The organism is Rhizobium sp. CG5 (assembly GCF_023701945.1).
Lineage (GTDB): Bacteria > Pseudomonadota > Alphaproteobacteria > Rhizobiales > Rhizobiaceae > Allorhizobium.
In genome coordinates this window covers 1-56,084 of sequence record NZ_JABAEF010000007.1, presented here as the reverse complement: position 1 = coordinate 56,084, position 56,084 = coordinate 1, and the positions used below count along the sequence as shown (strand labels likewise).

General features: G+C 62.2%; 51 protein-coding genes and 3 pseudogenes (1 of these 54 running past the window's edge). 23 read left to right on the top strand and 31 right to left on the bottom strand.

All coding sequences use genetic code 11. The features are described 5' to 3' along the window. The 10 genes in view from HGO38_RS13155 to HGO38_RS13110 are tightly spaced (at most 7 nt apart) and all read left to right on the top strand, a layout consistent with a single transcriptional unit that may run on beyond the window. Positions 1 to 700 carry the 3' portion of a nickel-dependent hydrogenase large subunit gene (locus HGO38_RS13155; RefSeq protein ID WP_250956349.1) on the top strand. It extends 413 nt beyond the left edge of the window, so only the last 700 of its 1,113 coding nucleotides appear in the window; its start codon lies beyond the left edge, outside the window; its stop codon occupies positions 698 to 700. Then, positions 693 to 1,034 carry a hydrogenase maturation nickel metallochaperone HypA gene (hypA, locus tag HGO38_RS13150; RefSeq protein WP_250956348.1) on the top strand — a complete coding sequence of 114 codons (342 nt, stop codon included), beginning with the start codon at positions 693 to 695 and terminating at the stop codon, positions 1,032 to 1,034. The genes HGO38_RS13155 and hypA overlap by 8 nt, the downstream gene beginning before the upstream one ends. After that, entirely contained in the window at positions 1,034 to 1,915 is an 882-nt protein-coding gene (gene hypB, locus HGO38_RS13145) for a hydrogenase nickel incorporation protein HypB (protein ID WP_250956347.1), read from the top strand. Before hypA ends, hypB begins: the two co-directional genes overlap by 1 nt. A gap of 4 nt (positions 1,916 to 1,919) precedes the next feature. Next, complete coding sequence (gene hypF, locus HGO38_RS13140) at positions 1,920 to 4,196, top strand: carbamoyltransferase HypF (protein ID WP_250956346.1); 2,277 nt, start codon at positions 1,920 to 1,922, stop codon at positions 4,194 to 4,196. Further along, positions 4,187 to 4,414, top strand: coding sequence for a HypC/HybG/HupF family hydrogenase formation chaperone (locus tag HGO38_RS13135; RefSeq protein ID WP_112829417.1), 228 nt, complete (start codon positions 4,187 to 4,189; stop codon positions 4,412 to 4,414). The genes hypF and HGO38_RS13135 overlap by 10 nt, the downstream gene beginning before the upstream one ends. Next, complete coding sequence (hypD, locus tag HGO38_RS13130) at positions 4,411 to 5,586, top strand: hydrogenase formation protein HypD (RefSeq protein WP_250956345.1); 1,176 nt, start codon at positions 4,411 to 4,413, stop codon at positions 5,584 to 5,586. The genes HGO38_RS13135 and hypD overlap by 4 nt, the downstream gene beginning before the upstream one ends. Beyond that, on the top strand, positions 5,583 to 6,635 hold the full coding sequence (gene hypE / locus HGO38_RS13125) for a hydrogenase expression/formation protein HypE (protein WP_250956344.1): 1,053 nt from the start codon (positions 5,583 to 5,585) through the stop codon (positions 6,633 to 6,635). The genes hypD and hypE overlap by 4 nt, the downstream gene beginning before the upstream one ends. A gap of 7 nt (positions 6,636 to 6,642) precedes the next feature. After that, a complete protein-coding gene (locus tag HGO38_RS13120) occupies positions 6,643 to 8,334 on the top strand; it encodes an enoyl-CoA hydratase-related protein (RefSeq protein ID WP_250956343.1) in 1,692 nt (563 codons plus the stop codon). Continuing rightward, positions 8,331 to 9,785, top strand: a complete 1,455-nt coding sequence (locus HGO38_RS13115) for a sigma-54-dependent transcriptional regulator (protein ID WP_250956342.1) — start codon at positions 8,331 to 8,333, stop codon at positions 9,783 to 9,785. Before HGO38_RS13120 ends, HGO38_RS13115 begins: the two co-directional genes overlap by 4 nt. Continuing rightward, the gene (locus HGO38_RS13110; protein ID WP_250956341.1) at positions 9,769 to 11,136 is read left to right on the top strand and encodes a sensor histidine kinase; all 1,368 of its coding nucleotides are present in this window, start codon (positions 9,769 to 9,771) and stop codon (positions 11,134 to 11,136) included. The genes HGO38_RS13115 and HGO38_RS13110 overlap by 17 nt, the downstream gene beginning before the upstream one ends. Positions 11,137 to 11,201: 65 nt before the next feature. Here the strand turns inward: HGO38_RS13110 and HGO38_RS13105 are convergent, their stop codons facing one another. From HGO38_RS13105 to bcsN, 4 genes are all read right to left on the bottom strand, one after another. Then, positions 11,202 to 13,442, bottom strand: coding sequence for a tetratricopeptide repeat protein (locus tag HGO38_RS13105; protein ID WP_250956340.1), 2,241 nt, complete (start codon positions 13,440 to 13,442; stop codon positions 11,202 to 11,204). Between the two features lie 229 nt (positions 13,443 to 13,671). Next, the gene (locus HGO38_RS13100; RefSeq protein WP_250956339.1) at positions 13,672 to 16,026 is read right to left on the bottom strand and encodes a cellulose biosynthesis cyclic di-GMP-binding regulatory protein BcsB; all 2,355 of its coding nucleotides are present in this window, start codon (positions 16,024 to 16,026) and stop codon (positions 13,672 to 13,674) included. Then, entirely contained in the window at positions 16,023 to 18,212 is a 2,190-nt protein-coding gene (gene bcsA, locus HGO38_RS13095; RefSeq protein ID WP_250956338.1) for a UDP-forming cellulose synthase catalytic subunit, read from the bottom strand. Before bcsA ends, HGO38_RS13100 begins: the two co-directional genes overlap by 4 nt. Before the next feature lie 96 nt (positions 18,213 to 18,308). Further along, complete coding sequence (bcsN, locus tag HGO38_RS13090; RefSeq protein ID WP_250956337.1) at positions 18,309 to 19,094, bottom strand: cellulose biosynthesis protein BcsN; 786 nt, start codon at positions 19,092 to 19,094, stop codon at positions 18,309 to 18,311. A gap of 821 nt (positions 19,095 to 19,915) precedes the next feature. On the opposite strand from bcsN, the gene HGO38_RS13085 reads away from it, so the two are divergent. Further along, positions 19,916 to 22,240, top strand: a complete 2,325-nt coding sequence (locus tag HGO38_RS13085; RefSeq protein WP_250956336.1) for a methyl-accepting chemotaxis protein — start codon at positions 19,916 to 19,918, stop codon at positions 22,238 to 22,240. Between the two features lie 239 nt (positions 22,241 to 22,479). Here the strand turns inward: HGO38_RS13085 and HGO38_RS13080 are convergent. The 23 genes and pseudogenes from HGO38_RS13080 to HGO38_RS12970 form a co-directional block, all read right to left on the bottom strand. Next, positions 22,480 to 22,588: pseudogene (locus HGO38_RS13080) on the bottom strand (IS481 family transposase); the annotation flags it as partial. An 88-nt stretch (positions 22,589 to 22,676) separates the two neighbouring features. Then, complete coding sequence (locus HGO38_RS13075) at positions 22,677 to 23,939, bottom strand: alkaline phosphatase family protein (RefSeq protein ID WP_250956335.1); 1,263 nt, start codon at positions 23,937 to 23,939, stop codon at positions 22,677 to 22,679. Between the two features lie 45 nt (positions 23,940 to 23,984). After that, on the bottom strand, positions 23,985 to 24,866 hold the full coding sequence (locus HGO38_RS13070) for a metallophosphoesterase family protein (protein ID WP_250956334.1): 882 nt from the start codon (positions 24,864 to 24,866) through the stop codon (positions 23,985 to 23,987). A 10-nt stretch (positions 24,867 to 24,876) separates the two neighbouring features. Further along, positions 24,877 to 26,451 (bottom strand): ABC transporter substrate-binding protein, encoded by a 1,575-nt coding sequence (locus HGO38_RS13065; RefSeq protein ID WP_250956333.1) that lies wholly within the window; start codon positions 26,449 to 26,451, stop codon positions 24,877 to 24,879. 84 nt (positions 26,452 to 26,535) lie between these two features. Beyond that, complete coding sequence (locus HGO38_RS13060; RefSeq protein WP_250956332.1) at positions 26,536 to 27,315, bottom strand: glycerophosphodiester phosphodiesterase; 780 nt, start codon at positions 27,313 to 27,315, stop codon at positions 26,536 to 26,538. 4 nt (positions 27,316 to 27,319) lie between these two features. Next, positions 27,320 to 28,192 (bottom strand): ABC transporter permease, encoded by an 873-nt coding sequence (locus HGO38_RS13055; RefSeq protein ID WP_250956331.1) that lies wholly within the window; start codon positions 28,190 to 28,192, stop codon positions 27,320 to 27,322. Continuing rightward, complete coding sequence (locus tag HGO38_RS13050; protein ID WP_250956330.1) at positions 28,189 to 29,139, bottom strand: ABC transporter permease; 951 nt, start codon at positions 29,137 to 29,139, stop codon at positions 28,189 to 28,191. The genes HGO38_RS13055 and HGO38_RS13050 overlap by 4 nt, the downstream gene beginning before the upstream one ends. Further along, on the bottom strand, positions 29,136 to 30,176 hold the full coding sequence (locus HGO38_RS13045; RefSeq protein ID WP_250956329.1) for an ABC transporter ATP-binding protein: 1,041 nt from the start codon (positions 30,174 to 30,176) through the stop codon (positions 29,136 to 29,138). Before HGO38_RS13045 ends, HGO38_RS13050 begins: the two co-directional genes overlap by 4 nt. Further along, positions 30,173 to 31,174: an ABC transporter ATP-binding protein gene (locus tag HGO38_RS13040; RefSeq protein ID WP_250956328.1), complete on the bottom strand. Its 1,002-nt coding sequence runs from the start codon at positions 31,172 to 31,174 to the stop codon at positions 30,173 to 30,175. The genes HGO38_RS13045 and HGO38_RS13040 overlap by 4 nt, the downstream gene beginning before the upstream one ends. Further along, a complete protein-coding gene (locus HGO38_RS13035) occupies positions 31,167 to 31,823 on the bottom strand; it encodes a DapH/DapD/GlmU-related protein (protein ID WP_250956327.1) in 657 nt (218 codons plus the stop codon). Before HGO38_RS13035 ends, HGO38_RS13040 begins: the two co-directional genes overlap by 8 nt. Continuing rightward, positions 31,820 to 32,683 (bottom strand): phosphonate ABC transporter, permease protein PhnE, encoded by an 864-nt coding sequence (gene phnE, locus HGO38_RS13030; RefSeq protein ID WP_250956326.1) that lies wholly within the window; start codon positions 32,681 to 32,683, stop codon positions 31,820 to 31,822. Before phnE (HGO38_RS13030) ends, HGO38_RS13035 begins: the two co-directional genes overlap by 4 nt. A gap of 2 nt (positions 32,684 to 32,685) precedes the next feature. Then, entirely contained in the window at positions 32,686 to 33,609 is a 924-nt protein-coding gene (gene phnE / locus HGO38_RS13025) for a phosphonate ABC transporter, permease protein PhnE (RefSeq protein WP_250956325.1), read from the bottom strand. A gap of 64 nt (positions 33,610 to 33,673) precedes the next feature. Then, positions 33,674 to 34,576 carry a phosphonate ABC transporter substrate-binding protein gene (gene phnD, locus HGO38_RS13020; RefSeq protein WP_250956324.1) on the bottom strand — a complete coding sequence of 301 codons (903 nt, stop codon included), beginning with the start codon at positions 34,574 to 34,576 and terminating at the stop codon, positions 33,674 to 33,676. 23 nt (positions 34,577 to 34,599) lie between these two features. After that, positions 34,600 to 35,227, bottom strand: a pseudogene (locus HGO38_RS13015) (ATP-binding cassette domain-containing protein). 255 nt (positions 35,228 to 35,482) lie between these two features. After that, positions 35,483 to 36,652: an alpha-D-ribose 1-methylphosphonate 5-triphosphate diphosphatase gene (locus tag HGO38_RS13010; protein ID WP_250956323.1), complete on the bottom strand. Its 1,170-nt coding sequence runs from the start codon at positions 36,650 to 36,652 to the stop codon at positions 35,483 to 35,485. After that, entirely contained in the window at positions 36,639 to 37,346 is a 708-nt protein-coding gene (locus tag HGO38_RS13005; protein ID WP_250956322.1) for a phosphonate C-P lyase system protein PhnL, read from the bottom strand. The genes HGO38_RS13010 and HGO38_RS13005 overlap by 14 nt, the downstream gene beginning before the upstream one ends. A gap of 7 nt (positions 37,347 to 37,353) precedes the next feature. Beyond that, positions 37,354 to 38,181, bottom strand: coding sequence for an ATP-binding cassette domain-containing protein (locus tag HGO38_RS13000; RefSeq protein ID WP_250956321.1), 828 nt, complete (start codon positions 38,179 to 38,181; stop codon positions 37,354 to 37,356). Continuing rightward, positions 38,178 to 39,092 carry an alpha-D-ribose 1-methylphosphonate 5-phosphate C-P-lyase PhnJ gene (locus HGO38_RS12995; RefSeq protein ID WP_250956320.1) on the bottom strand — a complete coding sequence of 305 codons (915 nt, stop codon included), beginning with the start codon at positions 39,090 to 39,092 and terminating at the stop codon, positions 38,178 to 38,180. Before HGO38_RS12995 ends, HGO38_RS13000 begins: the two co-directional genes overlap by 4 nt. Next, positions 39,089 to 40,171 carry a carbon-phosphorus lyase complex subunit PhnI gene (locus tag HGO38_RS12990; RefSeq protein ID WP_250956319.1) on the bottom strand — a complete coding sequence of 361 codons (1,083 nt, stop codon included), beginning with the start codon at positions 40,169 to 40,171 and terminating at the stop codon, positions 39,089 to 39,091. Before HGO38_RS12990 ends, HGO38_RS12995 begins: the two co-directional genes overlap by 4 nt. Next, positions 40,171 to 40,743 (bottom strand): phosphonate C-P lyase system protein PhnH, encoded by a 573-nt coding sequence (gene phnH, locus HGO38_RS12985; RefSeq protein WP_250956318.1) that lies wholly within the window; start codon positions 40,741 to 40,743, stop codon positions 40,171 to 40,173. Before phnH ends, HGO38_RS12990 begins: the two co-directional genes overlap by 1 nt. Next, positions 40,743 to 41,219, bottom strand: coding sequence for a phosphonate C-P lyase system protein PhnG (gene phnG / locus HGO38_RS12980; protein WP_250956317.1), 477 nt, complete (start codon positions 41,217 to 41,219; stop codon positions 40,743 to 40,745). The genes phnH and phnG overlap by 1 nt, the downstream gene beginning before the upstream one ends. Then, positions 41,209 to 41,964 carry a phosphonate metabolism transcriptional regulator PhnF gene (gene phnF, locus HGO38_RS12975; RefSeq protein ID WP_250956316.1) on the bottom strand — a complete coding sequence of 252 codons (756 nt, stop codon included), beginning with the start codon at positions 41,962 to 41,964 and terminating at the stop codon, positions 41,209 to 41,211. Before phnF ends, phnG begins: the two co-directional genes overlap by 11 nt. 316 nt (positions 41,965 to 42,280) lie before the next feature. Beyond that, the gene (locus tag HGO38_RS12970) at positions 42,281 to 43,240 is read right to left on the bottom strand and encodes a LysR family transcriptional regulator (protein ID WP_250956315.1); all 960 of its coding nucleotides are present in this window, start codon (positions 43,238 to 43,240) and stop codon (positions 42,281 to 42,283) included. Between the two features lie 200 nt (positions 43,241 to 43,440). On the opposite strand from HGO38_RS12970, the pseudogene HGO38_RS31260 reads away from it, so the two are divergent. After that, positions 43,441 to 43,597, top strand: a pseudogene (locus HGO38_RS31260) (IS6 family transposase); the annotation flags it as partial. Here the strand turns inward: HGO38_RS31260 and HGO38_RS12960 are convergent. From HGO38_RS12960 to HGO38_RS12950, 3 genes are read right to left on the bottom strand one after another with little or no spacing between them, the layout of a single operon-like run. Beyond that, a complete protein-coding gene (locus tag HGO38_RS12960) occupies positions 43,557 to 43,745 on the bottom strand; it encodes a hypothetical protein (protein WP_250956314.1) in 189 nt (62 codons plus the stop codon). The pseudogene HGO38_RS31260 and the gene HGO38_RS12960 sit on opposite strands and share 41 nt — an antisense overlap. Continuing rightward, entirely contained in the window at positions 43,673 to 43,972 is a 300-nt protein-coding gene (locus tag HGO38_RS12955; protein ID WP_250956588.1) for a hypothetical protein, read from the bottom strand. Before HGO38_RS12955 ends, HGO38_RS12960 begins: the two co-directional genes overlap by 73 nt. After that, positions 43,936 to 44,163, bottom strand: coding sequence for a hypothetical protein (locus tag HGO38_RS12950; protein ID WP_250956313.1), 228 nt, complete (start codon positions 44,161 to 44,163; stop codon positions 43,936 to 43,938). The genes HGO38_RS12955 and HGO38_RS12950 overlap by 37 nt, the downstream gene beginning before the upstream one ends. Positions 44,164 to 44,269: 106 nt before the next feature. On the opposite strand from HGO38_RS12950, the gene HGO38_RS12945 reads away from it, so the two are divergent. The 6 genes from HGO38_RS12945 to HGO38_RS12920 are packed head-to-tail and all read left to right on the top strand — an operon-like array spanning position 44,270 to position 50,085. Further along, a complete protein-coding gene (locus HGO38_RS12945; protein ID WP_250956312.1) occupies positions 44,270 to 45,313 on the top strand; it encodes a hypothetical protein in 1,044 nt (347 codons plus the stop codon). A gap of 50 nt (positions 45,314 to 45,363) precedes the next feature. Then, positions 45,364 to 46,449 (top strand): ABC transporter substrate-binding protein, encoded by a 1,086-nt coding sequence (locus HGO38_RS12940; protein ID WP_250956311.1) that lies wholly within the window; start codon positions 45,364 to 45,366, stop codon positions 46,447 to 46,449. A 1-nt stretch (position 46,450) separates the two neighbouring features. Beyond that, on the top strand, positions 46,451 to 47,503 hold the full coding sequence (locus HGO38_RS12935; protein ID WP_250956310.1) for a FecCD family ABC transporter permease: 1,053 nt from the start codon (positions 46,451 to 46,453) through the stop codon (positions 47,501 to 47,503). Further along, positions 47,500 to 48,261 (top strand): ABC transporter ATP-binding protein, encoded by a 762-nt coding sequence (locus HGO38_RS12930; protein ID WP_250956309.1) that lies wholly within the window; start codon positions 47,500 to 47,502, stop codon positions 48,259 to 48,261. Before HGO38_RS12935 ends, HGO38_RS12930 begins: the two co-directional genes overlap by 4 nt. Next, entirely contained in the window at positions 48,258 to 49,568 is a 1,311-nt protein-coding gene (locus HGO38_RS12925) for a hypothetical protein (RefSeq protein WP_250956308.1), read from the top strand. The genes HGO38_RS12930 and HGO38_RS12925 overlap by 4 nt, the downstream gene beginning before the upstream one ends. After that, complete coding sequence (locus HGO38_RS12920) at positions 49,561 to 50,085, top strand: hypothetical protein (RefSeq protein ID WP_250956307.1); 525 nt, start codon at positions 49,561 to 49,563, stop codon at positions 50,083 to 50,085. Before HGO38_RS12925 ends, HGO38_RS12920 begins: the two co-directional genes overlap by 8 nt. Positions 50,086 to 50,334: 249 nt before the next feature. On the opposite strand, the gene HGO38_RS12915 is transcribed toward HGO38_RS12920, so the two are convergent. After that, complete coding sequence (locus HGO38_RS12915) at positions 50,335 to 51,213, bottom strand: LysR family transcriptional regulator (RefSeq protein WP_284739414.1); 879 nt, start codon at positions 51,211 to 51,213, stop codon at positions 50,335 to 50,337. A gap of 191 nt (positions 51,214 to 51,404) precedes the next feature. On the opposite strand from HGO38_RS12915, the gene HGO38_RS12910 reads away from it, so the two are divergent. The 5 genes from HGO38_RS12910 (at position 51,405) to HGO38_RS12890 (ending at position 55,904) form a co-directional block, all read left to right on the top strand. Then, the gene (locus HGO38_RS12910; RefSeq protein WP_250956305.1) at positions 51,405 to 52,442 is read left to right on the top strand and encodes a glutamate cyclase domain-containing protein; all 1,038 of its coding nucleotides are present in this window, start codon (positions 51,405 to 51,407) and stop codon (positions 52,440 to 52,442) included. Between the two features lie 12 nt (positions 52,443 to 52,454). After that, a complete protein-coding gene (locus HGO38_RS12905) occupies positions 52,455 to 53,426 on the top strand; it encodes a Bug family tripartite tricarboxylate transporter substrate binding protein (RefSeq protein WP_250956304.1) in 972 nt (323 codons plus the stop codon). Positions 53,427 to 53,491: 65 nt separating this feature from the next. After that, positions 53,492 to 53,965, top strand: coding sequence for a tripartite tricarboxylate transporter TctB family protein (locus HGO38_RS12900; protein ID WP_250956303.1), 474 nt, complete (start codon positions 53,492 to 53,494; stop codon positions 53,963 to 53,965). 20 nt (positions 53,966 to 53,985) lie between these two features. Beyond that, positions 53,986 to 55,491, top strand: coding sequence for a tripartite tricarboxylate transporter permease (locus HGO38_RS12895; protein WP_250956302.1), 1,506 nt, complete (start codon positions 53,986 to 53,988; stop codon positions 55,489 to 55,491). A 29-nt stretch (positions 55,492 to 55,520) separates the two neighbouring features. After that, positions 55,521 to 55,904 (top strand): Rid family detoxifying hydrolase, encoded by a 384-nt coding sequence (locus tag HGO38_RS12890; protein WP_250956301.1) that lies wholly within the window; start codon positions 55,521 to 55,523, stop codon positions 55,902 to 55,904. Positions 55,905 to 56,084 lie beyond the last annotated feature (180 nt).

The following is a 56,084-nucleotide window of genomic DNA, read 5'->3' as shown; positions in this document are numbered from 1 at the left end:
CACCCTGCCGATCCACACCCTGGCCTTGCCGACGGCTCGCCTGGAAGGCGCCGCCACCTCCCTTGGCATACCGGTGGTGGGCGATATCCCCGCGACGGGGACGCTATGTGCGGCGATCCTCGACGAGATCCGCTTCGAGCGGATCTTCCGGCTGCGCCGGCCGGATTCGCTTAACCTCCATGACGACGAGGAAGTCCTCGATCATCTCGTCCGGGAATCCGGCTATGCCGCCCTCCCCTATCTGGCCGGCCGGGTTGCCGAGACCGGCGCCTATGCCCGGCTGCGCGCTTCGGCGGCGACGGACGAGCCCTATCTAGCTGCACGCTTGCTGGCACGCATCAAAGACGTGCGCCTCTGTCTCAACCTGCTGCAGGGCATCGCCGACGGTGAGGAGCGCGACCTCGCGCCGCTGTTCAGCGACGGACCGAGCCCCGGCGCGGGCGGTTATGGGGCGGTGGAATGCGCGCGGGGCCGGCTCTATCACCAGGCGGAGATCGGCAGTGATGGATCGATTTCCGCCTACCGGATTCTCGCACCGACCGAATGGAATTTCCACCCGGCCGGTCCGTTTGTCGAAACGCTGCTCTCCTGTAGGATCGGCGATGGCGAGGCCGGCCGCAAGGTCGTCTCGCAACTCGCCGCGCTGTTTGACCCATGCGTGGCATTCGAAATCACCGTGCGCGAGGCAGCCCATGCATGAGATGTCGTTGATGGAAAGCGTCGTGGAGATCGCCTGCGAAACCGCCAGGGCCAACAGTGCCAGCGCCATCCGGTCGATCCGGCTCGATGTCGGCGTCTTGAGTCACGTCAATCCGGAGGCGCTTTCCTTCTGTTACGATGCCATCCGGCGCGGAACGATGGCGCAGGATGCCGCCCTTGAGATCAACCGGATCGCCGGAGAAGGCTGGTGCCTCGACTGCGGCAAGACGGTGGAATTGACGGAACGTTTTGGCGCCTGCCCGGACTGCGGCAATCACCGCGTCCAGATGACGGCAGGCGATGAATTGAAGATCAGAGACATGGAGGTGATCTGATGTGCACGGTATGCGGTTGCGGAACCCAGGCAGTGATCGACAAGGATAAGGCGCAGACGGCCCACGACCATGACCACGGTCATGAGCACCATCACGGAGATCACGATCATGGTCACCATCATGATCATGATCACGAGCATCACCATGCGGAAGACGGTGCGGTGCATTATGGCAAGGGCATTGCCGGCGTGCATGTGCCAGGCCTAAGCCAGGAACGCATCATCCAGATCGAGACCGACATCCTGTCGAAGAATGACAGCCATGCCGACAAGAACCGCGCCTTCTTCGTGCGCAACGGCATTTTCGCGCTCAACTTCGTCTCCAGTCCCGGCTCCGGCAAGACCAGCCTTTTGGTGCGCACGATCAACGAGTTGAAGGACCGGCTGGAAATCAGCGTCATCGAAGGCGACCAGCAGACCTCGAACGATGCGGCCCGCATTCGCGAGACCGGAGCCCCGGCGATCCAGATCAATACCGGCAAGGGCTGCCATCTCGACGCCCATATGGTGGGCCACGCGGTCGAGGATCTGCGCCCGCAGCCGGGCTCCGTTCTCTTCATCGAGAATGTCGGTAATCTCGTCTGTCCGGCGGCCTTCGACCTCGGCGAAGCCCACAAGGTGGCCGTACTCTCCGTCACCGAGGGCGAGGACAAGCCGCTCAAATACCCTGATATGTTCGCCGCTGCCGACCTGATGATCCTCAACAAATCCGATCTCCTGCCGCATCTCGATTTCAACGTCGGGCTCTGCATCGCCAACGCCTTGCGGGTCAATCCGCGCCTGCAGACGCTGACCGTGTCGGCCCGCACCGGCGAAGGTATGGAGGCCTTCTACGCCTGGCTCGAAGCCTCCGCGGCCCGCCAGGCGGCAAAGGCGGCCTGAGACGATGACGGGCGCGAGCGCAAGGCCCCTTGTTGACCAACCCGTCCAGCGGCTGCGGCTGCGGGTTCGCGGTTGCGTGCAAGGTGTCGGCTTTCGCCCCTTTGCCTACCAGCTTGCCCGCAAGATGCTGCTCTCCGGCTTCGTCCTCAATGACAATGCCGGCGTGCTGATCGAAATTGAAGGTGCAACTGCCGGCCGCTTTGTCGAGGCTATGTATAGCGAAGCCCCACCCCTTGCGCGCATCGACGCGGTCGACATTATCGAGCTGCCGACGGCGGGTGGCGAGCGCTTCGAGATCCTCGAAAGCCGCGGCGGACAGGCCGCGACGCGGATCGGCGCCGATGCCGCCACCTGCGAAGACTGTCAGCAAGAGCTTATTGATCCTGAGAGCCGCTTCTTCGCCTATCCCTTCGTCAACTGCACCCATTGCGGCCCGCGCTTCACCATCACCCGGACCCTTCCCTATGACCGCGCCCAGACCTCGATGGCGCCGTTCGCGATGTGTCCGGCCTGCAGTGCCGAATACCGCGACCCCGACAATCGCCGTTTTCATGCCGAGCCGGTCGCCTGTCCCGCTTGCGGGCCGACGCTCAGCCATCCGATCGATGCGATCGCCGCGGCCCTCTGTCGCGGCGAGATCGTTGCGTTGAAAGGCATTGGCGGCTTCCACCTCCTGTGCGACGCCCGCAACGATGCCGCGATCATCCGCCTGCGGGAACGAAAAGGGCGCGACCAGAAGCCGTTTGCCGTGATGGTCAGGACAATGGAAGCTGCCCGCATGCTAGCAGGCGTCACCGCGCAGCAGGCAGACCTGCTCGAAAGCCCGGCGCACCCGGTCGTCCTGTGCGAGGCGCGCGATGCCATCTCCCGCCTCGTCGCCCCCGGCCTGAAGCGGATCGGCGTGATGCTCGCCTATGCGCCGGTGCATCATCTGCTGCTCGATGCGCTGGCCGAAACGATGCCGGAATGTCCCGCCGCGCTGGTTGCCACCAGCGCCAATCCGGGCGGTGAGCCACTCTGCGCCGACAATGAGGACGCCCTGCGGCGGCTCGCCGGCATCGCCGACCTGATTGTCACCCACAACCGGGACATTGCCGTTCGCGCCGACGATTCGGTCATGCAGGTGATCGACGGCGCGCCGGCCTTTTTGCGGCGGGCACGCGGCTTCGTGCCGGAACCGGTCGATCTGGGCGAGGACGGCCCCTCGGTGATCGCCCTCGGCGCAGACCTCAAGAACACGATCTGCGTCACCCGCGGCCGCGAGGCCTTTCTCTCGCAACATGTCGGCGGTCTCGACAATGGCGAGACGATCCGCTTCCTGAACGAGACGGTCTCCCATCTCTGTTCCATCCTCGATGTCCGGCCGGATTATGCCGCCTGCGACCTGCATCCGGATTTTCGCTCGGTGCGGATCGCCGAGGGCCTCGGCTTGCCACTGGTGCGGGTCCAGCATCACCTGGCCCATATCGCTGCGGTCACCGCCGAATATCGGCTCTCAGGCCCTGTCATCGGCTTGGCGCTGGACGGCCATGGCCATGGTGCTAACGGCGGCATGTGGGGCGGCGAAATGCTGGTTGTCGACGGACCTTGCTGGAGACGCTCCGGTTCGCTCACCTCCCTGCCACTGCCCGGCGGCGACAAGGCAGCGCGCGACCCCTGGCGCATGGGCGTGGCCGCGCTCCACACAACCGGGCGCGCCGATCTTGCCGACCTGCTCTGGCCGGGACACCAAGGGGTGGCGAGACTGACCGCCATGCTCGATCGCGGCATGCAGCCGCCGCGCACATCGAGCCTCGGCCGGCTCTTCGATGCCGCCGCCGCCATTGCCGGCCTCCGCCTGGAGCAGACCTATGAGGGGCAGGCGGCGATGGAGTTTGAAGCGCTTGTCGAAACCCCGAAGGGCCTGGCCGGCGGCTTCCGGATCGACGGCGGCATGCTCGATTTCCGCGCCCTGCTTGTCTACATGGCCGAAAACCGGCTGGCAGGCTGCGCAGCCGCCGATCTGTTCCACGGCACCCTGATCGCCGGCCTGGCCGCGTGGGCGGCGGCGCAGGCAGAGGCGAGCGGCATCGACCGCATAGCTTTGGGCGGCGGCTGCATGATGAACCGCGTTCTGGCCGAAGGTCTCGCCGCAACCCTGCGCGCACGCGGCCTGAAGCCCTTTCTGCCATCCAGGGTTCCGGCCAATGACGGGGGCATTGCCCTCGGCCAGGCGGCCTTTGCCCGTCAGATCATTCAACACAATGCCGCCGAGGTGGAGGAGAGTCTCATATGTGTCTAGCCATTCCCGTCCAGGTGAAGGAAGTGCTACCCGACAACATGGCAAAGGTGACGCTCGACGGCGTGTCGAAGATCATTTCGACCGCGCTCGTCGATGATGTCCAGCCGGGCGACTACCTCGTGCTTCACGTCGGCTATGCGCTGGCGAAGATCGATCCGGAGGAAGCCGAGAGAACGCTCGAACTCCTGCGGCAGGCCGCTTTGGGAGATGCCGCATGAAGTATATCGACGAATACCGCGATGGGCGCATCGCCAAAGATATTGCCCGGCACATCGCGGCGGCCGCGGACCCTGCCCGCTCTTACCATTTCATGGAGTTCTGCGGCGGCCATACCCATGCGATCTCCCGCTATGGGCTTGAAGACCTGCTGCCGGCGAACGTGCGGATGATCCATGGCCCGGGCTGTCCGGTCTGCGTGCTGCCGATCGGCCGCATCGATGCGGCGATCGCGCTGGCCATGCGCCCGGACGTCACGCTGTGCACCTATGGCGACCTGATGCGGGTCCCAGGCTCCAGCGGCTCCAGCCTGCTGAAGGCCAAGGCCGCCGGGGCCGATATCCGCATGGTCTATTCGACGCTCGACGCCCTGAAGATCGCCGAGGCCGAGCCGGATCGCGACGTCGTCTTCTTCGCCATCGGCTTTGAAACCACGACGCCGCCGACGGCCTTGGCGCTGCGCTTTGCCATCCAGAAGGGGCTGAAGAATTTCTCGATCTTCTGCAACCACGTGCTGACGCCCGCCGCCATCCAGAACATTCTCGAAAGCCCGGATGTCCGCAAGCTCGGCACCGTCAAGATCGACGGCTTCATCGGGCCGGCCCATGTCAGCACGGTGATCGGCACCGAGCCTTACGAATTCTTCGCCGAGGAGTTCCAGAAGCCGGTGGTTGTCGCCGGTTTTGAGCCGCTCGACGTCATCCAGGCAATCCTGATGCTCGTCCATCAGGTCAATGACGGCCGCCACGAAGTCGAGAACCAGTATATCCGTGCGGTGACCGCGCTTGGCAACGAAAGGGCGCAGGCCGAGGTCGCGACGTTCTTCGAGCTGCGCGAGAGCTTCGAATGGCGCGGGCTTGGCGAAGTGCCCTATGGCGCGCTGCGCCTGCGGCCGGAATTCGCGGACTACGATGCGGAAAAGCGCTTTGCGATGGTGACGCCTGCGTCAAAGGACAATCCGGCCTGCGACTGCGGCGCCATCCTGCGCGGCGTCAAGAAGCCCGCCGATTGCAAGCTGTTCGGCACGGCCTGCACGCCCGACACCCCGATGGGCTCCTGCATGGTGTCGAGCGAGGGCGCCTGTGCGGCCCACTGGACCTATGGCCGCTTCCGCGAGCATGCCCGGACTGCGGAACAGGGAAAGAGTGCCGAACCCGGAAAGGCCGTCGCATGAACGTGATCGTAAAGCCCCACAAGCGCAGGCTCGATATCCGGAACGGCCGTGTCGACATGTCCCACGGCGCCGGCGGTCGGGCGATGGGCCTGTTGATCGAGAGCATCTTTCACAAGGCGTTCGACAATGACTGGCTGCGGGCCGGCAACGACCAGTCGGCCTTCGGCGTCGAGGCCGGCCGCATGGTGATGACGACGGACGGCTATGTCGTATCGCCGCTGTTCTTTCCGGGCGGCAACATCGGCACGCTTGCCGTGCACGGCACGATCAACGACATTGCCATGGCGGGTGCCACGCCGCTCTATCTCTCGGCAAGCTTCATCATCGAGGAGGGTTTTCCGCTGGCCGATCTCGACCGGATCGCGCGCAGCATGGGCGAGGCATCGCGCCAGGCCGGCGTGCCGATCATCACCGGCGACACCAAGGTGGTCGAGCGCGGCAAGGCCGACGGGGTGTTCATTTCTACCGCCGGCGTCGGCGTGGTCCCGGTCGGGCTTGACCTGCGCTCGAATGCGGCGTGTCCCGGCGACGCCGTAATCGTCTCCGGTTCGATCGGCGACCATGGCGTCGCTGTGATGTCGAAGCGCGAGAACCTCGAATTCGAAACCGACATTGTCTCCGACAGTGCCGCCCTGCACGGGCTCGTCGCAGCCATGGTGGCGGCAGGCGGCGGACACATACGGCTGATGCGCGATCCGACGCGCGGCGGGATTGCCGCCACTCTCAACGAGATCGCCAGCCAGTCGGGCGTCGGTTTCCGCATTGACGAAGAAGCAATCCCCCTCAAGCCGGAAGTAGCCGCTGCCTGCGAGTTCCTCGGTCTCGACCCGCTGAATGTCGCCAACGAGGGCAAGCTGGTGGCGATCGTCGCACCGGAGGGCGCCGAGAGCATTCTGGCGGCCATGCGCGCCCATCCGCTTGGCCGGGACGCCGCCCTGATCGGCCATGCCGTTGAGGATGCGAACGGCTTCGTGCAGATGACCACCAGCTTCGGCGGCGGGCGGATCGTCGACTGGCTGTCGGGCGAACAGCTCCCGCGGATCTGTTGAGCCCGCCATGCGCATTCTGCTTGTCTGTCACAGTTTCAACTCGCTCTCGCAGCGCCTGCATGTCGATCTCCGGCAGGCCGGTCACGAGGTGTCGGTGGAGCTCGACATCCATGACGACCTGACGCGCGAAGCGATCGCGCTGTTTGCACCGGACCTGATCATCGCCCCCTTCCTCAAGCGGGCACTGCCTGAGGATGTGTGGCGCAACACACTCTGCCTGATCGTCCATCCCGGCATTCGCGGCGACAAGGGGCCAAGCGCGCTTGACCGGGCGATCTTGCGCGGCGAGCAACGCTGGGGCGTCACGCTGATCGAAGCACGCGAGGAAATGGATGCCGGCCCCGTCTGGGCCTGGCGGGAGTTTCCGATGCGACAGGCCCGCAAGTCGAGCCTCTATCGCCACGAGGTGACGGAAGCTGCGGTCGCCTGCGTCATGGAGGCGATCGCGCGCATGGCTGGCGGCGACGCCCAGCCTCTGATGCAAGCCAACTGGGGCAAGGGTCGGGAATGGCCGGCTTGCAGCGCTCAGGACCGCCTTGTCGATCCCACCCGCTTGACGGCGGAAGAGGCGCTGACCGTCATCCGCGCCTCGGATGGCGACCCGGGTGCCGGGATGACGATCGCCGGAAAAACCTACAGGGCCTTCGATGCCGAAGTGGTGCCAGGCCTCTCCGGCCAGCCGGGGGAGCTTCTGGGACGCTGCCGCCAATCGGTGGCGATCGCCTGCCGGGAAGGCGCGTTGTGGATCGGGCATCTCCGGGACAAAGGCGCGCGGACGCCCAAGCTGCCGGCGCTCCGCCTGCTCGGCGCCGCTGCGAAAGACCTCCCCCTTCTCCAGAGGCCGGATCCCTACCGGTACCACGAAGACGGCGGCGTCGGATTTCTCGAATTCGACGTCTACAACGGTGCGATGTCGACCGAAGACTGCGAGGCGATGCGCACCGCCGTCCAGGCTGCAAAGGCCGCCAGATGTCCGGTCCTGGTGCTGCAAAGCGGCGCGGACTGCTGGTCGAACGGCATTCATCTCGGCCTGATCGAGACGGCGGACAGTCCGGCGGACGAATCCTGGCGCAACATCGAGGCAATGAACGATCTGGTGCGCGAGATCATCACCTGCGACGACCGCATCGTGATTGCCGGCGTGCTTGGCAATGCGGGTGCCGGCGGCGTATTTTTGTCGCTTGCGACCGACGAAGTCTGGATGCGCGAGGGCGTCATTCTCAATCCGCACTATAAGGACATGGGCAATCTCTACGGCTCCGAATACTGGACCTATCTCCTGCCCGCCCGCCTCGGCGAGGCGCGTGCCCGCCGTGTCACCCAGGCGCGATTGCCGATGGGCGGGAAGGAAGCGCTGGATCTGGGTCTCGCCAGCCGCCTGCTGCCCGGCGGCGTCGATGCTGCACGCGCCGAACTGCGCGCTGCCGCCACAGCACTGGCGGCACAGCCGGACATTGGCGAACGCATTGCGGACAAGCGAAGGAAACGGCAGAGGGACGAAGCACAGAAGCCACTGGCCGTCTATCGCCAGGAAGAGCTGCAGCGCATGCGGCGCAACTTCTATGGCTTCGACCCGAGCTACCACGTCGCCCGCTACAATTTCATTCGCAAGGTGCCGAAATCCCGAACGCCCGTGACGCTTGCGATCCACCGCGCCACCGGCTGGCCGGATCGGCAAACGGGAGGAGCAAGATCATGAGCAACAGCCATGCAACCGTTCTCGTCGTCGACGACGAGGTCCGCTCCATCGAGGCGATCCAGCGGGTTCTCTCCGACGAATTCGAGGTAATCGGCGCGCGCAATGCCAAGGAGGCCGAAGAGGTGCTGGAGGGCGAACTGGTGCAGGTCATTCTCTGCGACCAGCGCATGCCCGGCGAATCCGGCGTCGACTTCCTGAAGCGGGTTCGCGAGCTCTGGCCGGATACTATCCGCATCATCATTTCAGGCTATACCGACAGTGACGACATCATTGAGGGCGTCAACAATGCCGGCATTTTCCAGTATATCACCAAGCCGTGGAGCCCGGAAAAGCTGATCGACTGCGTGCGCGAAAGTGCCAATCTCTGGCGGCTGCAGCATGAGGCGGGCGATGTGCGGGTCGAGGTCAAGCCGGCAGCCGAAATGTTGCAGAAGGTCGTCAGCGACAGACGGCGCAGCGAACAGCAGCTGTTCGGCTTCGACCGGATCATCCACACGGACGACAGCCCGCTGATTTCCTCCATATCCCTCGCCAAGAGGGCGGCGCGCTATGACGTGTCCGTGCTGATCACCGGCGCTTCGGGCACCGGCAAGGAACTGCTTGCCCGCGCCGTGCACCATGGATCCGGCCGCGCCGACCGCCCGTTCGTGGTGGAAAACTGCGGCGCCCTGCCCGACGACCTGCTGGAGAGCGAGCTCTTCGGCTGCAAGAAGGGCGCCTATACCGGCGCCTACCAGGACCGCATCGGCCTCTTCGAACTCGCCGATAGCGGCACGATCTTCCTCGACGAAATCGGCGAGACCTCCCCCGCCTTCCAGGTCAAGCTGCTGCGCGTTCTCCAGGAGGGCGAAATCCGTCCGCTCGGCGCGCAGCGGCCACGCAAGGTCAATGTCCGGGTCATTTCGGCGACCAATCGCGATCTCCTGGCAGAGGTTGCCGCCGGTCGGTTCCGCCGCGATCTCTATTACCGGCTCGCCGCCTTTCCGATCCACATGCCGTCGTTGAAGGAACGGGCGAACGACATTCCGTCCATCGCTGCCCGTTTCCTGACCCAGACCAACCAGGCCTTCAATCGGCAGGTGGCGGGCTTTCACCCGAAAACACTCGATCTGATGACAGCCTATGGCTGGCCGGGAAATGTGCGGGAACTGCAGAACGAGATCCAGCGCATGGTCGTGCTGTCGGATGGCAGCCAGCCGCTGGAACCGGGCCTGCTGTCGCCAGAGATCCGCAATGGTGGCAACGGCCCGCTCGGCAACCGCACCGGTGTCCCGCGACAGCTCAAGGACATTGTCGCAGAGATCGAGAAGACGGAGATCGAGGCGTGCCTGGAGCGCCACGGCGGCAATATCAGCCATACGGCGGAAGAATTGGGCTTGTCCCGCGTCGGCCTGCGTAGCAAGATCGAGCGCTACGACCTGCGGCGCTACCCAGATGACACGACTGAGTGATACGGCCGGGCGCACCGGTGAAGACCTGATCAGCAAGATCTCCGTCTCGGGCCTGCTCGAACTCGACGGCGACGGGGAATCCGTGTGGGTCGATGTCATTCGCCGCATGGACGAAGTCTATTCCGAACTGCTGCGCAACGAGACCGATCTCGAGCGCAAGAATGCCGAGCTTGAGGAAGCGCAGACCTTCATCTCAAGCGTCATTGCCTCGGTCTCCGACATCCTGATTGCCTGCAGCAGCGATGGCGTCATCAAGAAGGCCAATCCCGCCTTTCTCACTCTGCTCGGCATGAGTGAAAGCGATGTCATCGGCAGCCGTATTTTCGACTACGTCCTGCCCGAAGATCGCAAGGAAGCCGAGCGGCTGGCGAGCGCCGGGCAACAGGGCCGCGTGCTGGAGGGCGACCTGCGCTTTCGCACCGCCGACGGTCGGGAAGAATGCCTGGCAATGCGCTGCGCCACGCTCTTCGACGGGCGGCGGCGGCGCTTCGGCGCCGTGCTGACAGGCCGCCCGATCAGCGAATTGCGGCAGGCCTATCAGGCGTTGCATCTGGCCCATCGCGAATTGCAGCAGGCCCAAAGGCGGCTGATCGAACAGGAAAAGATGGCAAGCCTCGGGCGGCTGGTGGCGGGCGTCGCCCACGAGCTGAACAATCCGATCAGCTTCGTCTATGCCAATATCTATACGCTCGACCGTTACCGGAAGAATCTGGTTCTCTATCTGGACGCCGTCCACAAGGGCGCGGATGCACTGGAGATCGGCGCGCTGCGCAAGACGCTGAAGATCGATTCGATCCTTGCCGATATCGATCCGCTGCTGGAAGGCACGATCGAAGGTGCCGACCGCATCAGCGACATCGTCAAGAACCTGCGGCGGCTGTCGTTCAGCAAGACGGCAGAGCGCCAGCCCGTGGATCTCGACCGTCTGGTGCGCAATGCAGCGCATCTGGCGATCCGTGCCAAGAACTCGCTTGCCGACGTGGTCATCGACAGCGCCCCCGGCCTGATCATCCATGCCCATGAGGGGCAGATCCACCAGATCGTGGTCAACCTGATCGACAATGCGCTGGATGCCATCGCCCGATGTGCGAACCCAAAAGTCCGCATCACCGCCGCCCGTCTGGACTCCGCCATCGAAATCCGCATTGCTGACAATGGGCCCGGCATTGCCGAAAGCGATATGGGAAAAATCTTCGAACCATTCTTCACCACGAAATCCGTCGGCGAAGGAACCGGGCTCGGCCTGTGGATCAGCTTTTCAATCGTTGAAGATTACGGCGGCACGATCACAGCCCACAATGGCGACGCCGGCGGTGCCGAATTCCGCGTTATGCTGCCACTGGATGGCTAGATCGAACAATGCTGGTGCCGTAACCCCAGCCTGTTCCGCCGCCTGAAATTCCCCCGTTGCGCACTTCAACCGCCGCCTTGGCGGAGAATGTCGTTGATGGTGGCGAGCCCACGGGCTGCTTCCCGGTTTCCCACGGCATCAAGCGCCTGGAAAATGCGGCGTGCATCGCCATAGCGCTTCAGTTGCAGATAGGCATAGCCTTTGAGGACCAGGAGATCGGCACGCTCGGGACCGAACTGCTTCAACTGATCCAGGACGAGAATGGCCTCGCGCGGGCGCCCGCCGTCGAAAGCCGCGATCGCCTTGTCGGCGAGGATCGCGCGCTGCAGTTCCACGCTTCGACCCTGGCTCTGGGGTGCCTTGCTGGCCGCAACCGCGGCCTTGTTCGTCAGCCCGGCTCTCAGATAAGCGAGGCTCTGCCCGTAAGCGGCGTCCTGGCGGGCGGCCGCTGAACCGTCCGTCAGCGCCACCTCGAAGGCGGCGGCGGCTTCCAACGGGCGGTTGCGGTCCATCAGGCACCAGCCGCGTGAAAGCGCGACCTGCGGGGCGAGCGATCTGGCGTTGATCGTGGTCTTGCAGCCGGCATCGGATGTCTGGACCGGTGGCCGCGACGGCCGGGCAACAAGTGCACCCCGCTCGGAACCGGATTTGCCTGCCCTGTCGGCCGATCGCGGCGACTGCATCTCAACCGAAGCGGAACGGATCGGCTTTGCCGGGGCGCGCAGCACCTGCTGGCCTTCGACGCTGCGGTCGTCCGGGCGCAGGGCCCCCGGCCCCGGCACGATCTTGCCGCGATCGTCAGGCTGCTCGCTGTCGTCTCCAACACGCGCAATGCGGTCGGAGCGGCCCTGCCATTGCTGCTGGATCTGAGCGAGGTCCTGCAGATATTCGGCTTGCTGATAGGTGACGGCGAGCCCATAGGCCGATGGCTCATCGTCGGGCTTCCAGGCGAGGGCCGTCTTGAACCACTGGATTGCGGTCTCGGGCTGATTGAGCGTACGGGCGTACCACCCGAACTCCTGCGCGGTGGCCGGATCGCGCGACTCGATTGCTTCCTGGGCCATGCGGGCCAGAACCTCCGGCTTGATCGCAACAGGCGGATCGAGGGCCAGGGTATTGGCAGCGGCGGCGAGATAGACGGCATTTGCGTCCTTTGAAGCGTCTCGCCAACGGTACATGGTGTCTTCGGCAGAGAGCGGATCCTGGCGATCGAGCTGCGTCAGAGCGAGCCCCTGCGCGGCGGAAGCTGTGTCCTCCTTGGCCATCGCACGCCGGAACCATTGCTCGGCAATGGTCATCTCCTTCTGCCGATAATGATACCAGCCAAGCAGCAACGCATCCGAGGCAAGGCCGCCGGTTTCGGCGATCCGTTCCAGCCGCATCAGATAGGATTGCGGCACGGCCTTCGTGGCATCAATGCCGGCATCGGCGACAAAGCGCCGTGCCAGATCGTCGCGCATGCTTTCAAATTCCATTGTGCCATCGGGGAGCTTCCTCTCCTTGGCCATCAGGCTCTCGACGGCCTCGGTCGGCAGAATGGCGGCGGCCTTCTGCATGGTCGCCAGGCGTTCCGCGACATTCTCGCAATTGTTCAGGACATAACCGAAAGCGTCCTGAGCACGCTGCTGGCGCTTGGTGAAGAAAAATGCTTCCGCGACCCGCCAGAGACTATCGACATCACTGCAGGTGAGAAGGCTGGGGGTTCGCGAGCCGATCTCTACGACAGTATCGTATTGCTTGAGGTCGGACGCGCTGACCAGCTTCAGCCGCTCTTCGGCAACGGTCAATCGATCGAGCAGGTCGGCCGGCACCTGCCAGGTCGGTTCCCGCTTCTGACGCTGTTCAATGGCCTTGCGAACGTCGGCATAACGGGCGCCGGCATAGAGCTGCCACATCTCTTCCAGCTGCGCGTCCGCATTTTGAGGAATGGCAAGCGGATCCTGCGGCGGTGTCCAATTCGGATAAAGCGCCCTGAGCCGCGCGATCTCGGCCTGGAGCCTTGCGGTATCGCCGCGGCTGGCGAAGTAACGCAGCGCGCTTTCATCCACGGCAATTTCGGGCGCGGCCTTTGTCGCCGGCTCCTCGACCCTGGTCTGGGCCGTTTCGGGGCGCGGTGCGGCCACCGGCGCGTCGATCGGCGCCTGCGCTATCATCTGCGGCGCCCGTGCTGTTTTCACGTCCTGAGGCTGGCCGGACCAGGAAACAATGCTCTCCAGCGTCGTCTGGACGTCACGGCTCATATCCACGGCGACGGCACCGATCGTGGAGAGAAGCACTGCAGAAAATGTGATGACGGACGACTTCATGGACACTCCGGCCGCGGAAGGCCTCAATGACGAACCGCCTTGCACAAAGGCGACTGGATGCTTCAGCTGGTGCGGCATGCCAATCGGGCAAGGCACCTCGCACTCGCTGCCCTCTCAAAAAGCCAGAAGATGTTTAACAAATCGAATATGATTTCAACTTACGATAGCACAACCGGCATTCTGAGCCGCGGAATCGGTTGCATTCGTTCAGTTCGATCAAAAGGGCCGGCTATTGGCGCCGGCCAAAATTGCCCAACAGCATCGCGGTCGCCAATCCCAGCAGGATCGAGAGTCCGACGAGCAGAACCGCATAGGACAGGATGTTGGTGGATAGCCAATTGGCGGCAATCAAGCGGGCATTCAGGAACGACAGCGGCTGCGTCGGCACGAAATGGAAATTGTTCACCGCCGTGCTGCTGACCGTCTTCGTCACGGGTTGATAGGTGGTAATGCGTCCCGACAGGTCTGCCCAGGCGTCGAGGTTGCTCATAGCCTGCATGCCTTCCTTAAGGCCCGCCCCGCCCGGCGCGGTGATCACCGTCCAGATGGCCTGCTCATTGGGGCTCGGCCCCTGCGCGATCATCAGGTCGGCATCGTCGCTCGGGATAAAACTTTCCTCTGCCGTTGGCGCAAAACGCAAGGAGCTGAGCGAGATATCAAAGTTCCTCTTCAGCCATTCCTCAAATGCGGTGACCTGGCCCGTCCAACTGGCGCCCCGCAGCCTTTGACGCCACTCGTCGAATGCCACCTCGGTTGCCGCGCTGTCGGTCGCGCCACCGGCGCTCGTTCCCCATGTCGTCCGACTCGCCGGATCGATGCTCATTTGGGTGAAGATGGCCTGGGGCATCTGCGAGAGGGATCCGATAAAGATCGCGTTTCGGTCACCGACCAGACCGGCTGATGCGACGGACTCAAGGGTGATCGGCCGTCCGACCGCGCCTGCCAGTCGCCCCAGGAAGGTCGCGGTTGCAGACATCGTGTCTTCATCCAGGCGATCGAGGAAAATGGGCGTGAGTGCCGCGGCGCGATTGTAGGGAAAACCTGTTCCGGCAATCGCCGCAAGGTTGGGCGACTGGCCAATTCTGGCAAAGTCCGGCATCTGGAAGACGGACGTGTCGAAGAGAGCGAACCGCGGCGTATCGGACGACGCCGCACCCGGCATGCAGGCGGCATCGTCCTGCGTCATCAAAACCGCCTCCAGGGTCACCACATTGATGCCGGGACGAAAATGCCGCATCGTCACATTGACAGGCAGATGCCGCAGAATGCCGCCGCCCGACGAGGTGATCGGCACGGTGGAGGCAATGCTGCCATTGACATAGACATCGATATGACTGCCCGGCAGCACCGCCTCCGAATAGGCGGCATCGAGCAGGATCACCGCCTCGCCATAGGCGTCGGCGTAGAAATCAGAGGGAACGGCGATCGTAAATTCGGAACGCAGGCGGCGGCCCGAGAACTGTTCGGTGCGGACACCGAGCTGGCCAAACGGAATCTGCGTTCCCGAATACAGCATCGGCGCATCCGGCGAACGCCAGGGCGACGTGACGACCGTCGCGCGCCTTGTCGACGAGGAACTGACAGTCGGCCCGATAATGCTCTCAATCGCAACGCCGATCTCCTGCCACGTCGGGCCGCTGACGACGAGGACCGAGGCGCCGCTTGGATCGGTCGTGAACGTGGCGACCGGCGCGGCAGACGCCCCGGCAGGCAGCGACGGCAGAAGGGGCTGGAGTTCCGCAGGCGTTCCGACAAAGACCTTCATCTGGCCGGATGCAAAATCTGTCGTGCCCTGGCTTGCGATGCCGAACGACTGGTTGGGCATGTTGGCGATCACCGCCAGTCCCTGGGCAAGCCGCAAAAGGGGGACTGTTGCGATCGGCTGCTCAAGCGCCGGCGCGATGAAATGGAAGCGTGTCGCGCCGCTGGCATCGACGCCGACGGCGCGGATGTCGTTGAGCGTCTTCAAAGCGGGGGATGTGCCGTCGCCGAACGTGAGATAGGTGTTCGCCGGCACGATATTGGACCAAAGCTGATAGGTGGAATCCACGCTGCAGTCGGTGCGGTGGTGCTGGTCGACGCGAACGCTGATCATGTTTGCGCCCGGCTTGAGAAGGCCGGCCGGAACAGCGACAGTGATGTCGGAGACGGCATCGGGAGAGCGAATTTGCTGGTCGATAAGGACCGTTCCGTTGATATCGATCGACAGCTTAGACGTTTCGGGCGCCACGAAGATCGCGTTCTGATATCCGACATTGAGCTGCGCCGCGGCGGCGGCCTGTCCCTGGGTCAGGTAGACAGACCAGATACGGCTGTCACGCTCTCCGCTCAAGACCATTTCGGAACTCGGGATGAGATAGCGCTTGAAGAGATCATTTGCCGCCGGCTGATCGACGGCCGTCGGGACGCCGCTGACCGGGTCGCTGTCCGGCGTCACGGTTGCTCCGGGCGCATCGCCTTTGGGTGGCGCGGCCGGAATTCCAGAGTCTCCCCGTTCCGGTGCCATATCGAACGGTGCGGGTTGCGCCAAGGCACCATACGGCGTGCAAAGGCAAAGAAACAGCAAAGCGACAAGATACTTCATCCGTTTTTTGCTCCTTTCTCCGCCATGATATCCCGTCTGCCGCCCAAGGTGTGGAAGAGGTAAACCAGACCGCGGCTGGTCTGGTAAAACGCCAGTCCGAAGAACCAGAGGGTGCCGCGAATAAGGCCGGGATTGCCGCGTCGCGACAATTGAAACTTGCTCCATTGCTCCGAGTTGGCAAAAATCAGATCGGCAACCAGACTATGGTGACGAGCGGTCTCCCGGATATAGGAGCAGCCTACGATCGTGATTTCGCCCGTGGGGGTCGCATTGCGCAGGAACACGGGAAGGGTTTCCTCCTCGGTTCCGCTATAGGGGGTAAAGCGGATCTCACCAGTCGTGCCCTGTTCAGGATCTCCGAGCCCTTTTGCATAGACGTGAATACGCGCGCCATTGGCCGACACGTTATCGATCATTGCCGGATACCATTCGCCATTCATGCCGAACTCGCAGCGCCGTGCGACCTTGACACGCCGGGTGGCCGTCTTTTCCTTCCGTTCGGACACCACACCGAGCGCGCAGCCTGCCAGAACCAGATTGAGCAGATTCCATGCGCCGACGACGAGGGTCACGTCGGCCTTGTAGGGCTCGGTATACACCCGGTAGATGCTGACGAAGAAGGCCAGCAGCAGCACCGCAAAGATCACGAAGAACGGCCGGCTGATCTCCGACAGGCGATTGGCCTGGATGGTCTCATCCTTGGCCGTCACGTTGAACGTGGGTTTCTTGGGGTGAAGGATCGCCGAGACGACGGCTGGCAGCAGATGCACCGTCTGGACATATTCATAAAGCTCGGAAATCCAGGGCCAGCGGAACGACCCGTAGAGATAGTTCTGCATCATCAGATTGACCAGCATATAGGCCAGCGTATAGGCGAGGAATTCGCCGCCGGACGCGGTGAAGATCTCCAGGTCGAGGAAGAGATAGCACAAGGGCGCGAAGAGGAAGATCGTGCGCGGAAAGGGAAACAACCAGAACAGCGTCGACGACATGTAGCAAAGACGCTGAGGCAGGGACAGACCGCGCTTGAGCAAGGGAAAGCGGAAACGCAGGATCTGCATCATGCCCTGCGCCCAACGGCTGCGCTGGCCGATGAAACTGGCAAAGGTCGCCGGTTGAAGGCCGGCGATCAGCGGCTTGTCGACATAGATACTGTTCCAGCCGCTGGCATGCAGGTTGATTGCGGTCTCGCAGTCCTCGGTAATCGAGACACCGCTGAAGCCGTGGGTGACATTCAGGGCCTCACGGCGCAGGACCGCCGCCGATCCGCAGAAAAACGAGGCATTCCATTTATCAAGGCCGCGCTGAATGATGCCGTAGAACATTTCGTTCTCGCTCGGCATCTTCTCGAACGTCCGCAGGTTGCGTTCCAGCGGATCTGGATTGAGGAAGAAATGCGGCGTCTGGACGAGGAACAGTTTCGGGTCGTCCTCGAAATAGCCGACGGTCTCCAGCAGAAAGTCGCGCGCCGGCGCATGGTCTGCGTCGAAGACGGCGATCAGGCTGCCGCTTGAATGTTCCATGCCGTTGTTCAGGTTGCCGGCCTTGGCGTGCTCGTTCTTGTCACGGGTCAGATAGGTAACGCCCAGCTCCGCGCTGAGGATCTGCAGTTCCTCGTACCTGGCTCTCGCAGTCTGTCCTTCGAGCAGATCGACAGCAGTCCGCTTCTGCAGTGTGCTGCCATCGTCCAGGAGCCAGACGGTAAATTTGTCCTTCGGATAGTCCATGGCCTTGGCGGCGGCCAGCGTATTGGCAAGAAGGGCCGCATCCTCGTTGTAGCTTGGCACGAAGACGTCGACCGTCGGCAATTTTCCGGGCGAGGCGGCGCGCGACGGCCGCGGCGGCAGAGGCATGGCAACGACGAAGACGCTCAGCGCCAGCATCATCACGCTGTACATTTCAGCAAGATACAGCAGAAATCCGGGAATGAAGTTCTCGATCTGATTGACGGGCGGCAAAGTGCTGGTCGTGCGCCAGAACACGTAGCGCAGCACGATGGCCGTACCAAAAGCGAGTGCCACCAGACGCCAGGTTCCTTCAGCCTTGAGGATCTTGATCACCGCCATGATGGTGACCACGGCCATGCTGGCAATCAACTGGGTCTGCAGATTGATCGGCAATGTGATGACGAAGATGGCGCAAATGGAGACAACGGCCCAGAAGGCGATGATGCCGGCTTTTTGCATAGTGTCTGCCTTTCCCACGGCCCCAGATCGGTGCCGCATTTATCAACTGGAGAGCTCATGCTCCTCCGGTCAGATCGGCATCTTAGCCATGCCTTGTTATCCACATCGCGCCGTTCCATCCGGCCCCGCCGCACAGGTCGGCCGCGGAACCACCACGCCGCCAATATCCCCTGAGATAGGTGACGGAACGATTTCACCATTTGATTGAAGTTTAGTCGAAGGCGGTTTTATGGTCGGAGCCGCCGCCTCACGTCGTGGTGGCACGGGCGGGACTGCTTCGGCGGGGGGGCGGGTCGCCGGCTCCGGTATTCTCGGATAGATCGGACTGCCGGTCTGCCCCAGACCGGGTTCGACCTTCGGCGGCTCGCCATAGGGATTCCAACCGGCGGCGCTGAAGGCGCCGTTGATCGTATAGCCATACATCGCGGCAAGCAGTTTTTCCTCGCTCGCACCCTCTTCGCACAACCGCAACCGGACCTGAATGGTACCGCGGTTCTGAAATGCCGACCGGGCTTCCTGCGGCGAACGGATCTGCTGCCAGCCATACAGACAACCGTCATTCTGCTGTCCCCGGCCAAAGGCGTAGCCGAATGGCCCATAATTGTTCTGCAGAAAAAGCGGCGACGTCGTCAGGCGGCTGGCAGGGAACTCGCGTCGCAATTCCTTGGCGATTTCCGAAGCCCGGATGGACGAATAGGAAAGGCTCTTTTCGCTGTCAAACGAGAGGCCCACAGGCCCGTACAACTTGACCCGCAGGACATTCTGACCGGCCGTCGAGGCCGAGGTGTAGAGGAAAATGTCCTGCTGGACGGCATTGTCGTAGCGTCGCTCAACGATATCCACCACCGAGGGTCCACCCGGCGGCGGAAGAGCCAGAGCCATTTCCGCAGGAACCGTTGTCGCTCCGTTCGACAATTTCACACCGTCCCGTGCAGCTCCGCATCCGGCAAGAACCGTCAAGGCGACGCTCATCACGACAGCATGGACCAGGCGTCCGGGCAGACATGAAAGAGAACCTCTCATCGAAAACGCCTGCGTTGTCGCCCGTGACGGTGCCCGAATCAAAATATGCGAAGTCATATTTCCTCGTTACCTTATATGGCGGGGTTCGGGAATCCGAATCTGGCCGGCCCATTCTCCCAGGCAAGAGTTGACCAAGGAAATCTGAACAGCCTGAGCGCTGATGCGGGGATCAAATTTCACAGTTTGCTGGATGAACAATGCGATCCCGCGATGATCGAGTGCGTCCTATCGCTTGCCGCTCGACCAAGCGAAAATGCTTTCGCGGGACGCTCACGCGACAAATCGGGCGCTACCTTAAGGCATGGTTAATATTTATAATCTCTAACTAAAGTTGCGCAACATCTGGTTGAGATGATTCCTTCGCATGATGCGAAAAATAAATCACGTTCTCTAAGACTGAGTTCGGGTAGGCGATCCGTTGAGACTCAGGCGGCGAGCGGAAATTATGCGCGTTTTCGGCATTGACGACAGTATATCGGCTATCGCGTTCATGAAGCGGGTCGTCAAGGAGACGCGGGCTTGGCCATACGGATGGAGTGCGCCTTCCGGATGGCTCTGATGACCGGCTTGGGCTTTGGCAGACCCCTGGCCAGTCTCTTCTTAACAGGCCGTCGGGCGCAAGGCGCCCGCGCCTTATGAGATACACTAACTCCCAAAACAGCTTCCGATAGGGGAATAGAATGTCTTTCTACACTCAAATGAAGAAATCTTCCAAATCTCAGGTAGCTTTGACCGAGATACAACGCATCTGTGTCAGCCTCTCAGGCGGGAACCTTTCAGAGCGTGCAAATCTCGATGGAACAACAGGCGAAGCCAGAGAGATGCTGATCGCTGTCAACGGCTTACTCGAGGCAGGCATACAGCCGATGCAGAAGCTCGGGGCATCTATCGCGCGTATGTCAGGCGACCATGACAAGGGTGACATCGATGTCACGTTGCCCTCAGAAGAGTTCAAGGGCGATTTCGCCGTGATGGCCAAGGGCGTCAACGATATGGTTGGCGGCCATATCGCCGTCAAGAAAAAGGCCATGGCTTGCGTCAAGGAACTGGGCGAGGGCAATTTCGAAGCGCCGCTCGAGCGGTTCCCTGGCAAGAAAGCTTTCATCAACGAGACGATTGAGACCTTGCGCGCCAATCTCAAGGGCCTGATTGCCGAAATGAATACGATGTCGATCGAGCACGATAAGGGCGACATTGATGTCTTCGTGCCGGTCCAGAAATTCCAGGGTGACTTTGCCGTGATGGCCAAGGGCGTCAACGATATGGTCAGCAGCCACATCGCCGTCAAAAAGAAGGCGATGGCCTGCATCAAGCAACTGGGCGAGGGCAATTTCGAAGCGCCGCTCGAACAGTTCCCCGGCAAAAAGGCGTTCATCAATGCGACGATCGAGACCTTGCGCGCCAATCTCAAGGGCCTGATTGCCGAAATGAATACGATGTCGATCGAGCACGATAAGGGCGACATTGATGTCTTCGTGCCGGTCGCGAAATTCCAGGGTGACTTTGCCGTGATGGCCAAGGGCGTCAACGATATGGTCAGCGGCCACATCGCCGTCAAAAAGAAGGCGATGGCCTGCATCAAGCAACTGGGCGAGGGCAATTTTGATGCGCCGCTCGAACAGTTCCCCGGCAAAAAGGGGTTCATCAATGAGACGATCGAGACCCTGCGTGGAAATCTACGGGCGATTACCGCTGAACTTCACCGGTTGATTGCCGCGTCTACCGCCGGCAAGCTCTCTGAGCGAGGCGCCGCCGAACATTTCGTCGGGGATTTCGCCAAAGTTGTCTCTGGAATCAACAACATGCTCGACGCGATCATTCTTCCGATCGCAGAGGGTAATCGCGTGCTTCTTCAGGTGAGCATTGGTGACCTTACGCAGCATGTGGGAATTGAATGCCAAGGCGATCATGCGCGCATGAAGAATGCGATCAACACTATGGTCGACAATCTGCGCAATACAGCAGCCATAGCCGACCAGATCGCCAGTGGCGACTTGACCGTCGAACCCCAGCCGCTTTCCGATAAGGACACGCTGGGAATGGCTCTTGTGTCTATGGTCGAGCGCCTTCGCGGTGTTGTTGCCGATGCATTGGCCGCAAGTCAAAATGTTTCAGCAGGTTCCCAGCAGCTCTCCTCCGGTGCAGAGCAGCTTTCGCAAGGTGCCACCGAACAGGCTGCGGCGGCTGAAGAAGCCTCTGCCTCAATGGAAGAAATGGCGTCCAATATCAAACAGAACGCCGATAATGCGGCCCAGACCGAAAAGATCGCCCGCCAATCCTCTAAGGATGCCGAAGCTTCCGGCGAGGCCGTCAACCGGGCTGTGGCTGCGATGCGCACGATTGCCGACAAAATTTCGATCGTGCAGGAAATCGCTCGTCAGACCGATCTTCTCGCTCTGAATGCGGCCGTGGAAGCAGCCCGCGCTGGAGAACATGGCAAGGGCTTTGCCGTTGTTGCCTCTGAAGTGCGAAAGCTTGCCGAACGCAGCCAGTCAGCCGCTGCCGAAATCAGCGGCCTGTCTGGACAGACTGTGCAGGTTGCCACCGAAGCTGGCGCAATGCTTGCGCGTCTCGTTCCCGACATCCGCAAGACAGCCGAATTGGTCGCTGAAATCTCCGCGGCTTGCCGTGAACAGGATATCGGTGCTTCGCAGATTAACGAGGCAATCCAGCAACTCGACATGGTGACGCAGCAGAATGCCGGAGCGTCTGAAGAGATGTCGGCAACCTCTGAAGAACTTGCCGCACAGGCCGAGGAGCTTCAGACCTCGATCGCCTTCTTCAAGGTCGATAGCGCCGGGAGTGACAAAATGCAGGCATCTTATGGTCAGTCGGCCAAGGCTCGGCCGAAGAGCACCATCCCGGCGAAACCGGCGGCCAAGGCGCCAACATTCAAAGTCGGCCAGACGGTTGCAAGCCAGCAGGCCCGTGTGAAGGGCTTGATCCTCGATATGTCGATGGGCGGTCCGGATTCCGAAGATTCCGACTTTAGAGAGCGCGCGTGATCAGGGCGACAAACGCTTCTGAATGACGTTCGGTGTTGAGGATAGATGCTTTTTGAGTCCTGTCGAGGTAGCCGGGGATCCTTGGCGATGAGCATGCTTTGCGCATATCCGCACGGGCCGGACCAATTTCCAGGCCCGCGCGATATGCGCGGGCAGAGTGTTGCGGTGATCGATCACCGATCAAATAGCCAAATGGAACGTCCGCATTCTAATCGCTCTGGCCCGCACCGTCATAGATCGATGCCATTGCGCTGCAGGCAGCGATGCAAGAAAGCCCGTGTCAGGTGCTGGATCGTCGATTGCAGCGCATGGAGGCCCGCCGTCAAGCGGCAATAGGGTCTGTCGTCGCGGCTCACCCGTGTAGAACCTGTCCCATAGGGAATCTCTCCAAACCTGCGAGAAGAATGCAGGATCAAAACCTGGGATCCTCCATTGGTCACTGCTGCAGCGCCCTGCCATCCATATCCGTCCCCGGCAGACCGAGATGACGCAGGATCGTCGGCGCAATATCCGTGATCGAGCTTTCCTCGGACACATCTCGGCCAGCCTCGAAACCGTCGCCGACCATGATCAGCACCGGATTGGTCTCGTATCTGCCGCGGCCGCCATGCATGCCGCAATCGCGGCGGACTTCGCCGATTTCCTCATCGAAACGCACCGCCATGGCCGACAGACCCGGCACATCGTTGATATTGCAGCCTTCGGTCTTGGCCATATCGACGGCAATGAGGTCGACGCCGGGGATCTGGCCCAGCGCCGCAAGGTCTTCGCCCATGAACACCTCTTCCACCCAGGGCTGCTGCCGCAGCCAATCAGCGGCTTCCATTCGGCGGCCGGCGGCATTGCCACCGAAATGGATGAAGGCGGCGCAGCCCTGAGGGGCGACGACGATTTCCGGACCGTCGATGGACGACTTGAAGCCAGCCTCGAACAGGCGTCGCTCGACCGGGATGGCCTCGGTCACCGACTCGTGGCCGTGGTCGGAGCCGACGATGAACAGGACTTCGTGGCCTTCGTCGCGCAGCCGCTCGACCGCTTCCGCCACTTGGCCGACCAGGCGGTCGGCGCCAGCGAGGGCGGCAAGATGCACGTCCGATCCCAGCGGCGCGGCATGCATCGACGTGTCAGGCTCCGACAGCCACAGCGTAGCGGACGACGGCCGCTTCTCGAACAGCGCTTCGATGAAGCGATGGGTGACGATGGCATCGCCTTCATAGCCGGCCGCTGTTTTCATCGTCTCGCCGGTGGGAATGCGACCGGGACCATAGCAAAGCTCGCGGTGATACATGTGGGCATGGCTGTAGCTGTCATGGAAGAAGGCTGCACCCGGCGAGGCATTGCTTGCAATGATCGAGCCATGCAGCCCGGCGACGAGCTCCGATACGGCAGGGCGCGCCAGCATGCGGCCGTAGTGACGGCGATAGGTGTCGAAGAACTCGGGCTTGCCGGCATCGTGGAATTCGAAGCCGCCTTCGATTGGCAATCCCATGGAATTGCCGCGCAGGCCATGGGCCAGCGGATGGCTGCCGGTCGCGATCGAGGCGGAAGAGGCGCGCGTCGCGGACGGAAAGATGCCGCGCTGGTTGGCAAACCAGGTACCGGCACGCTTCAGCGACGCCATGACCGGCGTCGTCTCGTCGGTGACGAAATCGGGGCGATTGCCGTCGCACATGATGGTGACTGCTATGTTGTGGGCCATGTTCTGTCCTTGTCGAAAATGATCACTGAAAATGGAGGGTATGGTTTAGCCGAGTGGCGCCAGAAGCGGCCGCTCGGGAAGCGAGGTGGTGGTCTTCGCCTGGTCGGTCCAGTTGCTGGCATCGATGCTGAGGAACAGTCGCGGCCGCACGACCTGATGGCGCAGTCCGTCCACGTCAAAATGCCAGACGAGATAGCCGGTGCGCATATGGCTGATGTCGCCGGGCGGGTTCGCCGGCATATTGACAAAGGAGGTGGCGGGCGCAGTGACGATTGCCAAACCTCTGTAATTGCTGACCGTATGGCGATGGATATGGCCGGCGGCCAGTACCGCGACGCCATGCTCCAGGCAGCGGTCGAGCAACCAGCCACGCGGCTCCGGCAAGATGCAATGCGTGGTGACCTTCTGATCGTCGGGGTCGTTGCCGAAGGGCGGCATATGAGTGAAGACCATGGTGGTGCGGTCATCGCGTTCAGCCAGCGCCCTCTCCAGAAAAGCCGCTTGCACGGCCTCCAGCGCATGGCCGCTGCCCATCAGGGCGCTGTCGAGCCCGACGAGGCGCAGTCGCAATCCTTCTTTCTCCAGATCCTGCACCCACCAGCTTGGACCGACATGGGCCTGCCAGGCGGCGAGCCTTTGGTCGTTCACCGGCTGGTTCAACCGCGAGGCGTCGGGCGCCTCGCCGACGTCGTGATTGCCGGCGATCGCCCGCCACGGAGAGATAAGCTCCCCGTGGCAGGCGGCAGCAAAGGCAAGGTCGTCGGGCCGATCCGGCCCGTTGAAGGAGAGGTCACCCGAATTGATGATGAAATCGGGCGACAGGTCTCGCATCTCCTCGACGAAGACAGGCCAGTTGGCCGTGAACCAGGCATGGGTGCGCGACAGATGCGTATCGGATACCTGGACGATGGTCAGCCTCTTGGCCATGATCGTATCCTCAGGCCTGCGGGAAACGCAGGTTTTCGGGGCGCAGGTCCATGAAGTAGAAGGTGGTCGGGCGCCACTCTATCGGCTTCCTGATCGCATAGGCTTCGAACGGCTGGTAGAGGATGGTGCCGGGGGCTTCGTCTTCCCAGGCATCCAGCATCTTGACGAACAGGGCCTTGCGCTTGGCCGGATCGGTTTCGGCTTCGAGCGCCTGGCCGAGTTCGTTGAAATCCTTGCGGGATTCGACCGACCAGACGTCCTTGGCCTGGATTTCGCCGCCCGGGCCCCAGGCAACCCAGAGCGCGCCGAGCGGATCGGGAAGACGGGTGGAGTTCGACCAATTGTAGACCTGCGCGCCCTCGCCCTTCATCTGGTCGGAGGTTTCGACGACCTGAAGCTCGGCATTGATGCCGACGGCCTTCCACATCTCGACCAGAACCTGGGCTGCTTCCAATGCGTTGGTATAGTAGGAGGCCTGGGTCTTGTAGACGATCCGCTCGCCCTTGTAGCCGGCTTCAGCCAGCAAAGCCTTGGCCTTTTCCGGGTTATAGGGCAGCGAGCGGCCTTCGACGAACATCTGGCCATATTCCGGATAGTTGTGGCTGGCAGGCACTTCGGCCTTTCCGAGCCACAAGGTGTCCACCAGTTTCTGGCGGTCGATGGCGTTGGACAGCGCCTGGCGGATGCGCTTGTCGGCCAACACCTTGTCGTGGTTGTCGAAGACCAGAACGTGGGCATTGGCCAGAACGACGGAGCGAACCTCGATATCGTCATAGCCGCCGATGATCGCCACCTGATCCGGGGGCACGTTGGTGATCAGGTCAAATTCGCCGGAGACGAGGCCGGCAACACGGGCTGCCAGTTCCGGAACCGCGCGGAAGGTCACTTTCTTGGCGGTCGGGGTGCCGAGGAAATAGGCGTCGAAGGCTTCCAGAGCAGTCGCTTCGTTCTGGCTGTGCGACACGACCTTGTAGGGGCCGGTGGCGACAGGGGCGCGGGAATAGGCGTCGAAGCCCATTTCCTCATAGGCGCGCTTGCTGACGATCCAGGCGCACCACGAGGCGAGACGCTGCTCGAGCAGAACGTCGGCGACCTTGGTGGTGAAGCGCACGGTGTAAGGGTCGATGGCGGTGACGTCCTTCAGGATGCCGAAATAGGGCTTGCCGCCGGGGATCTGGGCCTTTTCGCCCCGCAGGCGGCCATCACGGAAGGTGTAGACGACGTCTTCGGCGGTCAACTCGTCGCCATTGTGGAATTTCACGCCCTGGCGCAGCTTGACGATCAGCTCAGACGGGCTGACGCGCTCCCAGGAGGTGGCCAGATGTGGCTTCAGCTCGGAGCCACCGCCATCAGCGGTGCCGAGAAAATCGCGGCGGATCAGCGTGTCGAAGATCGAATAGGTGACGCGCGTGCCGACGTTCGACAGTTCGCGGGCCGGTTCCAGCGTCGCTGGAAGGGCCGCGACAGCGACCGTGAAGTCCGGGCGGGTGGCGCCGGCAGCGGCAAAGGCCGACGGCACGAAATCGAAGATGAACGGGGTGAGGGCTGCACCCTGCAACAGCAGGCGGCGATTGATACTGGGCATCACGGGCTCCGTGGGTTGGGACGATGAACGACGACTTGCAATGCCGGGCCTTGCAGCCACGGCGGGTTGCCGGTGGCTGTGTGATCAGCCGGCCGGCGAATTGGCTATGGTGGCGGGGAAGGCCTCGCGCGCAGCGAGCCCCAGCCGGACATCATTCATCATCACTGCATCGGGATGGCGGGCGAGCAGGCTGTGCATGTCCTGGGGCGTGATCACGCCGACGCCGGCATTGGTCGGCAGGCCGGCCATGATGATGACCTTGAGGCCGAGCTTCTGGAGGTCCGCAATGGCGGCCTGCGTGGCATGTTCTTCCCAGAGCCGCGCCCAGCTGCCGCCCATGGCGCGCAAAGCCGGAAAATCGGCGGGATTGCCAAACAGGCCGAGAACAGGGCTTTCGGGCAGGCGTCGGCGCACCACTTCGCTGGCGTCCAGCGACCGCGTGCCGAAAGCGACGGCGGTGTCGTTGCCAAGATGCGGTGCGACGAGATCCAGGCCGCGGGAAAGTGCTGCGGGTTCAGTGATCTTGGTGTCGAGCAGCACCGAGATGCGGCCGCGCACCGTCTCCAGCGCCTCCGCAACCGTCATGATGCGGGGGTCGATGGCGCGCAGGTCGGCAAAGTCGATATCGCCGATCGCCCTTTCATCACCATAGAGCCGCTGAAGTTCGTCGTCGTGGAACACGATCGGCATGCCATCGTGGGTCAGGCGCCAGTCGAACTCGATGAAATCGGCACCGGCCGCCACAGCGTGCTCAAACGCCTCTTTCGAGTTCTCGCCGGCCTCGCTGCTGGCGCCGCGATGGCCGCCGATGAAGACCGGTTCGCCGATCGTGCGCGGTCTGGTCCAGATGGGTTGATGGGTCATGGTCTTATCCTTCCTGGTCCACGGTCGGGTCGAGGCGGTCGCGCAGCCAGTCGCCGAACAGGCTCATGGCAAGCGTTGTGAGAAAGATGACGACGCCGGGCAGGACGGCGATCCACCACGCGTTGAGCAAATAATTGCGCCCCTCCCCCAGCATCAGGCCAAGTGAGGTGCCGGGCGGCTGGATGCCGAGGCCGAGGAAGGACAGCGAGGTTTCGAGCAGGATCGTGCCGGGGAAGTTCAAGGTGGCCTGCACCACCAGCGCTGCGGCGATGTTCGGCAGCAGATGGCGGAACACGATACGGCCCGGTCCAGCTCCCAGCGCCTCCACGGCTTTGACATAGTCGGCCGATTGTTCCGAGATCACCTGGCCACGGGCGAGACGTGCGTAGCGTTCCCACCCTTCGAGACTGACCAGCACGATGAACAACGGGATGCTATTGCCGAAGAAGGCGAGGAAGGCGATGGCAATGAACAGCGACGGCATGGAGGTCTGGATGTCCGTCAGCATCATGACGAAGAGATCGACGAGACCACGCAGCCGGCCGGCGGCAAGCCCCATCAGCGTGCCGCCCACGGCGCCGATGATCGTGCCCAGCACGGCGATCAGGATCGAGGTGCGCAGCGCATAGATGATACGGCTCAACACATCGCGACCGAGATGGTCGGTACCCAGCACATGGTCCATCGTCCCGCCGAAGAAGATCGGCGGACGGAAACGGGCCAACAGATCCTGGGTCGTATAGTGGGCGGGCGACACGAGATCTGCGAAGATCGCGACGATGACGACCAGCGCCAGCCAGCCCAGGCTGATGACGATGGAGACCGGTATGCCGTCGAACAGCCGGCGACGCGGCGGATTGAGGTCGATGGCCGTCATTGGGCACCTCCAAGCGTGCGGGCAAGACTCACCTTGGGGTCGATCACCGAATGAAGAATGTCGACCAGCAGGTTGGACAGCACGATGATCAGCGTCACCGTCAGGATGACGCCCTGGACGACCGGCAGGTCGCGCATATAGACGGACGACACCAGCAGCCGACCGAGGCCCGGCCAGGCGAAGATGGTTTCCACCACCACGGCGCCGGACAACGTCAGGCCGATCTCAATGCCGTAGAACATCAGGAGCGGCACCATGGCATTGGGCAGCGCATGGCGAATGATCACCCTGGTCTGGCCGGCGCCCTTGGCATGGGCGGTGCGGATGAACTGCTTGCCTATGACCTCCAGGGTCGCGGTGCGGGCAAATCGAGCGATACGACCGGCCAGCGGCAGGGCGAGCGTCACCGTCGGCATGATCAGATGGATCCAGGTGGATGCCCCGGAGGAGGGCAGTACGCGAAGCTGCAGCGCAAACAGCAGGATCATCATGATGCCGAGAAAGAAGATCGGCATCGAATAGCCCAGCACCGCAAAGGCCATGACGCCGCGATCGACCGGGCCGCCGCGCCGGACGGCGCCGGTGATGCCGAAGGTCAGGCCGAGAAGGGAGGCCAGCAGTAGGGCACAGACCCCAAGCAGCAGCGTGCGCGGCAAGGCGGCGGCTATGAGATCGACGACAGGCAAGTCACTGGTGAACGAGACCCCAAGATCGCCCTGAACGGCGCGTCCGACAAAGCTCAGATACTGGATGTACAGTGGCCGGTCGAGGCCCCAGGCAACGCGGTATTCCTCCATGACGGACGGGGGCGTTTCTGCCGGCAGCAATTGGTCGACGGGGTCGCCAGCGGTGCGCAGCACGACGAACACGAGCGTGACACAGAGCAACAGCGTGACCACCGAGCGGACCACACGGTAGAGGATGGCGCGAAAGCTTTGAACGGTCATGGCGCGGACGCCTCCATCGCGGGTTGAGATTTGGCGGCGGAGGCCGGCACCATGCTTGGCGGCACGATCCCCCCGGCGCTGGCCAGATGACAGGCAACCAACCTATTGCCACCGAGATCGACAAGCGCGGGCAAATCGCTGCGGCAGCGCGCGATCGCCACCGGGCAACGCGGATGGAACGAGCAGCCGGAGGGACGTTGCGCGGGGTTCGGCGGCTCGCCCTGCAGCATCTCGCGGTCGGCGATGCGGCGGCCGGGGCTTGGCGCGGCCGAGACCAGCGCGCGGGTATAGGGATGTTCCGGCCGCGCGAAGAGATCGTCGGCATCGCCTTCCTCGACGATGCGGCCGAGATACATGACGGCGATGCGGCGGCTGACCTGGCGGACCACGCGCAGGTCATGGCTGATGAACAGCATGGCAATGCCGAGTTCCGCCTGGAGATCGCTCAGCAGGTTGACGACCTGGGCCTGGATCGAAACGTCCAGCGCCGAAACCGGTTCATCGCAAACCAGAATGTCCGGTCGGGTGATCAGTGCCCGCGCCAGCACAACCCGCTGACGCTGGCCGCCCGAGAGTTCATGCGGATAGCGTTGCGTCACGCTCGCCGACAGCCCGACGGCCTGTAGCAGCTCCCCCACGCGCTCATCACGCTCGGCGGCGTTACCGATCCTATGGATGTCGAGTGGTTCGCGCACCTGGGCGGCAACCGGCAGGCGTCGATCGAGCGCACCCAGCGGGTCCTGATAGATCATCTGCATGCGCATGCGCGACCGGCGCCATTCCGGGCTGCCATGGGCCGCCATCGGCCGGCCCTCGAACAGGACGTCGCCGGCGCTCGGAGGCTCCAGCCCCAGCACGACACGTCCGGTGGTGGATTTGCCGGACCCGCTCTCGCCGACGATCCCGAGCGTATCGCCACGTTCGAGCCGCAGCGATACATCGTCGACGGCGCGCACGCCGGTGCCCTTGGCGAACAGGCCGCGATTCATCTCGTAGACCCTGGCGAGCGATCTCACTTCCAGTAGGGGCGTGGTCATGGCGATACCGGCTCCAATGCGTGGTTCGGCACGGTGGCCGCATGGGTCAGGTGAACGCCGTTGAAGCAGGCGAGATTGCGTCCGCTGCCAATGCCCGAAAGCGGCGGAACGACGCTGGTGCATTCTCTGATCAACTGGCCGCATCTCGGCGCGAAGGCACAGCCCGATGGCAGCGCGCGGGGGTCCGGCACAGTGCCTCCGATCGAAACGAGGCGGCGGCGTGGGCCGTCGATGCGCGGCAGGCTGTCGATCAGGCCGCGGCTGTAGGGATGGGCCGGATGATTGAACAGCTGGTCGGCCGCCGCCTCCTCGACGATGCGGCCGGCATACATGACCGCGACACGGTCGCAGGTCTGGGCGACCACGCCGAGATCGTGGCTGATGAGAACGAGGCCGGTGCCGGATTCCCGCTGCACCAGCGCCAGCAGATCGAGGATCTGCGCCTGGATGGTGACGTCGAGCGCAGTGGTCGGTTCGTCGGCGATCAGCAGATCCGGCTCGCCGGCCAGCGCCATGGCAATCATGATGCGCTGGTTCTGTCCGCCGGAAAGCTCGTGCGGATAGGCAGACAGCCGTCGCTCGGCATCCGGGATACCGACGAGGTCGAGCAGCCGGCGAGCCTCCGCCTGCGCCGAACGGCCCGACAGCCCGCGATGCAGCAGCAGCGCTTCCCGGATCTGGTTGCCGATGGTCAGCATCGGATTGAGGGCGCTGGCGGGATCCTGGAAAATCATGGCGATACGTCCGCCGCGCACCCGGCGCAGTGCGGACGGCGCCATGCCGATGAGGTTTTCGCCGTCGAGCATGGCCCGGCCACCAACTTTCGCCTTGCCCGGCAAGAGACCGAGCGCAGCGAGCCAGGTGACCGATTTGCCGGACCCGGATTCTCCGACGAGGCCGAGCGTCTCGCCACGGGCGATGGCGAGATTGATACCATGCAGGACGGTCATCCCGTCGAACGACACCGTGAGGTCGTCAAGCGTCACATAGCTATTCACCGGCTTCGACCTCCATGGCGACGGCCGGTGCGGATGCGCCCGGACGGTATTTCTCGATAAAGGCGTCGATCGACAGCTGGCGGATATCGGGAAGCCCTTGGCGAAGGGTTTCGTGCGGCCAGTCCCACCAGGCGATCTCCATCAGCGCTTCGGCCTGCGCCTCGGTAAAACGACGCTTGATGACCTTGGCCGGCACGCCGCCGACAATGGTGTAGGGTTCCACATCCCTGGAAACCACGGCACCGGCGCCGATGACGGCGCCCGTGCCGACGGTGACGCCGGCCAGAACCGTGACCCCATGGCCGATCCAGACATCGTGGCCAATCGTCACCCAATGGTCTTTGCGCCACTGGAAGAACTCGGCATCATCGTCGCCCAGTCCATATCGCGCGGCGCGGTAGGTGAAATGATGCTGGCTGGCCCGCCAGGTGGCATGGTTGCCGGGATTGATGCGCGCGCCCTCGGCAATCGAGCAGAACTTGCCGATCGTCGACCAGACGACATTGCCGCCCTTGACGATGTAGGAATAGTCGCCGAACTGGCTGTCGCGCATGGCGACCTTGGCCTGGATCTCCGTCCATCGGCCCAGTTCGCAGCCAACCACGGATGCGGTCTCGTGGATGGTCGGTCGTTCGCTCAGCATTTTCATCGAGTGGTTCCCATTGAGCCAATGAAACGCGCGCGGATGACAGCCGAGAGGGCATCGATCACATAGACCATGGCGATGATCAGGAAGATGATCGACCAGGCCTCGTCCCACCGGTAGGCACCGATGCGGTCCGACAGCAGGAAGCCGATGCCGCCAGCGCCGACGATGCCGAGAATGGTGCCCGAGCGCACGTTGGATTCGAAATTGTAAAGGGTGATGGACAAAAGCACCGGCATGACCTGCGGCATCATCGCAAAGCGCACCGCCTGCATGCGTGAGCCGCCCGACGCCACAACGCCGTCAACCGGCTTGTTGGAGATATTCTCGATCGCCTCGGCATAGAGCTTGGCCAGCACGCCGACCTCGCTGACGGCAATCGCCATCACCCCGGCCAGAGGACCAAGCCCAAAGGCCCGGATGAAGACCAGCGCCAGGATCAGCGTCTCGAAGGCGCGGATGATGTCGAGGCCGCGCCGCACACCGAAGCGCAGCAACGGTAGCCGGTTGATGGTCTTCGCTCCGAGGAAGGACAAAGGAAAGGCGACGATCGCGCCGAGAAACGTGCCGAGAAACGCCATCGACAGGGTCTCGCCCAGTCCCTGCAGGATGGCCTCGATCTGTTCCCACTCGGTCCAGATATGCGGCGGGAACATGAACGACAGCACGCGGCCGAGCCGCCCCAACCCCGTCAGGATGCGCTCCGGCGAAAAGCCGAAATCATAGAGACACCAGCCGAACAGTGCAGCGAAGGCGGTCAGCAAGGCATACCGGCGAAGGCGAACCGCAAGCGGCTCGCGGAATGCTTCCGGCATCTGGCTGCGCCAATGGGCGATGTCCGTGGGCGACATGGTGGTCTGCATCGTCAAGTCCTTTCCAGGCCGATCAGCCTGTGGCGCAGCTTTTCCGAGCCCCAGTCGATGACGAAGACGGCGGCGAAGATGATGAGGAAAAGCGCTGACAGGTCGGTATATTCCTGCAGGGACACGGTGGTGCGCAATTCCTGGCCGAGCCCGCCTGCTCCGACATAGCCGATGATCGAGGAGGAGCGCACATTGATCTCCAAGCGCAGCAGGGTGTAGCTGACGATGTTGGGCAGGACCTGCGGCACCGCGCCGTAGCGGATCTGGTCCGCCCAGCTGCCGCCGGCCGATTTCACGCCTTCCAGCGGCCGCATGTCGAGGTTTTCATTGGCTTCGGAATAGAGCTTGCCGAGCGAACCGCAGGTGTGGAGCGCAATCGCAAGCACGCCGGCCATTGGACCGACGCCGAAACAGAAGACGAAGATCAGTGCGAAGACCAGTTCGGGAACGGTGCGGGCGACTTCCAGGAAGCGCCGGGTCAGTGTCAGCACCCAGGCATTTGGAGCCATGTTGCGTGCCGCCGGAAAGGACAGCAGGAAACCGCCCGCGACACCAAGTGCGGTTGCCATGAAGGCGATCAGCACGGTCTCGAGCAGTAGCCAGGCCCAGATTTTCCAGCGCCAGAACCAGCTGGCAATGTCTGCGCCCAGCGTCTCCCAGGAAAGTGACGGCATGGTCTTCGCCAGGTATTCGCCCAGGCGCGGCAGGCCGGCGAGCAGGATCCAGCGCTCGGCGCGCGTGCCATCCGTCAGCGTAACCTGCGTTACCTTGAAGAAATTGGAAAAATCGGCCGTCAACAGGAAAAGCCCAACCAGCGCGAAGGCCACCAGGGCGGTTTGCAGCCGGGCACGATTGCGGTGGACCGCGAAGGCACGCTCGAAATCGATGATGGCGGCGGAGGGCATGGTGGAGAGGGTGGTCGTCATGGTGTCATCCCATGGAAAGAAGAAGGGCAGGCGCTTGCCGCCTGCCCTCGATGTGTCCGTCGGATCAGCTCTTGCGCTGAGCCTTCAGCCAGGCGCGCATATCGACGATCCATTGGTAGCGGTCATGGTTGACCTCGACATAGCCCTTGGCCGTCGAGCTTTCCGCGCCGCTCATTTCCTTGAAGGCTGCGGGATCGGCGATCGGCACGTTCTTGACGGCGTCCTTCATGGCGGAAATCAGCTCAGCCGGCAGGTTCTTGCGGGCCGTGAACGGGCCGGATGTGATTTCCGGCGACTTCCAGATCCAGCAGATTTCGCCGGCCTTGATCATGCCCTTGGAGACCATGCGTTGGGGAATGCCGCTCTTCTCATTGTTGATATAGGTGGCAGCGGCATCGAACTGGCCGTTGACCACGCCCTGGACGCCGGCCTCATGGCTGCCGGAGAAGGGGATTGCCGAGAAATAGGTCGAAGGCTCGAAACCCTGCTGCACCAGATTGTAGTTCGGGACGGCATAACCGCTGGTCGAGTCCGGATCGGCAAAAGCCAGGACCTTGCCCTTCAGGTCTTCGATCTTCTTGTAGGGACTGTCGCAGCGCACGGTGACAACAGAATAGTAGCCGGTGGAACCGTCTTCCTGCTGGGCAGTCAAAAGCGGCTCGACGCCACCATTGGTCTCGGTATAGGCGGCCGCATAGGCGGATGAACCAAGGAAGGCGAATTCGATCTGGTCCGCTGCCAAGGCCTGGACGACACCGTCATAGTTGCCGGCAGTAAAGATCTCGACATCGATGCCGAGCGTCTTTTCCAGATAGGCCTCGAACGGCTTGTAGCGGGCGACGCGGTCTTTTTCGTTTTCGCCCGACAGAACGCCGAAACGGACGACCTTGTAGTCCGTCTTCCAGTCGGCGGCGACGGCGGGCACGGATACGAGGGCAATAAGCGCAGTAGCGGCTAGAAATCGCATCGATATCTCCATTGGGCTTGATGTCAGGCCGGAACCGCCGGGCGGATCGCGGTCGAAGTCACGGATTCGTTGAATTCGCTGAGGTCGTCGCTGCCATAGATCTCGCGCACGACGTCGCTGGTAAGTTCGCGGGCGCTGCCATCGAAGATGACGCGGCCGCCGCGCATGCCGACGATGCGGTCGCAATAGGCCCGCGCCGTATCCAGCGTATGCAGGTTAACGAGCACAGTGATGCCGTCCTCGTTGTTGATGGAGCGCCCGGATCGCCAGGGCCCGTTCCGCATCGGTAAAGCGCATCGCCATGGAGCTTGCAAAGCCATGGGCCGCAAGCCGGCCGACAAGCACGTTGGTCAGGACATCGAGCCGGTCGATCAGGTTGAACTGCTGGAAGATCATCGCGCATTCACGACGCCAGTCCCGCAGCGCCCTGCCCCTGAGCGAAGTGACATCCTGGCCACCGAAGGCGATGCGGCCTTCGGTCGGATCGATCAGCCGGTTGACGAGCCGCAGCAAGGTCGACTTGCCAGCACCCGAGCGTCCAATGATCCCGACGAATTCGCCGGGACCGATATCGAGGCTGACGCCGTCCACCGCACGGGTGGAACCGAAGCTGCGGCCGAGGCCGCTCAGGATGAGATTGTGCTTTTCCATGGGCTAATGCTGGCCCTCGTCTGTGACAGCGCGATATCATCCGAATGAATTTATTCTTGCGGATTTGTGACATCGGCGTGACCAGCAGGAGACAAGGGCCGCCTGCATGCAACCTGGAAGCCTCGCTTCGGACCCATATTGAACCGGTTGATCCAATATTAGTCCGATCGACCGGATGACGTCGAAGGGACACAGACAACAGGAGGCCGGCAACCTTCGCTGCCGGCCTCTGTCATGTTGCAATACGTCGGCCTGTCAGGCGGCGCGGCGGCGGATGATCGAGCCGTCGGAATAGATCTTGCCGCCGTTGCGGATCGTGGCGCGGACATGGCCGATGCCACTGTCGTCGGCAATGACGAAGTCGGCGGACTTGCCGACAGCGATCTCGCCACGATCGGACAGACCAAGCGCCTTAGCGGGATTGAGCGTCGCCAGCCGCGTGGCGCCGGGGAGGCCGGCGGGGTCTGCCTTGGCGAGTTCGAGGATGGCCGGCAGGATGGCGGAGGGGTGGTAATCGGATGCCAGGATGTCGAGCACGCCCTCGGCATGGGCTTGGCGGGCCGAGAGATTGCCGGAATAGGATTGGCCTCGCAACGCATTCGGCGCACCCATGGCGGTCGCAAGACCCATGGCGCGGGCCTCGCGAGCGGCCTCCAGCGTCACCGGAAACTCGCTGATCGCAGCGCCGAGATCGCGCATCAGCGCCACCTTGGCCGGCGTATCGTCATCATGGCTGGCGAGCGCTACGCCGTTGGCGCGGCAGGTCGCGGAAATGGCGTTCAGCGTAGCAGTTATGACTTCGGCCGGCTGGGTGCGATCCTCGATGCGCCTGGCCACCGACTGCGCTGCCTCGTCGCGGCTCACGCCCTTTTCTCGCACCATTTTTTCCACATGGCGTTCGATATCGCGATACTGGCCCTGGCCGGGCGTGTGGTCGGTCAGGGAAATCAGGTCCACAGCACCTTCGCCGATCAGTGCCTCGATGACGGAAAGAGCCTTGGGAAAGGTAATTTCGAAGCGGGCGTGAACGCGGTGATCGACCAGCAGCTGTGGCCCCATCGATTTGAGCGCCCGGATGATCGCGCTGGTATGTTCGTAGCTGCGCAGATGGCCATAGGTGGACGAAGGGCTGAAGGACACCGCTGCATAGGCCGTGGTGATGCCGGCCACCGCAAGCCGCCGGTCGAGATCGCGCAGACCCAGTTCCAGCGGCATTGGCACGTTGGGGCGAGGCTCCACCTCACGCTCCACCATATCGCCATGCATGTCGACGAAGCCCGGCAGCAGCAGCAGGCCGTCGCCCGCTATCTCGGCGCCGGCAACCGCCACCTCCGCAATCTCGGCGATCTTGCCGTGCTCTACCCTGACGGAGCCGCGCTCGATGACGCGGTCGGCAAGTACCACGCGAAAATCAGAAATCCACATTGTCATTGACCTCCTCGGCCTTCAGTTCGATGTCGCGGTCGACGAGGCCTGCCACGTCGCCGGGGTGATGGAATACACCGATCATGGCCACGCCCTGGGCTTTCAGATCGGCAAGCCGGCGCACGAGTGCGGCACGCGCGTTGACATCGAGCGAAGCGGTCGGCTCGTCGAGCAGAAGCAGGCGCTGCGGCAGGATCAACGCGCGGGCCAGATTGACCTTCTGCTGCTCTCCTCCGGAAAAGGTGGTGGGATAGGCCCGCCAGAGATCGCGCTTGACGCCGAATTCCTCCAGCCAGCGCCGGGCTTCGGCGAGCGCATCCGCATGGGAAACGCCCGCCTGACGCAACGGCTCAGCCACGATCTCTTCCGCTGCGACCCGCGGCCTGGCAATCAGGAACTGCGTGACGAAGCCTATCTCGCGGCGGCGCAGCAGGGCGATATCGACATCGGCGGCGCGGGCAAGATCGATACGACCCTCCGCAGTGTGGTACCAGATATGCCCTGATCGCGGCAGATAGCTGCGGTAGAGCGTGCGCAGCAGCGTCGACTTGCCGACGCCGTTGGGACCTTTGAGCAGCAGGAATTCGCCCGCATGCAAGGTGAAGCCGATTCCGGCAAAGGCATGCAGGCGCTGATCCAGGTGATGCATGTGAAAGGTCTTGGCAAGCGCCTCGACGTGAAGAACCGGTTGCATCAGGACCTCATAATTTGGCATGGACGAGTTGCTGGGTGTATTCGTGCTGCGGGTCCTGGAAGATCTGGTCGACCAGCCCCTGCTCCACCACGCGGCCACGCCGCATCACCATCACCCGGTCGGCCATGGTCCTGATGACGCCGAGATCGTGGCTGACGATCACCATGGTGATCGACCGGTCGCGCTGCAGCCGCTTGAGCGTGTCGAGCACCAGCGCCTGCACGCTGACGTCAAGACCCGTGGTCGGTTCGTCCAGCAAAAGCAGTGCCGGTTCAAGCGCGATCGCCTTGGCAAGCTGCACCCGCTGCTGCATGCCACCGGAGAGCTCCAACGGCCGCGCATCCATGCGGGCAAGCGGGAATTCCGAGGCATCGAGCGCTTCCCTTGCCCGTCCGCGCAGGGCCTCAAAGCTGCGTTCGCCCGATATCAGCAGCCTCTCCGCAACATTGCCGGAACTCGTATGGTTCATCAGCAGGCCGAGATGCGGGTTCTGGTAGACGATCCCGATCTGGCGGGCGCAGAGCATGCGGCGCTGGAAGCGATCGAGGTCGAAGAGATTGCCTTCGAGGCCAGGCAGATTGAGCCGGTAGTCGCCGGCATCCGGCGTATCTTCCAGGTTCATCATGCGCAGCAGCGTCGACTTTCCCGAGCCGCTCTCGCCGACGATGCCCAGCACCTCGCCGGGATAGACCGTCGCCGAGACATCCTGCAGCGCCACGACATCGCCGTAACGCCTGACGACGTCGGTCATCGTCAACAGCGGTGGGGTGGTCATCAGTTGCGGCGGCAAGTGCTGCATCGAGGCGGCTGTGATGTGCTTGTCCTGAACCGTCATGAGCGCAACTCCCCGTTCTGATACCAGGTCTCGCCAGTCGCTACCGTCTCGCCCTCTGCACGGCGAATGGCCTTGACACCGAACTGGCTGTCGGACAGTTCATGGGCCGAACTGCCGTCATCCTGCGGTATTTCGTTCATGAAATAGCCTTTCACGCCGGAACGATGGCAGGTGAGACCGCCATGGTCCTCGACCTTGTAGGGCACGTCGGAAAACACCAGGGGCTCGACACGGGTGAAAGGCGGCACGGCGAACAGCCGCTTTTCCCGGCCGGCCGACAGGAAGGTCAGGTGCCGCGCCATATGGAGCTTCGGCACATCCCAGCGCGGGATCGGCGAAGGGGTCATCACGTGCCGGCCGTTCACCAGCGCCGGATAGGCCGCACCCTGCATGATGCGGCCGGAGCGCACGATCTGCTCGTAGAGCGTCAGCCATAGCCGGCTGTAATCGGCATCGGCATGCATCTGCCGGGCGATCGACATATTCGGCTCGACCGGGCGCAGCGGCTCTGGGTTCGGCACCTGCAGCACCAGGATCTGGTTGTCGCGCATCTTCTCCTCGGGGATGCGATGGCGGCTCTGGAGAATGGAGGCCTCCAGCGTGTCCAGCGTTTCATGGGCACCGGAAACGCGAGAGAGAAAACGACGGATCGAGGCGGCATTGACGCTGTCGTCGGCGCCCTGGTCGATCACCTTGATCGAGGAAGACGGATTGATGAGCGTCAACGTCACCTGCAATCCACCCGTGCCCCAGCCACGCGCGATCGGCACTTCGCGGCTGGCATAAGGCATCTGGCAGCCGGGAACGGCAATCGCCTTCAGCATCTTGCGGCGCATCTCGCGCTTGGCCGAGGCATCGAGGAAGCCGTAGCTGAAGGCCTCCCATGGTTTGGTGAGGCTTGCGAGGCTCATGCCGGCTCCTCCTGGCGTTGGGGGGCGGTGGGCGCGGCCGGTGCAGCCTTCTTGGCTTTGGCATCACGCAGCGCGTCGAGCGAGGACTGGAAGGTGACGTAATGCGGTAGCTTGAAGTGGATGCAGAAGCCCGAGGCTTCCACCGGCTCGGTGTGATAGAGGAAGAATTCCTCGTTGACCGGCGAATTTTTCGGCGCGCCGGGCGAATTAAGGTCGAGCGTCGCGCCAGCGATCACCTTGACCTCGTTCCAGCCGAGCGTCGCGCAGAAGCCGAGTTCGAGCTTGCCGGACTTGCCCTTCGTGGTCACTTCAGCCTGGGAGACCTTGACGCGGCCGGCAGAAAACACGGTACCGCGGGGATGGCGAACCCTGACCTCGGCTTCGGCGAGCCGCAACTCGTTGACGGTCGGATGGGCATTGCCATAGCCGCGCATGGCCGAATAACCGAACGCAAGAACACCCCCCGTATCCGCCCTTGCAAGGCTTTGCAGCGTGTGTGCACGTTTGGCCGGAAACAGCAGCGGCTCGCGGGTCAGGTCCGGGATATCATCGGGCGCAACCGGCGACGCCTCGACATCCGCCACGAGGCCGGCGGCCTTCTGCCAGGCGGCGAGCGACGGCTGATGGGCGGGAGCGGGGCGTGCCGCAGGCTCGACCTGCGGCGACACAAAGGGCTTGCCCTCCAGCACGCCAGTGGCGAGCAGCCGGTGCGAATAGTCGAGCGTTGGCCCTAACACCTGACCGCCCGGTATATCCTTGAACGCCGCGGAGATGCGGCGCACCGTGAACAACCTGTCCTGCGTCACTGGCTCGGCGATCGCCAGTCGCGGCTGGGTGGTGCGCCAGGCGCGCAACAACAGCACGGCCTCGTAGAGATCGCCGCCGGATTGCGCGAGCGCAAGAGCCGCCAGGTCGGGCTCATAGAGCGATGCCTCGCCCATCACGCGGTCGATCAGCCAGGGCAGCGCGCGGCGGATTTCCGTCACGCGGGCGGCGTCGATTGTGCCGAGTTCGGCGCGGTACAGCCGTTCGGACTGTTCAATGGCGCGTTCGCCGCCGCGGGTTGCCACATAAGCCATCACAGCACCTCTATCGTCGTGGAGCGCGGCAGGCCGAGCACCCTGTTGCCGTCGATCAGGAAAAGCTCGAAACCGGTGGGATAAAGGCAGCGCGCCGCGCGGATCGACCAGATCTCGTCCGGGAGCCCTCCCACTTGTATTTCGACTGATGCCTCGATACCCGGGCCGGAAAGGCGCAGGCGGCGACCCTGCCCAATCTGTGCCCGGGCGAAGACCGTCGCGCCGTCATCGGGGTAAAGATGCGAGCCAACAGGCACTTCAGCCAGAGCAGAGAGGCCAGCGGCCGTGTCGAGCGATAGGAAGGCATGGTCCGCCTCGTCGGCCGACACGAGTTCGGCGCCGGTCGCAGCAATGGCCGGCAGCAGGTCTGCACTGGCAGCGAAGACCCGGCACTCCCGGTCAACCAGGGTTTCGACGACGGCGACGATGTCGGTCTGCGGCAGGCTGCGGATAGCGCCGGGTCGGGCCAGCGCCCACATCAGCGCTTCATAGGTGGCGTTGGCCCTCACTTCGGCAGCGTTGCGCGCGGGTGCCGATATCGGCGACAAGGGGTCTGCGATAGCGATGTTCATCAGAAAGTCTCCATGTCGACGCGCGTGGCTTCCACGGCGCGCAGCCGTTCGTCGTCCACGGCGCGCATACGATCGGCTTCGGCGTCGATGAAGCGGGAAATGCGATCAGCCTCCGTTCCCGCCATGGCGGCGGCATCGATCACGGCCATCGCCATGGCGCGTTCCAGATCGCGGCCGGTGACCATGCCGTAGCCCTCGATGGCGGTTCCCGGCAGGCGGATATGCGCCTCCGCCACCAACACCTCGCCCAAATGGAAATCCGTGCCCGCGACTGTGTCGCGCAGCGGCAGCATTACCAGGCCGGTGCGGCTCTGCACCACCTCGACCTCGCCCAGCAGCGGCAGCAGGTCCTCGGCCATCGCCTTCATTGCCTGGTCGTCGGCGCGCGCCAGGGTGTCGAGCCAATGGCTGTGGCTCGCCGCACCGGCGTCGGCGACGCCGGGGAAATCATCGAACACAGCGAGTTCATCGATCATCGGAATTCCTTTCCTCGCCGCCGGGAGCGGCATCGTCCAGGCTGTCGAAGCTGAACTGCACCCGGTCGCCGGCCCAGACCGCCTCGGAATAACCGATAACGCGACCTTCAGCGGTCACGTCCGTCTTTGTCAGCACCATCACGGGATGATCCACGTGCTGTGCGAGCAGCCGCGCTTCGTCGGGTTCGGCGCGCCGGGTGAAGATCGTGGTGCGTTTGCGGAAGTAGTCGGCAATACCGTGATCCCGATAGATGTCGGTGACCGAGGTGCCCCCAGCGCGGCGGGCGCCCAGGTCCGGAAACACCGCGGCTTCATGAAAGGCCATTCCCAGGTTGATGGGCACGCCATCGGCAAGACCGCGCCGCAGAACGCGATGCACCAGAGTTCCGTCCGCAATCGCCAGTGCGGCAGCGACCCTGGCGGGCGCTGGAATGATCTCTGCCAGAAGATGCTCGCCGTTGGGCGAAATCCCCTGCTCCAGCAGATTCTGGCGAAAGCGAGTACGCCTGCCGATCTGGTAGGTGATCAGCGGCACCGCCTCGACAAAGGTGCCACGCCCCTGCTCGACCCTGAGCTTGCCTTCGACAGCCAGCGACGCAACTGCCCTTCTGACCGAATGCCGCCCGGCGCCGAAGGCGGCACAAAGTTCCGGTTCGGTCGGCAGCCGCGCCCCAGGTGCCAATTTGCCCGAAGCGATATCACCTGCGAGGCGATCCCTGATGGTTTGCCAGCTGTCTCGTTGCATCGGCTCCGTTCCGATTCATTCGAATGAATCCTGAATAGCGGAATCGTATGACGCGGCGATGACGCAGTCAGGTTGACTGCCTGTTGATTATCGGGTGAGATTGATCCAGTTTTCCATTTCGCCGTGACCCGGCTCAACTCGAAAAATTTGTCTAGATGCAGCCCGTTATGCCGGTCTAGGTGGGGCGGCGCAAGGTGGAAAAACAGGTCAAATTCTGCTGAAATTCAACATATGTCTGCAAAATCAATGTATTGGATATACCCATTAGCTGGACTAATGGCTACGACGCACGTTGCGTGCGATTTGGTCGAAATGCTCAGGCTTCCAGTATTATCGGCGCGCTGACGGCAGGCAGAATGCTGGAAAGGCGCAATTTGATATCGTGACGCAGATGTTCGCGACAATTGGCCGCCAGCCGCAGCGGCAGGTCGGAAAAGCGACCAGGCCTCACAACAAGGCTGATGGAGCGGGTCGGAACCGGCGCCGGTAACGCAACCACATCGATCTCGTCGATTTCGAACAGCGGGTCCAGCAGGCTGGAGGGCGTGGTGATAGCCCAGCCCTTGCCGTGACGGACTGTATCGATCACGCCCGTGGTCTGGTCTATCTCGAAAGAGCGCACGATACTCACCATGTGCTGCTTGAGGTAGGCATCGGCAAGCCCGCCGAGATGGCGGCGGTGGGCGTAGCGCACAAAAGGTAACAGGCCGGCCAGTTGGTCGAGATTGACGTTGTCGCGGTCAACCATGCCCTTGGGCACCAATAGCAGGATGGGTTCGACCAACAGAGGGTGAATCTCGAACACCTCGGGATCGAAGGGCTGGGCCGAGATCACCATGTCGATGACGCCGGCGGACAGGTCCTCCCGGTGCCGGTAGGTGACGGAACCGCGCACCTGCATGGCCTCGCTCACCCCCTGCAGCGTATCCACCACGGTGTTGGTGAGGGTCTTGCCCAAAGTGTCCATGATGCGGATGGAGAGACTCGGAAAGCTGAACCCCTGGAACTGCTGCATCGAACGCTCGGTGGCGCGCAATTCGTCTGCCACGCGACGGGCATGATGCTGCAGATTGAGCCCGGCCGGCAACAGCCGCAGTTCGCGATTGTCTCTCTCGAGCAGCTTCAGGTTCAAACTCTCCTCAAGCTTGCCGATCTGCTGGGAGACTGCACCCTGGGTAATGCCGAGGAATTTGGCTGCCCCGGTCATGCTGCCGGCATTGCAGACCGCCAGGAAGACCTCCAGCGAACGGGTATCGAGCTTCGATCCAAATGCCATATGGGATTCCGTATGCCCTGGAAGTTCAGGCGCCACGACACCATAGTCTCTGTCCGGGTGCAACGCATTTTGCGCACCGCATGCGCCGATAATCGAGAAGCCGCCTGCATGGTTTCGGGGCTTGTCGCAAATTTCCGCGCTTAATGGCATGTTGACCGTCGGAAGAGAAATTTCCGCTCGAGATGTTGTGGAGCGTGTCGATGATTCTGAATGCCATTGCAGAAAAGCGGAAGCTCAAGTCGAAAGACGATTTTAAAGGTCGCCATTTCCAGGCATGGCTGGTCGTGCAGGCGGACTTAGTATTTACGCTATCCGCTCAGCCATCGGTACCTGGAAGAGATGTTCCGGGAGCGTGGCCGAGGTCGGTCACAATCACTCTTTCAGCCCCTGCTCTGCATACGCCGCAAGAGGACGGCAAAAACCGGACGCCAATCAATGACGTGAGGATGCCGACCGGAATTTCAGCCGCGGTAGCGGTTCGTGCGATGTCGTCGACCAATAGCATGTAGATCGACCCGAGCAAGATGGGGACCGGAAGCAGACGGCCGTGGTCAGGTCCGGGTTGTGCATGGCCTGGATCACCAGCTGCGGATTTTTTGCCAGGATCGCCTCGACATTCAGGGCGAAGCCGTCGCGGGCGGCCGTGCCGTCGAGTTCAAGCAATTCGGGAATGAGATCCGCATAGATGAAGTTCTTTATACGGGCAATCGAATCCGCGTTGACCGCCACCATGTCATCGGTCGTACGATCGGCAGATAGTAGATGAACGGCGCTGCCCGGATGATCGTTGCGAGCCGCTCGGGCGGCGCTGCCAACTCGATCTTCTGCCCGCGGTAATCCTCGAAGCTGATCGGTTTGTCAGCGGCGTGAGCGAGCGAAACCGCCCGCATTGCCGCAAGGCAGGTAGAAACAACAGTTTTCATGATCTTTGCCCCGCATCGTTAGGTCGCGACCCTGATATTTTATCTTGACTATTTATATCATGTTTAGATATCTGCCAGTTGCGACTGCATGAAAACTGGACGGGGTATGGAAAAGATAGGGTATGTGACATGGGGCAATGCCGCGCAGGTGCGCAGTTTCCAGGATTTTGCCCATCTGCTCGACAACATGCTCTATCTTCGTGAACTCGATCGGCACGATCTCGGCGCCTACGCCGCCATCGTCATTCGGGATACCATAGATTGCGTCGCATTGAGAGCGCACGCCCGGCAATTGAACGACTATGTCCGCAATGGCGGCGTTCTCATCGTCTTTTCGATCCGCGACACGGAAAACATCATTGATGTGGTCGATCTCAAATGGCAGCCGGTCAACGCGCGGGATTGGCTCTGGTGGACACGCCCCAATCCCTATCTCGAGGTCCGGCAGCCGGAACCTCGGCATCCCATTTGCGATGCTATCTCACTTGCCGACATGAACTGGCACTGGATGGGAGCGCTGGAGAAACATCCCGAAGTCGAGCACATCCTGACGCTTGACGACGACAGCCTCAGCCTCTTCATGGACTTCCAAAATCTTGAAGGCCGCGGCCGCCTGATGGTCACAACGCTCGATCCGCCCGGCCACAACGGCGAGCGCTTCATGCCGGCCACCACGCGGTTCCTCGAAGCATTCTATCCATGGCTCAATCGCGAACTCGGGATCGACCGGGAAAGAAGGACTTTAAGCCTCACCTATGTGCGCGCGCTGGATAGCACGTGGGACTGGGAACCGCCGGGTCTGGCCGAAACCTTCGAGGGGACTGGCATCAGCCTTCGCTACCACGGTCTCTATGATCTCGATGACGCCGTGCTGCGTCACTCCGATTTCATCTACATCCCCAACAACACGGACGAAATCTTTCTGCGCAGCAGGGCCGCCAATTTTCTAGCCTACCTGGAGCGCGGTGGGCATCTCATGCTGTCGAGCCAGCCGGCCATTGCCTGGCTGCCATTCATGTCGACGTTCGCTGCGAGCGGCGCGGCTGCACGGTCGAAAAGGCCAGCCTATCCAAACCTGTCCTGGGGCCTGTGCGACTGCCACCGTGCCCAGCGCCTCCTGCCACAGCGCTTCGTGGCTGAGGCCCGTTGATGCGCCAATCAAACCCCTCACACAAATCAATCCGCTTTTGGAGACATTCAATGAACATCCGATATCCCATCGCCATCGCGGGAATAGCACTCACCGTTCTCCAGCCAATTGTCGCACTCGCCGACCCGATCACAATCACCGACCACGAAAACCGCACCGTCACGCTGGCAAAGCCTGTCGAGCGGATCGCGTCGATCCCGATCCCGATGGCGTCGACCATCATCGCCATGGACGGCGGAACCTCGAAGCTCGTCGGCATGAACCCGACCGCCAAATCGGCAATCGTCGAGGGTGTGCTCGGCAAGATCTTCCCCGAGGCAAAGGATATTCCGTCCGACATCACCGCGCCGAACTTCATTCCGAATGTCGAGGAACTGGCGGCCACCAATCCCGAACTGGTCATCCAGTGGGCCGATCGCGGCCCGGACCTGGTCGACCCGATTGTCAATGCCGGCCTGAATGCCCTTCTGATCTCCTACGGTTCGGAAGAGAAGACCAAGCAGTACCAGGCGATGGTGGCGACTGCGATGGGCAAGCCTGAGCGCGCCGAGATGATAAATGGCTGGCGCGACCAGGTGGCCGCCGAAATGGCCGCTCGGTCGAAGGACATTCCAGTCGAGAAGAAGCCGAGGATCCTCTATCTCGGCCGCGCGCTGGAAAGCCTGACTGCGTCGGGCGACAAGGGCAATTATGCCGCCTTCTACGTCGACCTCGCGGGTGCCGTCTCCGTCTCGGCCGATCTCGAAGGCCAGGGCACGACGATCAGCCGGGAGCAGATTGCCGAATGGAACCCGGACGTCATTCTCCTGAACAGTTTCGAAGCCAAGCTCGGCCTTGAGCGGATCTATGACGACCCGATCCTGTCGCTGACCAAGGCCGCCCAGGAGAAAAAGGTCTACAAGATGCCGCTCGGCGGCTATCGCTGGGATCCGCCGAACCAGGAAAGCCCGCTGACCTGGATGTGGCTCGCCAATCTGATGCATCCCGACATCTTCCAGTACGACCTGCGCGGCGAGATGAAACAAGCCTACAAGACGCTCTACGGCTACGACCTGACCGACGAGGACATCGACGGCATCCTATGGATCGGCATGCAGGGCGACGCCACGAACTACGCCCAGTTCAAGGCGAAGTAAGATGGCAATGGCGGCGACTGAGAGGGGGCGCCGAAGCCTGATCGGCTTCCGGATCGGCACATTCGGGCTCATGGTGCTGGCGCTGATCGCCAGCATGCTGTTTGCGATCGGGGCCGGGCGCTTTTCCGTCGACGTGGCACGAATCGGCGAGATCCTGCTTGCGGCGATGCTCAACCAGGGTGCCGCGCCGACCCAGATGGATGAGCGCATCGTGCTGCTCGTGCGTCTGCCGCGCGTGCTGCTGGCGGCGCTGTCGGGCGCAGCCCTTGCCGTCGGCGGCGCGGCGCTGCAGGGCGTGTTCCGCAACCCGCTGGTCTCGCCGCAAGTGCTTGGCATCAGCCAAGGTGCGGCCTTCGGCGGAGCGCTTGCCATCCTGTTCGGCTATTCCGGCGTCGTCCTCCTCGGCATGGCCTTCATCCTCGGCCTGTTGGCGCTGATCCTGGTCGGGCTTCTTGCTCGCATCAATGGCCGCACCGAGGTGATCACGGTGATTTTGGCCGGCATGATCGTCGGGGCCCTGTTTGCGGCCCTCGTCTCCGTCGTGCAGTTCGTCGCCGATCCCAATACCTCCCTGCCCGCCATCGTCTACTGGCTGATGGGCTCATTCTCGACCGCCACCTGGCCACGCCTTTGGCTTGCCGTGCCGGGTATGGGCCTCGGCCTGTTCGTTGTCTGGCTGTTGCGTTACCGCCTCAACCTCTTGGCGCTGGAGGAACAGGAGGCGCGTTCGCTCGGCGTCAATCCCGACCGCGAGCGCTGGTACATCTTCATCGCCATTTCGTTGATGACCGGAACCTCGGTGGCGGTGGCCGGCATTGTCGGCTGGATCGGCCTTGTCGTGCCGCACGCCGCGCGCATTCTCGTTGGAGAGGATCATCGCGCACTGATCCCGGCCTCAGCACTTCTCGGCGCGGCCTATCTCACCTTCATCGACACGATGGCGCGCACACTGACCGCCGCGGAAATTCCGCTCGGCGTCCTGACCGCGCTGGTCGGCGCCCCGGTCTTCGGGTATCTGCTGCGCCGCCACTTCAGGGAGACGAACCGCACATGATCGGGCTTACCGACGCATCCGTTTCCTTCGGCAGTCGCACGCTGTTTTCCGGCATCACATTCACCGTGCCCATCGGTAGATCGATGGCGATTCTCGGCCCCAATGGGCGCGGCAAAACCACACTGTTGCGCGCCTTGCTCGGTTTTCAGCCGCTGGCGGAGGGCGCACGAACGGCGCCGAAGATCGCGGGCTATGTGCCGCAGCACGGCGCCTCGCAGGCCAAACTGTCTGGACTGGAGGTTGTCGTCATGGGCCGCGCGGCAAGGCTTGGGCTCTTCGGCCAGCCTTCGGCGGACGACCACGCGGCGGCGCAGGAGGCGCTGATCGAAGTGGCTGCCTGCCACCTGGCGGATATGCGCTACGACCGCATGTCCGGTGGCCAGCGACAGCTGGTGTTGATCGCCCGTGCGCTTGCCACCGGTTCGCCTGCGCTGATTTTCGACGAACCGACTTCGGCGCTCGACCTCGGTAATCAATCGCGCACGCTGGAACTTCTGAACACGCTGAGGCTGCGAAGAGACAAGGCGATCCTGTTCACCACACATGATCCGAACCATGCCTTGGCAGCAGCCGACGATATCCTGCTCATGATGCCGGGTGGGCACGAGGTGCACGGCACCGTAGCCGAGATGATCCAGCCCGATCTTCTCTCCGAACTCTACGGTGTGCCGATGCGCTGGGTCGAGGTGACTGGCCCGACCGGTGAACCGCGTCGCGCCATCCTGCCCGCGTTCTCCGGAATAGGAGTCGCGGCATGACCACGATCCATCTGAAATCCTCGTTCGACGAGCCTTCCGACAGCGTGAGGGAGGCAGCGGCCCGTGGCGAAGTGACAATCGTCGCCCAGGCAGACCTCACGGCTGATATTCTGCGCGCCCACAAGGGGCTGGTGACCGACAATCAGCTCGACCAGAATGCCATGCTGGCGATGAAGGATGCGATCGCCGCCTTTCTCGACGCGGGCGGACGTTGGTTCTTCAATGGGCATTTTGTCCGAACCCTAATCGACGGCGCGGCACAGTATCGCCCTATCGCCGATCCGAAGCGGGCCGACTTCGATCTCTCTTCGATCAATCCGCATCCCCTTTTTGAGGGCATCGACCTGAAGATGCTGGAGACCAACAAGGGTGTCGCCGGCTTCTACGGACGCGGCTGCAATCCGCTGCCGGAGGGCGCGGTTGCGATCAACGGGCTGGGAGCGGCAAATGTGCCGGTTGACTGGGTCTGGGCACGGCCGAAGGGTGGCCGCATCTTCTCCCATGCCGGCAACGATCTCGGCTCGATGGGGCATGAATGGAACCTCGCGCCGGAACTCACCCGTCGGATCATCGCCTGGACCAATGGTGGAGCCTGCCTCGATCCGTGGCCGCTCCGCCCTGCCAGCGCTGCGGAAGACTTGCCGCTCGCGCCGGTCGAAAGCTATGGCGGCCTACGTATGTCCAGCCGGAAGAGCGGGCGCATTGTCGCGCCGACCTCGGGCACCTACTACCACATCCGCAGCCTGGAAGGCCCGGCCTATACAGCCATCTTCGACATCATCTGCACGCCGGAGCAGCTTTCCAATGTGCTACAGCCAGATGATGTGCTCTGGGTCCCGTGCCGCACGCCGGCAAATCGCATGATTGCCCAGAAAGGCACCATCCTGCGGCATCTGCAGTCAGGTGGAACCGTTGTCGCGCTCGGCGAAAGCCGATCGGATCTCTGGTTACCCGCGATCGATTTCATCGGTACGCCGACCAATTGGTGGTGGTGGCTCGATCCCTCGGCCAACCTCGGGGTCAAAGTCACGGATGCCGCAGCGGACCACCCGCTGATGCGTGGCATCGGCGACAGGGACGCGACGTGGCACCTGCATGGCTGGTTTGTTCCACCGGAAGGCGCGACCGTGCTTGCCTGCGACGGCGAAGGCCGCGCCATCCTCTACGAGGACGCAGTTTCGACGCGCGGCCGGATGATCATTTCCTCGCTCGATCCGATGTTCCATCACGGATCACATTTCATGCCGGCCACAACGCGGTTTCTCGATCGCTTCGTGCCGAACCTAAAGGCTTATCTCGATGTATGACACCATCACGGTCCGTGAAAACGGTAAGGATCTGACCTTTTCCTTCAACGACATCAACGCCTATCACGGCGGCGGATTTCCTGGTGGCGTGGTACATGGATTGAAAGCGATGCAGGCCGCGTTTCCACTGCTGTCCGATATGCCATTGGAAAGGCGGGAAATTTCGGTACTGACGGCATTCTCCGGTCCCGGCGGCCGGGATGCGCTCGAGATGGTGACGCGCGCCCTGACTGACGGACGTCTTGTCGTTGATAAGTCGATTGGCGGCAAGGACGTCATCAGCGACCATCCAGGGCCTTATGTCTTCCGCTTCACATATCGCGGCAAGACAGTGCAAGCAGTGATAAAACCCGGGCATGTCAGGGAGGAGTTTGTGACCCTTGGCGCCAAGATGGATAAGACAGCAGAGGACGTCTTGCGCCACGAAGCCCTGAAAGCTGAAATGGCGAACCGACTGCGGCCACTGGTTGCAGAGCAAATCTACAATGCTTCCGTTGTCGCTTTGGATGTCAAATAACAAACGGCGCATGACTCAGATGGTGGCTGACAGGTCGCCACTCTGGTCATGAAGCGAATCAGGGGTTCGTTATCGCTTGCACCGGAATGCACCACAGCGAAAAAGACACCGCCTTGATGGGCACCGAACCAAAGAACCAAGGATTGCTGGTTTCAATGCATGACGGCTGGTGCAAACGCACGATATTTGACCGTTGAATTCCTCTGAGCTTATTGAGAGCTGCAAGTGCGGCTGGCACCTGCAAACCGGTTAACCGATCTCATTAATGTCGCTCTGCACGACGGCGCGCATGAGACGCGCGAAAGCGATTGCCAGTGGTGATCGTTCGCCGGGCGGATAGATCGCCGAAAAATCGAATGTCAGCTGCGGCGTAAAGGGTCTAATTTCGATATTCGTCCTGTCGGCGCCCAGAACCGAAAATATGTCCGTGACGGCAATGCCGAGGCCTGCCGCCACATAGCTGGGCACGGTGTTCGAATACAATGTCTGGATCGTGGCCCCCGACCGAATTCCTCCCGCCTCAAGAGCACTTTCGATCTGAAGACGAAGGAGACTGCTCGTTCCCAACGCGATAAGCGGCTCACCTTGAAGATCGGAGACGGAAATAGACTGCTTTTTTGCAAGGTGATGGTGCCGTGGCAGGAGGCAGATTGCCGATGAGGTGGGCATCGGCAGGTGCTCGATATCTGTGCGCTCCGGCGGCACGCGCCCGAACCCGACGTCGAATTCGTTTCTCAATACGGCATCGATGATGTGATGCGACGTGTCGGAGTGAATGAAAAAATCGACTTGAGGCTCGATCGCCTTGAACCGTCGGATAGCCTCGGGAAGCGAGCGGGAAGACAGCGTCGGCATCGCCGCGACCCTCAGCCGCCCGCCGCGACGATCGCGCAGATGACGCGCAGTCTCGACTATACGCTCCACACCATCGAAATAACGCTCAACTTCACGAAATAAATCAAGGGCTTGTGGGGTCGGCTTCACGGCGGATCCGGAGCGTGTGAATAAAGCGAGCTGCAGCTCCTGCTCCAGATCCTTGATGAGCCTCGTGACGGCTGGCTGGCTCAGATGCAGGATACGACCGGCTCCCGTCATACTGCCGGTGATCATGACGGCCCGAAATCCCATCAGCTGGCGGTGATTTAATGTGCGCATATAGCCGTGTATATTTTTTATGCAGAAATGTCAGCACCCTTAAAACTACGAAAAATTCTGGCCGCCCGTATTCGAAAAGCTGATGCTTGATGCGATAATTCGATTGGCAAATGTCCGGCTGCTATCATTAGCTTTGGGAAGTTCTAGCCACTTATGAGACCCAAATGCCAGATATCATCGGCGAATATGTAGACCGCCTCGTCACCGTGGAAATGCGCAATCGCGGCATGAACCACAACATCATCGCACCGATCTACAAGGAAGCACGGCGTGAAGGCGGCGGGCGCCCGATCACCGCCCGGGCTGCCGAAGCACTGGTGGAGCGTGTCGGCGAAGGCGACGTTGTATTCATCGTCACAGGCGCCGGTTATGCGCCTGAAGTTCCAAACGGCGAAAGCGATGGCCCTCCCGGCGCGGCAGCGCTTGCCCGGGCTCTTTATTGGGGGCTGAAAGCTGTTCCCGTCTATGTCACCGAAGTGTGCCATGCCCCACCCATGGTGGCGTCCAGCAATGCCGCGGGCATCATGATCCGGGACTACCATCTTGCCAAGACGCGCCGCATGGGCGGTGCCATCGTTACCGCACCGGAAGATCAGGCGGAAATCGATAGCTGGGCCACCAATCTGCTTGAGGAAATGAAGCCGAAAGCCATCATCACCATAGAGCGCCTTGGCCCGAACGAGAGTGGCATCGTCCATTATTCGACCGGCGTTGCGCCGGAAGGCTGCGTCAATGTCGCACCGCTGATCGACAAGGCGACCGAACAGGGTATCCTCACCATTGGTATCGGCGACAACGGCAATGAGATCGGCTTTGGCCGCATCCATCCATTCATGCAGGATTTCCATCCCTACGGCCGCGAGACCCAAACCGACAAGCCGGGCGGCGCAATTACCGTCACGGCCACCGATATCTTCCTGCCTGCCTCGGTATCCAACTGGGGTGCTTATGGCGTAGCCGCCATGCTCGGCTTCCTGCTCAAGAAGCAGGATCTCGTACAGACGCCGGAACTCGAAAAACGCATCATCACGGCCTGCCTCGATGCCGGCGGCTGGGAAATGCGCTACTGCACCTCCCGCTTCATCGTCGACGGCACGGAAGGGGAGAGCTCGATGGCAATTGTCCAGCTGCTCAGAGACATGGTGCGCCTCAACATCGGTGAGCCCGACCGCGGGCTTTCCCACGGCCAAATGAAACGATAACAGGGGAATTCCATGCAAAAACTCGTCAAGGCTGCAGCCCTCACGTTCGGCTTACTTGCCGGCGTGACCGGCCAGACCGCCGCCCAAACCTATCCAGACCGAACCATTCAGATCATCGTGCCGTATGCTCCGGGCGGACAGGGCGACATTACCGCCCGCCTGGTGGCAGAACACCTCTCCCCGGCGCTCGGTCAGCCGGTCATCGTCGAAAACCGTCCCGGCGCCAACGGCTCCATTGGCAGCACCTTCGTGGCCCGCGCCGAGCCTGATGGCTACACGCTCGAAGTCGTGGTTCAGTCCCATGTTCTCGGCAAGGCTTTGATACCCAACCTCCCCTACGACCCGGCCACCAGTTTTGAGCCGATTTCACTGATGGCCCGCACGCAGGTCGGCCTGGTCGTGCCGGCCGCGCTGCCGGTGAATTCCCTGGCCGAATTCGTCGAATATGTGAAGCAGCGACCCGGCCAGCTTGGGTTTGCCTCCGCCGGCATCGGCAGTAACGTCCATATCTTCTCCGAGTGGTTTCTGGATATTGCCGGGTTGGACATGGTGCATGCGCCCTATGCCGGCAGCGCGGCGGCCCATCCGGATCTAATCAGCGGCGTGGCGACAATGGCCTTTGACACATTGCCCTCGGTGAGCGGCCTTGTTCGTCAGGGGCGATTGAAGCTGCTCGCCGTGGGCGGCAAGGAACGTTCGCCGGAATTTCCGGACGTGCCGACGGTAGCGGAGTCCGGCTACGGCGATTATAATGCAAGCTCCTGGAGCGCAATGCTCGCCCCGGCCGGGACGCCGAAAGCTGTCATCGACCGACTGAACGCAGAGGTCGTCAAGATCCTTGCCAAGCCGGAGGTCAAGGACCGTTTGGCCAAACTTGGTGCGACGGTGGTGGCCAGTTCGCCCGATGAGGCCCGTAAAACGATAGCAAGCGAAGGCGAGACATTCTCGGCGCTGATCAAGCGGCTTGATCTCGCTGCGAAATAGGGCTCGACCTGAGCCGCCAGGGGCTGCATTTCGCATCGCAGCCCCTTTGTCTTAAGGACCCAATCATGACCGATACTGATACCCCTACCGTTTGCGTGAAAAAGGATCTCGTCGCAGGCAGCTTGCTCGTGGCTTTCGCGGCTGCTTTCGGCGGAATCTCATGGTTTTATCCGTTCGGAAACGCGGCGCAGATGGGACCTGGCTTCTTTCCTCTGATCCTTTCAAGCTTGCTCGCCTGTATCGGTTTCGCGGTGGCGGTTCGAGGGGCCGTGACATCCGGTGACGTGATGACCGTCGTTCGGCCTTCGCGTTTCGTTTGTGCGCTGCTGACGCCACTGGTTTTTGGGGTGCTGGTGCGCCCTCTCGGCTTTCTTCCGGCGTCCGCCATTGCTGCATTCGTGGGAACGCTCGCCGCATCCGGCATGCGGATGCCGGTCCGGATCGCCACTTCGTTCGTCCTCGCGATCGCAACGACGGCAATCTTTATCTGGGGCCTCGGCCTTCCCCTGCCGGCCTTCCCCCGCTGGATGCCATTCTAACCACACTAGGAACCGCGATCATGGACCTCGTTGCGAACCTTGTGCTCGGCCTCCAGACGGCCCTGACCATGGACAACCTCTTTTACTGCTTTCTTGGCTGCCTACTCGGGACACTGATCGGCGTACTTCCCGGTATTGGTCCGACGGCGACGATCGCGCTTCTCCTGCCGGTCACGTTCGGCCTTGATGCGTCGACATCGCTTATCATGCTCGCCGGTATCTACTATGGCGCGCAATATGGCGGCTCGACCACTGCCATTCTCGTCAACCTTCCCGGCGAAGCATCGTCCGCAGTGACGGCGATCGATGGTTACAAGATGGCGCGGCAGGGGCGAGCTGGCGTGGCTCTTGCAACGGCGGCAATCGGTTCGTTCGTTGCCGGTACAATCGCAACCCTGGTGGTTGCCGCCTTTGCCATCCCGCTTGGTGAAATGGCGCTGCGGTTCGGCCCGCCTGAATATTTCGCCTTGATCGTCTTCGGCCTGATCCTGTCGGTCACGCTCGCCAATGGACCGGTGCTGAAGGCCATTGCGATGATCGTGCTGGGACTGCTGTTCGGAATTGCCGGGGCTGACGTCTATACCGGACTCGAGCGCTTCACGTTCAACATACCGGATCTCTACGACGGCATTAATTTCGTTGCATTTGCCACGGGCATTTACGGAATTGCAGAAATCCTTCGTAACCTTGAATCCGGCGGCACGCCCGCCTCGATCAGCCGCGTCAGCAGTCTCGTACCCTCACGTGACGACTTCAAGCGGATGGCCATGCCTATTCTGCGGGGTACCGGCCTCGGCTCCCTGATGGGCGTGTTGCCGGGCGGCGGCGCGACGCTGTCTTCATTCGCGTCCTACACTCTGGAAAAGAAGCTTTCGAAAGGCCCTGTCAGGTTCGGAAATGGCGCCATCGAAGGCGTTGCCGGCCCCGAAGCCGCCAACAATGCCGGTGCGCAGACATCTTTCATCCCGATGCTGACACTCGGCATCCCAGGTAACGGCGTCATGGCCCTGATGATCGGCGCCCTGATGATCCAGGGCATCCAGCCTGGTCCAAGTGTAATGACCACCAATCCCAGCTTGTTCTGGGGTCTGATCGCATCCATGTGGGTCGGCAACCTGATACTGCTTGTCTTGAATCTGCCGCTGGTTGGCCTGTGGGTGAAACTTCTCTCCACTCCCTATCACTTCATGTTTCCGGCCATCCTGCTGTTCAGCGCCATTGGCGTCTATTCGATCAACCTCAGCCTCGTCGATCTCGCGTTGCTGAGCGGCTTCGGACTGTTGGGATACGTTCTCGTCAAGCTCGATTGCGAACCCGCCCCCTTCCTGATGGGTTTTATCCTCGGACCGATGCTGGAGGAGAATTTGCGCCGGGCTTTGATCTTTTCCCGCGGCGACTGGTCCGCGCTCGTGGCGAGCCCGATCAGCCTCACCCTTCTCTCCCTTGCCCTCATCGCGCTGATCTTCATTGCGCTGCCTGGCGTGCGGCGCAAGCGCGCCGCAATCTTTGCCGAAGGCAGCGAATAGACCTTCTTCACCCGGAATAGGAAAACACCATGCTTACTCCCGTAGCCACCGCTGACGCCCCCGCCGCCGTCGGCCCCTTCTCTCAAGCCATCCGGTGTGGGCAGATGCTCTTCGTCTCCGGCCAGTTGCCTCTCGATCCGGAAACCGGGGCAATCGTCTCAGATGACCCGGTGCTACAGTTGCGCCAATGCCTTGCCAACATAGCCGCGATCGCCAAAGCAGCAGGAACCGACCTTTCCAGAACCGTCAAGACGACCGTTTTGATTACGGACATGTCGAAATTCGGTGAACTGAACGAAGAATATGCCCGCTTTTTCCATGCGCCTTTTCCCGCCCGCGCATGTTTCGAGGTCAGCGCGCTCCCAAAAGCCGCCAACGTTGAAATTGAGGCTGTCATCTTGTGTGTCGAATGACTGCTCAATGCGTTGACCGCATCAAAGAATGGGGCAGCCTTTGCATGATTCGCCTTGAGATCCCATCAGGGGTGAGTAGCGGCCTGCACCGTGGCAGAGTGAGGTCGCTAGAAAACTCTCTGGAGGCCAATCATGCCGATAACAGCAGATCAAACTCAGGCGCAGACCACTACCCCCGTC

What these genes read in the sequence shown, in the direction of transcription:
- hypA (WP_250956348.1), top strand. Translation starts at nt 693, where the DNA reads ATGCATGAGATGTCGTTGATGGAAAGCGTCGTGGAGATCGCCTGCGAA.
- hypB (WP_250956347.1), top strand. Translation starts at nt 1,034, where the DNA reads ATGTGCACGGTATGCGGTTGCGGAACCCAGGCAGTGATCGACAAGGAT.
- hypF (WP_250956346.1), top strand. Translation starts at nt 1,920, where the DNA reads ATGACGGGCGCGAGCGCAAGGCCCCTTGTTGACCAACCCGTCCAGCGG.
- HGO38_RS13135 (WP_112829417.1), top strand. Translation starts at nt 4,187, where the DNA reads ATGTGTCTAGCCATTCCCGTCCAGGTGAAGGAAGTGCTACCCGACAAC.
- hypD (WP_250956345.1), top strand. Translation starts at nt 4,411, where the DNA reads ATGAAGTATATCGACGAATACCGCGATGGGCGCATCGCCAAAGATATT.
- hypE (WP_250956344.1), top strand. Translation starts at nt 5,583, where the DNA reads ATGAACGTGATCGTAAAGCCCCACAAGCGCAGGCTCGATATCCGGAAC.
- HGO38_RS13120 (WP_250956343.1), top strand. Translation starts at nt 6,643, where the DNA reads ATGCGCATTCTGCTTGTCTGTCACAGTTTCAACTCGCTCTCGCAGCGC.
- HGO38_RS13115 (WP_250956342.1), top strand. Translation starts at nt 8,331, where the DNA reads ATGAGCAACAGCCATGCAACCGTTCTCGTCGTCGACGACGAGGTCCGC.
- HGO38_RS13110 (WP_250956341.1), top strand. Translation starts at nt 9,769, where the DNA reads ATGACACGACTGAGTGATACGGCCGGGCGCACCGGTGAAGACCTGATC.
- HGO38_RS13105 (WP_250956340.1), bottom strand. Translation starts at nt 13,442, where the DNA reads ATGAAGTCGTCCGTCATCACATTTTCTGCAGTGCTTCTCTCCACGATC.
- HGO38_RS13100 (WP_250956339.1), bottom strand. Translation starts at nt 16,026, where the DNA reads ATGAAGTATCTTGTCGCTTTGCTGTTTCTTTGCCTTTGCACGCCGTAT.
- bcsA (WP_250956338.1), bottom strand. Translation starts at nt 18,212, where the DNA reads ATGCAAAAAGCCGGCATCATCGCCTTCTGGGCCGTTGTCTCCATTTGC.
- bcsN (WP_250956337.1), bottom strand. Translation starts at nt 19,094, where the DNA reads ATGGCTCTGGCTCTTCCGCCGCCGGGTGGACCCTCGGTGGTGGATATC.
- HGO38_RS13085 (WP_250956336.1), top strand. Translation starts at nt 19,916, where the DNA reads ATGTCTTTCTACACTCAAATGAAGAAATCTTCCAAATCTCAGGTAGCT.
- HGO38_RS13075 (WP_250956335.1), bottom strand. Translation starts at nt 23,939, where the DNA reads ATGGCCCACAACATAGCAGTCACCATCATGTGCGACGGCAATCGCCCC.
- HGO38_RS13070 (WP_250956334.1), bottom strand. Translation starts at nt 24,866, where the DNA reads ATGGCCAAGAGGCTGACCATCGTCCAGGTATCCGATACGCATCTGTCG.
- HGO38_RS13065 (WP_250956333.1), bottom strand. Translation starts at nt 26,451, where the DNA reads ATGCCCAGTATCAATCGCCGCCTGCTGTTGCAGGGTGCAGCCCTCACC.
- HGO38_RS13060 (WP_250956332.1), bottom strand. Translation starts at nt 27,315, where the DNA reads ATGACCCATCAACCCATCTGGACCAGACCGCGCACGATCGGCGAACCG.
- HGO38_RS13055 (WP_250956331.1), bottom strand. Translation starts at nt 28,192, where the DNA reads ATGACGGCCATCGACCTCAATCCGCCGCGTCGCCGGCTGTTCGACGGC.
- HGO38_RS13050 (WP_250956330.1), bottom strand. Translation starts at nt 29,139, where the DNA reads ATGACCGTTCAAAGCTTTCGCGCCATCCTCTACCGTGTGGTCCGCTCG.
- HGO38_RS13045 (WP_250956329.1), bottom strand. Translation starts at nt 30,176, where the DNA reads ATGACCACGCCCCTACTGGAAGTGAGATCGCTCGCCAGGGTCTACGAG.
- HGO38_RS13035 (WP_250956327.1), bottom strand. Translation starts at nt 31,823, where the DNA reads ATGAAAATGCTGAGCGAACGACCGACCATCCACGAGACCGCATCCGTG.
- phnE (WP_250956326.1), bottom strand. Translation starts at nt 32,683, where the DNA reads ATGCAGACCACCATGTCGCCCACGGACATCGCCCATTGGCGCAGCCAG.
- phnE (WP_250956325.1), bottom strand. Translation starts at nt 33,609, where the DNA reads ATGACGACCACCCTCTCCACCATGCCCTCCGCCGCCATCATCGATTTC.
- phnD (WP_250956324.1), bottom strand. Translation starts at nt 34,576, where the DNA reads ATGCGATTTCTAGCCGCTACTGCGCTTATTGCCCTCGTATCCGTGCCC.
- HGO38_RS13010 (WP_250956323.1), bottom strand. Translation starts at nt 36,652, where the DNA reads ATGTGGATTTCTGATTTTCGCGTGGTACTTGCCGACCGCGTCATCGAG.
- HGO38_RS13005 (WP_250956322.1), bottom strand. Translation starts at nt 37,346, where the DNA reads ATGCAACCGGTTCTTCACGTCGAGGCGCTTGCCAAGACCTTTCACATG.
- HGO38_RS13000 (WP_250956321.1), bottom strand. Translation starts at nt 38,181, where the DNA reads ATGACGGTTCAGGACAAGCACATCACAGCCGCCTCGATGCAGCACTTG.
- HGO38_RS12995 (WP_250956320.1), bottom strand. Translation starts at nt 39,092, where the DNA reads ATGAGCCTCGCAAGCCTCACCAAACCATGGGAGGCCTTCAGCTACGGC.
- HGO38_RS12990 (WP_250956319.1), bottom strand. Translation starts at nt 40,171, where the DNA reads ATGGCTTATGTGGCAACCCGCGGCGGCGAACGCGCCATTGAACAGTCC.
- phnH (WP_250956318.1), bottom strand. Translation starts at nt 40,743, where the DNA reads ATGAACATCGCTATCGCAGACCCCTTGTCGCCGATATCGGCACCCGCG.
- phnG (WP_250956317.1), bottom strand. Translation starts at nt 41,219, where the DNA reads ATGATCGATGAACTCGCTGTGTTCGATGATTTCCCCGGCGTCGCCGAC.
- phnF (WP_250956316.1), bottom strand. Translation starts at nt 41,964, where the DNA reads ATGCAACGAGACAGCTGGCAAACCATCAGGGATCGCCTCGCAGGTGAT.
- HGO38_RS12970 (WP_250956315.1), bottom strand. Translation starts at nt 43,240, where the DNA reads ATGGCATTTGGATCGAAGCTCGATACCCGTTCGCTGGAGGTCTTCCTG.
- HGO38_RS12960 (WP_250956314.1), bottom strand. Translation starts at nt 43,745, where the DNA reads ATGCTATTGGTCGACGACATCGCACGAACCGCTACCGCGGCTGAAATT.
- HGO38_RS12955 (WP_250956588.1), bottom strand. Translation starts at nt 43,972, where the DNA reads ATGGTGGCGGTCAACGCGGATTCGATTGCCCGTATAAAGAACTTCATC.
- HGO38_RS12950 (WP_250956313.1), bottom strand. Translation starts at nt 44,163, where the DNA reads ATGAAAACTGTTGTTTCTACCTGCCTTGCGGCAATGCGGGCGGTTTCG.
- HGO38_RS12945 (WP_250956312.1), top strand. Translation starts at nt 44,270, where the DNA reads ATGGAAAAGATAGGGTATGTGACATGGGGCAATGCCGCGCAGGTGCGC.
- HGO38_RS12940 (WP_250956311.1), top strand. Translation starts at nt 45,364, where the DNA reads ATGAACATCCGATATCCCATCGCCATCGCGGGAATAGCACTCACCGTT.
- HGO38_RS12935 (WP_250956310.1), top strand. Translation starts at nt 46,451, where the DNA reads ATGGCAATGGCGGCGACTGAGAGGGGGCGCCGAAGCCTGATCGGCTTC.
- HGO38_RS12930 (WP_250956309.1), top strand. Translation starts at nt 47,500, where the DNA reads ATGATCGGGCTTACCGACGCATCCGTTTCCTTCGGCAGTCGCACGCTG.
- HGO38_RS12925 (WP_250956308.1), top strand. Translation starts at nt 48,258, where the DNA reads ATGACCACGATCCATCTGAAATCCTCGTTCGACGAGCCTTCCGACAGC.
- HGO38_RS12920 (WP_250956307.1), top strand. Translation starts at nt 49,561, where the DNA reads ATGTATGACACCATCACGGTCCGTGAAAACGGTAAGGATCTGACCTTT.
- HGO38_RS12915 (WP_284739414.1), bottom strand. Translation starts at nt 51,213, where the DNA reads ATGGGATTTCGGGCCGTCATGATCACCGGCAGTATGACGGGAGCCGGT.
- HGO38_RS12910 (WP_250956305.1), top strand. Translation starts at nt 51,405, where the DNA reads ATGCCAGATATCATCGGCGAATATGTAGACCGCCTCGTCACCGTGGAA.
- HGO38_RS12905 (WP_250956304.1), top strand. Translation starts at nt 52,455, where the DNA reads ATGCAAAAACTCGTCAAGGCTGCAGCCCTCACGTTCGGCTTACTTGCC.
- HGO38_RS12900 (WP_250956303.1), top strand. Translation starts at nt 53,492, where the DNA reads ATGACCGATACTGATACCCCTACCGTTTGCGTGAAAAAGGATCTCGTC.
- HGO38_RS12895 (WP_250956302.1), top strand. Translation starts at nt 53,986, where the DNA reads ATGGACCTCGTTGCGAACCTTGTGCTCGGCCTCCAGACGGCCCTGACC.
- HGO38_RS12890 (WP_250956301.1), top strand. Translation starts at nt 55,521, where the DNA reads ATGCTTACTCCCGTAGCCACCGCTGACGCCCCCGCCGCCGTCGGCCCC.